This is a genomic window from Neorhizobium sp. NCHU2750, from assembly GCF_003597675.1.
Taxonomy (GTDB): domain Bacteria; phylum Pseudomonadota; class Alphaproteobacteria; order Rhizobiales; family Rhizobiaceae; genus Neorhizobium.
Map to the genome: position 1 here is coordinate 4140580 of NZ_CP030827.1, position 57026 is coordinate 4197605.

The window sequence follows — 57026 nt, forward strand, 5'->3', positions numbered from 1 at the left end:
GGGGCGACCCGAACAAGGTTCGCGACAACCTTCGCAAGGCGATCGGCCTGTTCAAGGAAGCCGGTTGGGAACTCAAGGGCAACCGCATGGTCAACGTGAAGACCGGCCAGCCCTTGAGCTTTGAGATCCTGCTCAACAGCGCCGGCATGGAGCGCTCGGTCAATCCCTTCGTCGCGAGCCTCAAGAAGATCGGGGTGGAGGCTCGCCTGCGCACCGTCGACGCTTCGCAGTACATCAACCGTACACGCAGCTTCGACTATGACATGATCTGGGCCGTATGGGGCGAGACGATGAACCCCGGCAATGAGCAGGCCGAATACTGGGGCTCGCAGTCGAAGGACCGGCAGGGTTCACGCAATTATGCCGGTATCGCCGACCCGGCAGTCGATATCTTGATCCATAAGATCGTCTTTGCGCCGGACCGTGAGGATCAGATTGCCGCGGTCAGGGCGATGGACCGCGTCCTTCTGGCCAATCATTACGTCGTGCCGGTCTTCTATTCGGGCGAGGAGAAGATTGCCTATTGGAACCGGATCGCACATCCGCAAACGCTGCCGGAATACGGGATAGGGTTCCCGGATGCATGGTTTGCCAAGGATCAGGCCAAGTAAGGTGCTTGCGCCTTGCCTGCCCAACTGTTCCAAATGGCCGGATTGATTCGCTTGAAAACGAAGGAAGCCCGTTTGAGCCTTGAGCTGCCTCACGGTGACATGCCGGAACTGTTCGGCCCGGATTTGAACGGCGGAGCACGCTGATGGGCGCCTATATTCTTCGCCGCCTGCTGTTGATGATCCCGACTATCGTCGGCATCATGGCGATCTCGTTTCTCGTCGTGCAATTTGCCCCCGGCGGTCCGGTCGAACAAGTGATTGCTCAGATCCAGGGGCAGGATTCGGGCGACAGGCTTTCCGGTGCCAATAGTGACCTGATGGCACAGGGCGCCAACAGCGAATCCAACTATCGCGGTGCGCAGGGTCTCGATCCGGAATTCATCAAGAAGCTCGAAAAGCAGTTCGGTTTCGACAAGCCGCCGCTCACTCGCTTCCTCGACATGATGTGGAACTATATCCGCTTCGATTTCGGCGAGAGCTTCTTCCGCAACACCTCGGTGATCGATCTGATCATCGACAAGCTGCCGGTCTCCATGTCGCTCGGCTTCTGGATCCTGATCGTGTCCTACCTCATCTCCATCCCGCTCGGCATCCGCAAGGCGGTGAAGGATGGATCGAGCTTCGACATCTGGACGTCCGGCGTCATCATCGTCGGTTATGCGGTGCCGAGCTTCCTCTTTGGCATCCTCTTGATCGTGCTGTTTGCCGGCGGTTCCTTCTTCGACTGGTTCCCGCTGCGTGGCCTCGTTTCCGACAATTTCGACGATCTCACCTGGTATCAGAAGATCGGCGACTATTTCTGGCATCTCACCCTGCCGCTGATCGCCATGTCGCTCTCGGCCTTTGCCACGACGACGCTGTTGACCAAGAACTCCTTCATCGACGAGATCAAGAAACAGTATGTCACGACGGCGCGCGCCAAGGGCCTGAACGAGCGGCAGGTGCTGTATGGCCATGTCTTCCGCAACGCCATGCTGATCGTCATCGCCGGCTTCCCCGGCGCCTTCATCTCGGCCTTCTTCACCGGTTCGCTGCTGATCGAGAACATCTTCTCGCTCGATGGCCTGGGAAGGCTTGGCTATCTGTCGATCGTCAATCGCGACTATCCGATCGTCTTCGGCACGCTCTACATCTTCTCGCTGATGGGCCTCGTCGTGAACCTGATCTCCGACCTGATCTATACCTGGATCGACCCGCGCATCGATTTCGAGCGGAGGGATGTCTGATGAACGCCCCCGCCGTAACCACGCCTGCCGAAACATCGGCACCCGCAAAGCGCCCCTTCCTGTCGCCGACGACGAAACGCCGGCTTGCCAATTTCCGCGCCAACAAGCGCGGCTTCTCGTCCTTCTGGCTCTTCATGATCCTGTTCGTGCTGAGCCTGTTTGCCGAATTCATCGCCAATGACCGCCCGATCATCGCCTCGTACAAGGGCGAGATCCTCTATCCGGTGCTGGTCGATTACCCGGAAGAAAAGTTCGGCGGCTTTCTCGCGACCACCGACTATCGCTCTGATTACATCCAGCAGGAAATCAACGCCCATGGCTGGATGATCTGGCCGCCGATCCGTTATTCCTACCAGACGGTCAATTCGCAGATCCCCCATTCGGCGCCGACCGAACCCTTCTGGCTGATGCCGAAGGCCGATCGCTGCAAGGCCTATCCGGAAGGCGACAAGGACCCGAACTGCATTACCGGCAATCTCAACTGGCTCGGAACCGACGATCAGGCACGCGATGTCATGGCGCGGATGATCTATGGTTTCCGCATCTCCGTTCTGTTCGGCCTGGCACTCACCATCTGCTCGGCGGTCATCGGCGTCGGTGCCGGTGCCGTGCAGGGCTATTTCGGCGGTTGGACCGATCTTCTGATGCAGCGTTTCATCGAGATCTGGTCGGCCATGCCGGTTCTCTACATCCTGCTGATCATCGCCTCCATCCTGCCGCCCGGCTTCTTCATCCTGCTCGGCATATTGCTGCTCTTCTCCTGGGTCAGCCTTGTCGGTGTCGTCAGGGCGGAGTTTCTGCGCGCCCGCAATTTCGAATATGTCAGGGCCGCCCGCGCGCTCGGTGTCGGCAACTGGACGATCATGGTTCGCCACCTCCTGCCCAACGCCATGGTGGCGACGCTCACTTTCCTGCCCTTCATCCTGTCGGGGTCGATCGCGACGCTCACCTCGCTCGACTTCTTGGGCTTCGGCATGCCGCCCGGTTCGCCGTCGCTGGGCGAGATGATCGCGCAGGGCAAGAACAATCTCCAGGCGCCCTGGCTCGGCCTCACTGCCTTCTTCACCATGTCGATCATGCTGTCGCTGCTGATCTTCATCGGCGAGGCGGTGCGCGATGCCTTCGATCCCCGCAAGACGTTCCGGTGATATGATGACAGACGCTCTTCTTTCCGTCCGGGACCTGTCCGTCGCCTTCCATCAGGGCGAAACGGAAACGCTTGCCGTCGACCGCGTATCCTTCGATATCAGGCCCGGCGAGGTTCTGGCGCTGGTCGGCGAATCCGGCTCCGGCAAGTCCGTTTCGGCCAATTCCATCCTCAAGCTTCTGCCCTATCCGGCTGCGAGCCATCCGTCGGGAGAAATCCTCTTCAACGGCAAGGATCTCCTGAAGGCATTGGAGCCGGAACTGCGCCGTGTGCGCGGCAACGACATCACGATGATCTTTCAGGAGCCGATGACCTCGCTCAATCCGCTCCACACGATCGAGAAGCAGGTCGGCGAAATCTTGGAAATGCATCAGGGCATGAGGGGAACTACCGCCCGCGCCCGCATCCTGGAGCTCCTCAATCAGGTCGGCATCCGTGAGCCGGAAAAGCGGCTCACCGCCTATCCGCACGAACTGTCCGGCGGCCAGCGGCAACGTGTGATGATCGCCATGGCGCTCGCCAACCGGCCAAAGCTGCTGATCGCCGACGAGCCGACCACGGCGCTCGACGTGACGGTACAGGCGCAGATCCTCGAATTGTTGAAGACGCTGAAGGGCGAGCATGGCATGTCCATGCTGTTCATCACCCACGATCTCGGCATCGTGCGCAAGTTCGCCGATCGCGTCTGCGTCATGACCAAGGGAAAGATTGTCGAGGAAGGCACGGTCGAGGCCGTCTTCAACAACCCTCAGCATGCCTATACCCGGCACCTCCTGTCGTCCGAGCCGCGCGGCGTGCCGCCGCTTGCCGATCCCGCCCGCCCGGTCGTGATGGAAGCCAAGGACCTGCGCGTCTGGTTCCCGATCAAGGCCGGCTTCATGCGCAAGGTGGTCGATCACGTGAAGGCCGTCGATGGCGTGGACCTGACGCTGCGCGCTGGAGAGACGCTCGGCATCGTCGGCGAATCCGGCTCCGGCAAGACGACGCTTGGCCTCGCTCTCGCCCGCCTGATCGCATCGCAAGGCCGTATCGTCTTCATCGGCGACGCCATCAACGGCTATTCCTTCAAGCAGATGTTGCCCTATCGCAATCGCCTTCAGGTCGTCTTTCAGGATCCCTTCGGTTCGCTCAGCCCCCGCATGCCGGTGGGAGAGATCATCGCCGAGGGATTGAAGGTGCACGAACGGTCGCTGACGGCCGATCAGCGCGACGAACGTGTCTCCTGGGCGCTGCAGGAGGTCGGTCTCGACCCGGCCACCCGCTGGCGCTATCCGCATGAATTCTCCGGGGGGCAGAGGCAACGTATCGCCATCGCCCGCGCCATGGTGCTCAAGCCCCGCTTCGTCATGCTCGACGAGCCGACCTCGGCGCTCGACATGACCGTGCAGGCGCAGGTGGTCGATCTGTTGCGCGATCTGCAGGCCAAGCATGATCTCGCCTACCTCTTCATCAGCCATGACCTGAAGGTGGTGAAGGCGCTTGCCAACCACGTCATCGTCATGCGCATGGGCAAGGTGGTCGAGGAAGGCCCGTCGGAGGCCATCTTCCGTTCGCCGAGGCAAGACTATACCAAGGCCCTCATGGCCGCTGCCTTCGACATGCAGGCCGTCGAGAATGGTGTCGTCGGACAGTAATTGCGTGGCCAGTAACTGCACAGCCGGTAATTGCCCGGCTAATAATTGAAATGGGGGAACCACCATGTCCGAAAAGGCATCCGTCGTCATCGACCTGAAATTCGAGCCTGAGGATGTGGCACGTGCGCTTGCCGGTTCTTTCGAAGGGCGCAAGGTTCTTCTCGCATCCGACAAGTCGGCCGATTTGAGCGGCGCGCGTTACGCTTTCCTCTGGAAGCCGGATCTCGACCTCTTCGAGCGCGCCCCCAATCTGGAAGTGCTGTTTTCCGGCGGTGCGGGCGTCGATGCCATCCTCGCCGTGCCGGGCCTGCCCGATCTGCCGATCGTCCGCTTCGTCGACGAAAGCCTCACCACCCGCATGAGCGAGTGGGTCGTGCTGCAATGCCTGAGCCATCTGAGGCAGGCACCGGCCTATATGCGCCAGCAGGCGAGCCGCACCTGGCGGGAGCTCTCCCAGCCGGAAGCGAAGGAGCTCACCGTTGGCGTCATGGGCCTCGGCATCCTCGGACAGGATGCCGTGCGCAAACTGAAGGTGATGGGCTTTGACGTCATCGGCTGGTCGCGAACCGCAAAGACGATAGACGGTATCGAGACCTTCGATGCCGCCGGCCTCGACGATTTTCTCGGCCGCACCGACATCCTGGTCGGCCTTCTGCCATTGACCGATGACACCCGTGGGATATTCGATGCGTCCCTGTTTTCCAGGTTGCGGCAAGGCGGTGCGCTCGGCAGACCCATCTTCATCAATGCCGGGCGCGGTGGCAGCCAGGTGGAGGCGGATATCGTTGCGGCACTCGACAAGGGTGTGCTTGGCGGTGCCTCGCTGGATGTCTTCGAAGTCGAGCCGCTGGCAGCGACGAGCCCGCTCTGGGGCATGGACAATGTCATCCTCACCGCCCATGCCGCTGCGGCCTCCGATATCCGTTCGCTGTTTGCCAATGCCGAAAAGCAGATCGAGCGATGGGAGCAGGGAGAGCCGCTGCAGCATCTGGTCGACAAGGTACGGGGATACTGAGCCTCGCGCCGTACCGCGATGGCTCAACTGTGTCTGGACTTAATCGATTTTTTTCCCGATAAAGCTGCCGGGAGGCGGGATAGCTTGCCTCCTTAGCGAGTGAGGCCGACCGGTCACAGGCGACCGGGACAGGGGCAGGCATGACCAAGACCGATATCGCAACCAGGGTGTATAACCACAGCTGGAAGCTCGATCCGATCATCCGCAGTCTGATCGACACCGATTTCTACAAACTTCTGATGCTGCAGATGATCTGGAAACTTTATCCGGATGTCGATGCGACATTTTCGGTTATCAACCGCACAACCAGCGTCAAGCTGGCGGATGAGATCGATGAAGGCGCCCTGCGTGAGCAGCTCGACCATGCGCGCACCGTCGGCCTCTCCAAGAAGGAGATGATCTGGCTCGCCGGTAACACCTTCTATGGCCGCAACCAGATTTTCGAGCCCGAGTTTCTGACCTGGCTCTCCACCTATAAATTGCCGGAATACGAGCTGTTCAAGCGCAATGGCCAATATGAGTTGAACTTCCACGGCAAGTGGATGGACACGACCATGTGGGAAATCCCGGCTCTGGCGATCATCAACGAGATGCGCTCGCGCTCGGCCATGCGCTCGGTCGGCTATTTCACGCTCGACGTGCTCTATGCGCGCGCCAAGGCCAGGATGTGGGAGAAGGTCGAGCGGCTGCGTACCCTGCCGGGCCTGAGGATCTCCGACTTCGGCACGCGCAGGCGGCATAGTTTCCTCTGGCAGCGCTGGTGCGTCGAAGCCTTGAAGGAAGGCATCGGCAGCGGCTTTACCGGCACCAGCAACGTGTTGCTCGCCATGGATTCCGATCTCGAAGCCGTCGGCACCAATGCGCACGAGCTTCCCATGGTCGCGGCGGCACTTGCCAATACCGACGAGGAGCTTCGCAACGCCTCCTATCAGGTGCTGAAGGACTGGAACCGGCTCTATCACGGCAATCTGCTGATCGTCCTGCCGGATGCGTTCGGCACGGCATCGTTCCTGCGCGATGCGCCGGACTGGGTGGCCGACTGGACCGGCTTCCGCCCCGATAGCGCCCCGCCGATCGAAGGTGGCGAAAAGATCATCTCCTGGTGGAAGAAAATGGGCCGCGACCCGAAGGAAAAGCTGCTGATCTTCTCCGACGGGCTCGATGTCGATGCCATCATCGATACCTATCGCCATTTCGAAGGCAGGGTACGCATGAGCTTCGGCTGGGGAACCAACCTCACCAACGATTTCGCCGGCTGCGCTCCGGTGGAAATCGCCGGGCTGAAACCCATCTCCGTCGTCTGCAAGGTCAGCGAGGCCAATGGCCGTCCCGCCGTCAAGCTCTCCGACAATCCCCAGAAGGCGACCGGAGATCCTGAAGAAGTTCAGCGCTATCTCCGCTTCTTTGGTGAAGAAGATCGCGTCAGCCAGAAGCTCGTGGTCTGAGATAATTCTATCGAAGTGCTTTTCCACAAGATGAAACCCCGCCTTGCGGGCGGGGTTTCCTGTCTCTGAATACCAGGCATCTTATCGGATGACCTGCACCACCGTATGGGTCTGCGGATCGACGATCACGCGCTGATTGTTGACGACGGTATAGGCATATTGGTCGTGGCTCGGGACAGGGGTCAGCACCACGGTATCGGGAACCGGCTTGCCGACGGCGATCGGCTGGTCGACAGTGACTGCGGTGGTCGGCACCGGCTGCTGTTCGACATAGGTGACGACCTCGCGCGGCGGCGGATCGATCGCCGTGCCGGCAATGGCACCAACGACGCCACCGACTGCGGCACCGACCGGACCACCGACGACGGCGCCGGTGACCGCACCACCGGCTGCACCAGTCACGGTGCTTTGTTGTGCGCTGGCCTGGCCGGCCAGAGCGAACGCTGCGGCAGCACAGGAAGCAAGAATGATCTTTTTCATGGTTCTTCTCCTCTTTTGACTTCCGGCGACAAAACCCGCCTTCCATCGAAACCGTTCCGCAGTCGATGTCACCTTTGGTTGTCGCTTGAAATATTTGGAGAGCCTGTTTCGAGGGGATTTCGGGTTTCCAAAAGCATCCCTCACCGATTTTTCCCGAGATGAACGACAACTCCTGGATGTTTGGCTCGGCCGCTCAAACGCTTAACCAAGAGGCGGAAAATTGGGCTCTTCCCATGCCCTGCCTATTGCCAAGCGGAGGCTGCAAACTATTTGCCCGATCAGAAATGGGAGAAAAGCCCGTGGAATACCGCTTTCTGATCGTCGAAGACAGCCTTCTCGTTGCCATGGATATTGAGGAGGCCGTCCAGCGTTGCGGCCATGACGTGGTTGGCATAGCGCCGGATATGAAAGTGGCGCTAAACTACACGAGGGAAACGGACATTGCCTTCGTCGACGTCCGTCTTGCCGATGGCGAGACCGGTCCTGAGATTGCCAGGGTTCTGGCGGAATACGGCATCGTCGTCATCATGATCACCGGCAATCCCGGTGTCGTCGCATCCGGCGTCAATGGGGTGCTCGGCGTCATGGCCAAACCCCTGACCGACCAGGCCTCCATGGACCTCATCCAGTTCGCCGTCGACCGCAAGAACGGCAAGCCCGGCATCCCGCCGGCGCGCCTGCGCCTCTTTCATTGATCCGTTGCTTCGCACCGCCTGAGCGAGTAAGTGATCCCGGTCATCAGGCGGAAGCAGACATGCGATTTTTTATTACCGGTACGGCGGGTTTCATCGGATTTCATCTGGCCCGCAAGCTTCTGCAGGATGGTCACGAGGTCCTGGGCTTCGATGGGATGACGCCCTATTACAGCCTGCGCCTGAAGGAAGCCCGCAATGCCGGCCTCATCCAGTTCCCGACCTTCCGTTTCGTTGAGGGCATGCTGGAAGACAAGGCGCTATTGAATGAGACGGTAACGGCCTTCAGGCCGGACGTCATCGTCCATCTGGCTGCCCAGGCCGGTGTTCGCTACAGCCTCGAAAATCCCAAGGCCTATCTGGATTCGAACCTCATCGGCTCCTGGAACATCCTCGAGATTGCTCGCGAAATCGGTGTCGGGCATCTGATGCTGGCCTCGACCTCTTCGGTCTATGGTGCAAACCCCGGCATTCCCTTCCGTGAGACAGACAAGGCCGATGAGCCGCTGACCTTCTATGCGGCCAGCAAGAAGGCGATGGAGGCGATGGCGCATAGCTACGCCCATCTCTACAAGGTGCCGACCACGGCCTTCCGCTTCTTCACCGTCTATGGTCCATGGGGTCGACCGGACATGGCACTGTTCAAGTTCGTCAAGGCGATGCTGGAAGATCGGGAAATCGAGATCTACGGCGAAGGCAAGATGAGCCGGGATTTCACCTATATCGATGATCTGGTCCAGTCTGTCATCGATCTCTCCACGATCGCACCCGCCGAAGTCAACCGCGTTGCGGACGTCGACACGCTCTCTGCCCAGGGCCCGTTCCGCATCGTCAATCTCGGCGGTGGACAGCCGGTCGGATTGCTGGATTTCGTCGAGGTCGTTGAAAAGACGATGGGCAAGCCTGCAAAACGCAAGATGCTGCCGATGCAGAAGGGCGACGTTCCGCGAACCTTCGCCAGCCCCGAGCTGCTTCTGGCCTTGACCGGCCGCAAGCCGGAAACAGGGCTTAATGAAGGCGTTGGCGCCTTTGTCCGCTGGTACCTGGAGCATCGCTCCGAAATCGACTGACAAGCCGTATTGGTTCGCGATGCGCTTCACATCTGGCGGAGCATGCTTGCCTATTGCGGATGACCGCACCAGATCAGCACGGTACGAACGTGCAAGACGTGTCGTCGCAATCGATTTATCGAACGGACCGTTCGGCTTGGATTCATTTTTGAAAGACTCTATGTTGCCGAGGAAGACGGATCATATGGTACCGAAGGTCAAAGGCATGTCAGAGGGTCTCAGAGATGCCCGTATCCTCATGTATAGCCATGATACTTTTGGGCTTGGCCATATTCGCCGCTGCATGACGATCGCCAATCATCTGGTCGAAACCTTCCAGGGCGCGCATGTGCTGATCATATCCGGTGCCACCATCGCCGGCGCTTTCGACTACCGCTCACGCGTCGACTACGTGAAGATCCCGAGCGTCATCAAGCTGCGCAACGGCGATTACACGTCGATGGACGAGCATATCAATCTGGAAGAAACGCTGGAAATGCGCCAGGCGATCATCCGCCAGACGGCGGAGAGCTTCCAGCCCGATATCTTTATCGTCGACAAGGAGCCGCTGGGTCTTCGCCGCGAGGTGGAGGATACGCTGGTCTATCTCAAGAGCCGCGGCACACTTCTCGTTCTCGGCCTGCGCGATGTCATGGACGCGCCGCATCTGCTCGATGCCGAATGGCGCCGCAACGATGTGATGGCCAAGATCGACCAGCTTTACGACAGCGTCTGGATCTACGGACCGCCGGATTTCTATGATCCGCTGACCGGACTGGACGTGCCGCCATCGCTGCGCCGGAAAATGAACTTTGTCGGCTTTCTTCAGCGGAAGGCCTGGACGAAAAAGATGCCGGCGACGAGCCGCAAGGGTGACTATGTCCTCGTTACCACCGGTGGCGGTGGAGACGGATACGACCTTGTTCGCGATGTCATAAACGCCTACCAGTCCGATCCGACGCTGACGGAGAGGGCACTGATCGTACTCGGCCCCTACATGCCCGGCGAGCAGCGCAACGAACTGATCGAGTCCGCCCGCCAGCATGACTGTCTCGAGGTCATCGAGTTCGATAATCGCATGGAAGACCTGATCAGCAACGCCAAGGCTATCGTCGCCATGGGCGGCTACAATACCTATTGCGAGATCCTGTCCTTCGACAAACCGGCGCTGATCGTGCCGCGCATGGTACCTCGCCAGGAACAGCTCATCCGCGCGATGCGAGCAACCGAACTCGGCCTTGTTGCCATGCTGCACCCGGATCATTCATCTGATGGGCCAAGATTGGCAGCCGCGATCAAGTCGCTTCTCATCCGCCAGCCGCCGTCCGTCACGGCGCCGCATCACAGGCTCGAAGGTCTGACGAACCTCTCTGCCATCGTCCGCGAATGGCTCGAAGGGCAGAAGCCGGACTATCTGTCGGTCGTCGAAAACTGAGCGACTAGCCGGCTCTTTCCAGTGCAAGGCGCAGCAGGCGGGCGGTTTCCTCTGCACCATCGGCCTTGAGGTCGATCGAAGCCGTGCGCGGATTGTCCAACAGTCTACTGACGCCTGCCGCCACGGATTCGGCCGTAATCGCGCTTTCCTCGATCATCTCCGCCAGACCAAGCGCCTTGAGCTTTTCCGCGCGCGCCGTCTGCTCCGTTTCGCCGCCTGTGGCGAACGGAATGAGCAGCGCACCGCAGCCTGCGCGCAGCACGTCGCAGACTGTGTTGTAACCCGCCTGCGAGATCGATAGCTCGGCGCTGCCGAGCAACTGGCGGAAATCGCTCCTGAACCGGAAGACATCCATCTCGGCATCGCTCCGGGCGGCGAGTGCGTCGAAGCTCGCCTGATCGAGATTGGGGCCGGTGATCACGCACCAGCGGCCGGGCGAAGCCATGAGACCCCGTGCCTCGACCGCTGCATTGAGAAGCTTGTGGCCGACAGCGCCACCGCCGGCAGAAACGATCACCCGGTACCGCTCCGCAGACGGCACCGGCACCGGCGGCGCCACGAGGCCGGTATAGAGGATCTTGTCGGCAATCTCGCCGGTGAGCGGAAACGTATCCTCGATCCGTGTCAGGGTTTGGTCGCCGTGGACGAGCACGCCGTGGAAATGCTCCTTCACCAGCGCAACGGTTTCCGCATCCCGGCCGGGCTTCTTGTTGACCTGCAGGATGTCACGGATCGAGGCGAACAGCAGCGGCCTCGGCTGCATGGCGCCTATCGCATCGAGAAGCGGCAGCAGTTCGAAGCGCATCTGCCGGCGGCCGAAGGGAAAGGCTTCGGTGATCACGATATCGGGTCTGGTCTCAGCAAGGATCGCAAGCAATTGCTCGACGCGCTGCCTTTCGCCGGCTTCATCCAGAGGCTGGCCATCGGCATCCTGCAATCCGGAAAATCCCTCCCGCGAGGTTACTTCCGGCAAGAGCCGCACATGCCGGATACCCGGACCCGGAAAGCCCGGAACCGGCAGTCCGCCGGTCACCATGGTCACCTCGAACCCGTCGGCCGCAAGCGCCGAGGCAACGAGGCTCGCGCGGGCGATATGGCCGATCCCGAGAAGATGCTGGACATAGAAGAGGACACGCGGCGAGCTCATGGGTGATGTCCTTCCTTTTTCCCCTGGCCCTGATAGGCCTCAGAAAAAAGCCTCTGCAGGTCATGGATACTGGTCTTGTGGTCGAAATGCCCTCGAACCTTCGCCTCGGCATTGCCGGCCATGCGATCGCGCTCCGAAGGATTGCGGATTGCCCTCTCGAGCGCCGCGGCAAGAGCCTGCGGATCTTCCGGTTCGACCAGAAGGCCGTTCTCATCGTTGACGAACAGCTCCGGAATGCCGGAAATCGTCGTCGAGATGCACAGCACCCGCTGACTTGCCGCCTCGACCAGCACGTTCGGCAGGCCGTCGCGGTCGCCATCCTTGCCGATCCGGCAGGGCAGGGCGAAAATGTCGGCCTCGCCGTAACGCTGCAGCACTTCCTTCTGCGACATGGCGCCGTGCCAGCGGACGCGCGCGCCGAGCCCCAGTTCTTCCGCGAGCGGCTTCAGCATCTTCAACTCGTCGCCGCCCCCCACATGGTCGAGCCGCCAATGGAGATCAGCGGGCAGCAGGGCGAGGGCCCTCAGAAGGATATCGAACCCCTTCTTCGGCACGGCCCGGCCCACCGCCAGGATCGAGACGGGGTCGTCGGCCCGTGATCCGTCCCGTTGCGCAGACGCGCGATCGGGCGGTGGAAAGCGGCTGAGATCCAGCCCGTGATAGCTCAGATGCACCTTGCCCGCATCGTCGGAGAGCGAGCGCAGGTGGTCCGCCCCGCCGCGCGTGCAGGTGACGGTCCAGTGCGCGTCGCCGAGCTTGTCACTGAGCTCCCAGGCAGGGCTCGTCCATATGTCCTTGGCATGGGCCGAAACCGTATAGGGGATGCCGAGCAGCTGCGAGGCGTAGCGGCCGACGGATGCGGGCGTGTGGATGAAATGCACATGCAGCCAGTCGGCGCCCTCCGGCCATTCGTGAGCGAGCACCAGCGCCTGCCCGAAGCGGCGGAAGCGGTTGCGGCTCAAATCGCGGCGAAGGTCGGCAAGAAAGGCTTTCGCGGTCGCCTTGAAGCTGGGCCTGCCCCACCAGTGCAACAGCGCCTTGGCAACGCGAACCGGCTCCTCGTGCAGGTATTCGGGAAGATAGTGGACCGGCGCCTCGATCTCGTCATGCACGGGATGCCGCTTCTTGTCGGTCGGCCGGCGCATCGACATCAGTTCGAGCCTGAAGCCGGCAAGTTCGAGACCACGCAATTCCTGTGCTATGAAGGTTTCCGACAGGCGTGGATAACCCTTCAGCAGCACGACCATCTTTTTCGGTATGTTCAAAGTCGATCCTATGCGGGCTGGCCGGCCGCAAGTCATGGTCGGCCGGTCAAACCATTATTCGCCGTGTCAAATCCGTGCAAGCTCAGTGATACGGGTCTGCCGCGTCACGCAACCCGTCTCCCAGGAAGTTGAAGGCGAGAATGACGAGGATGACCGGGATCACGGGAATGAGCAGCCAGGGATAGAGCGCCACCACATTCACCGTCCGCGCTTCCGTCAGGAGAACGCCCCAGCTGGTCACCGGTGGCCTCAGGCCGAGGCCGAGGAAGCTCAGCGTCGTTTCGCCAAGGATCATGCCGGGGATGGTCAGCGTGGCGCTGGCGATCAGATGCGACATGAAGCCGGGAATGAGATGCCGTCCGATGATCCGCCAGTGGCTTGCGCCCATCAATTGGGCGGCAAGCACATAGTCTTCCTCGCGTAGCGACAGCAGTTTGGAGCGTACCGCGCGTGCAAGCCCCGTCCAGTCGAGCATGCCGAGAATGAAGGTGATGCCGAGATAGATGACGAAGGGGCTCCAGTCGACCGGCATCACGGCTGCAAGCGCCAGCCAGAGCGGAATGCTCGGGATGGAGTGCAGCACTTCGATGATGCGCTGAACGATGAGATCGAACCAGCCACCCCAATAACCGGCAAGCCCGCCGATCAGGATGCCGAGGACGAAGCTGGTGGTAATGCCGAGCAGGCCGATGGTGAGCGAGATGCGGGCACCGTAGATAATGCGGGAAAGCACGTCACGGCCCAGCCGGTCTGTTCCAAGCAGGAACATCTGGCCGCCTTCGGCCGGGCAGACGAGATGGATATCTGCGGGGATGAAGCCCCAGAAGTGATAGCGATCCCCCTGGCAGAAGAAGCGCAGCCGCTCGACCCTGCTTTTATCCTCGGTATAGTCTCGCCGCAGGTTCTCCATGTCGAGCTTCATCGTCTGGCCATAGACGAAAGGACCGACAAAGGCGCCATCATGGAAAAAATGCACCGACTGCGGCGGCGAATAGATGCGATCCATGTTGCGGGTATGGAGATTATAGGGTGCCAGGAATTCGGCGATGATGATCGACAGATAGGCGGCGAGCAGGAATATGCCGGAAAACAGCGCCAGCCGGTGGCGCTGGAAGCGCCACCACATCAATTTGATCTGCGAGGCCTGCTTGGCGACCGGCGCTCCCTCGATCACCTTGTCGAAGGCATAGGGATCGAAGGGTTCCGGCGAGACATAGTGCGGCAGCGACTGTCCATCGGGCGGCAATTGCATGCTCATCGTGTCCTGCCCCCGTAAAGCCTGATGCGGGGATCAAACAGAGCCAGCGCGATGTCCGAGATCAGCATGCCGACCACCGTCAGAAGTGCGAGAAACATCAGGAACGATCCGGCGAGATACATGTCCTGTGTCTGCAGCGCCTTGATCAGCATCGGGCCGGTCGTTTCCAGCGAGAGGACGACAGCGGTGATTTCCGCGCCTGAAATGATCTGCGGCAGGATCGAGCCGATATCCGAGATGAAGAAATTCAACGACATGCGCAGCGGATACTTGATCAGCACCTTGAACGGATGCAGCCCCTTCGCCCGCGCCGTCATCACATATTGCTTGCGCAATTCGTCAAGCAGATTGGCCCTCAGCCGCCGCACCATACCGGCCGTGCCGGCCGTACCGATGATGATCACCGGGATCCAGAGATGTTCGAGGATCGACTTGAACTTCTCCCAGCTCATCGGCTGGTTGAGATATCTCTGGTCCATCAGGTGGCCGATCGAGGTGCCGAACCAGACATTGGCGAAATACATCAACACCAGTGCCAGAACGAAATTCGGCACCGCAAGGCCGATCAAGCCGAACAGTGTCAGCCCATAGTCGCCCCAGCTATACTGATGCGTCGCCGAATAGATACCGATCGGGAACGCCAGCAGCCATGTGACGATGATCGTCACGACAGAGACGAGGATGGTCAGCCATAGCCGGTCGCCGACGACATCCGACACCGGCAGCCGGTACTCGAACGAATAGCCGAAATCGCCCACCATCATCCCGCCGACCCAGTGGAGGTAGCGGATGGGCAGCGGCTTGTCGAAGCCATACTTGGCCCGCAACTCGTCGATTTCCTGCATGTCGGCCGTCTCGCCGATCGCCCGCATTTCCGCGACATAGCTTTCGAAATAGTCGCCCGGAGGCAGGTTGATGATGGTGAAGACCAGCATCGAGATCATCACCAGCGTCGGGATCATCACCGTGACCCGCCAGAGAATGTATCGGATCATGCCTGATCCTCCTTGTACCAGAAGGTATCGGGCATATAGACGCCGAGATAGGACGTGGGATCGTAACCGAACAGCCCGTTTTCGGGAATGTTCTGCAGTTTCGAAGACTTGACCAGAGGCTGCAGCGACTGGTTGACGATGCCGATCGTGAAGACCTGGCTGGTGAAGATCTCCAGCATCGAATGCCAGATCGCCTCGCGTTGCTCATAGGTGCCGGCGGTCTTCCATTTTTTCATCAGCTCAAGCAGCTCGATCGCTTCCGGCAGATCCGGCGGATGGCCGTCCGTACCGCCGGAGAGATAGTGAAGCCCCCAGACGGGCCATTGCAGCTGGTCGTCGAAGGTCGGCGCCAGTTCCTTCGGCGACATGTCGGCCGTCGGCACGCCATTGTCGAGACCCATCCAGATGCCCATCACGGTCTCGCCGCCGATCACCCGCTTGCGGAAGATTTCACGCTGCGACACGCGGGTGAAAATGGCGATGCCGATCTTCAGCCAATGGTCGGTAATCAGTTCCAGCACGTCACTTTCGAATGTGCTCTCACCGGCGCTTTCGATGATGATCTTGGCCACGCGCCCGTCCGGCAGCAGGCGCAGCCCGTCGTCATTGCGGTTGGCAAGCCCGGCCTCGTCGAGAAGCCTGTTGGCTTGGTCCACGTCGTGGCTTGCCCAGGCCTGTTCGTACTCTCGTTTGAACAGCGGGCTGTCGGGCAGAACGGAATTGCCGGCCTCGTGGGCAAGGCCGAAGAAGACCGCCTTGTTGATTTCCTGCCGGTTGATGCCGAGCGACAGCGCGCGCCGGACCCGGACATCCTGGAAGACCTTGCGCCAGACATCGTCCTTGCAGTTGAGATTGGGGATCAGCGCCACGCGCGATCCCTGGGTCCGCTTCCACAGGTCGACAGTGAGCGGGAAGCGCTTTTCCGCCGCCTTGAGGAACGTGTAGTCGGAAAAGTCCACATTGGCCATCTGCAGGTCGCTTTCACCCGAACCGGCCTTGGCGGCAATGAGATCCGGCGAGCTGACATCCAGCGTCATCTGGTCGATATAGGGCAGCTGCAGCCCGTTTTCGTCGACGCGGTGAAAATAGGCATTTCTCTTGAAGATGAACTGGCCGGACGGCGGCTTTGTCGTGTTGTACCAGGGATCCAGCGTCGGAAGGTCGGGATTTTCGGGCCTTACCGTTCGCGACATCAGCTTGTGCAGATCGTCCCAGTCTTCCACCCGATATTGCTTGATAAGCCGGGCAAGCTCTTCTGCACTCTGATATTTGGGATGAAACTGCTTCAGATATGCCGAGGGCATGGCGATGAGCAACGGCGTCGGACTTGCCAGCTGCGCAAGAAAGTCCGGATTGGGCTCCTCCCAGCTGTAGCGGACCGTCAGCGCGTCGACCATCTCGAAACGCGGGCCTTTGCCATTGACCCTGAGCTCCACCGGTATGCCGCCGCGGTGCAGATCGCGATTGTTCATCACGTCTTCCCAGGCGTAGCGGAAGTCTTCCGATGTCAGCGGCGAGCCGCTCGACCATTTGTGACCTTCGCGCAGTTTGAAGGTGAAGATCCGGTCGTCCTGTGCATCGAAGCTTTCCAGAATGTCCGCGTGAAGGTTGAGCTGCTCGTCATATCCGACCAGCCGCGAATAGCTGTTGATCGGCATCAGCCGGATATCGCGCTGCCCGCCGATCAGCATGCGCACGACACCGCCGTGCTGGCCAGCGGCGAGTTTCTTCGCACCGAGATTGACGACGCGCGGATTGCGCGGCAGGCGGCCAGAGATATCCGGCAGCTTGCCTTGCTTGATCTCCGCATCGAGCGAAGCCGCACCGGTAAAGGCGGCGCGCGCGTTGAGCGGAAGAAGCGAGCTGGCCATCAGGCCGAGAATGGTCCGACGTTTGATCACGGCCGCAACTCCCGCAGGTCCGCCTGTGGCTTTGCGAGCACGAGATGACCGTGGCCCAGATCGATCTGCGTCAGCCTCTCTCCACCCTCGTCCTGAACGAAGACCGAATGCCAGTTCTGGGTCGGCTTTCGCGGAATTTCCAAGGCATCGAGATCGAGCGGACGGTCGAGATCCGGAATGGGCACGGCGGCGATCAGGCGTTTGGTATAGGGGTGGACCGGGTTGCGCATGATCACCTCGCAGGGGCCGATCTCGACAATCCTGCCCGCATACATCACCGCCACTCGATCGGCCATGTAGTTCACCACGGCCAGATTATGGGAAATGAACAGGTAGGTCAGCCCGAGATCCTGCTTCAGGTCCTTCAGAAGATTGAGGATCTGCGCCTGGATCGAGACATCGAGTGCCGAAACCGGTTCGTCGCAGATCATCAGTTCCGGGCCGAGCGCCAGCGCCCTTGCAATGCCGATGCGCTGCCTCTGTCCGCCGGAAAAACTGTGCGGGTAACGGCTGAGCGCACTGTCGTCGAGCCCGATCGTCCGCAACAGCCGCCTGACCGCATCAAGCCGCGTGCTGCGCGACCCGCGCCCGTGAATTTCCAGCCCTTCGCCGATGATCTCCCTGACCGTCATGCGCGGTGAAAGCGACGAGATCGGATCCTGGAACACCATCTGGATCCGCTGCCGCAGCATGTCGAGCTCGTCGCTGTCGGCGGAGAGTACGTCGACCGGCCCCTTTTCGCTCTCGAAGATGACCGACCCCGTATCGGCCGTCAGGCCGCGCATCAGGATCTTGCTGAGCGTGGTCTTGCCGCAGCCGCTTTCCCCGACGAGACCCAGGCTCTCGCCGCGGCGGATGTCGAAGCTCACATCGTCGACGGCAAGCGTCACATTGCTGTCGTGGCTACCGAGCTTGCGCTTCTTGGCCTTGAACGTCTTGCTGATGTTGTTCACCCTGAGGATGACCGATGGGCCGCCGGTATTGACGGTGCAGGTTTCCATCAGGCTCGCCGTGTCCACCTCGATTTCCCGCAGCGGTTTCAAGCGCTGGCCGCGTGCCATCTCGAAGGTCGGTATCGCCGAGATCAAGCCCTTCGGGTAGGGATGCACCGGCCTGCGGAATATGTCGTCCACCGTTCCCGCTTCCATAACCTCGCCGCGATAGGCGACGACCACCTCGTCTGCGAGATTGGTGACGATGCCGAGATCATGGGTGATCAGCAGCATCGCCATGTTGAAGCGTGATTGTAGGTCCCTCAGAAGCTTGAGGATCTGCGCCTGTATCGTCACGTCGAGTGCGGTTGTCGGCTCGTCGGCAATCAGCAGCGCCGGCCGGCAGACCAGCGCCATGGCGATCATCGCCCTCTGCCGCATGCCGCCCGACAGCTCGAAAGGATACATGCCGTGAACCTTCGCGGTGTCCTTGAAACCGACCAGCGACAGCGTCTCATGGATGCGTTCGCGTTGTTCGGCAGGCGAGGATGCGTCATGGATCCGCAAAGCCTCGTCGATCTGGTTGCCGATCGTGTGGAGCGGCGACAAAGAGGTCATCGGCTCCTGGAAGATCATGCCGATCCGGTTGCCACGAATGGCACGGATTTGCCTGCCGTCCTGCGGCAGCGTCAAGAGATCGACAGGTCCGTCATCCGATCGCGGATCATTGAACAGGACACGGCCCTGGGTCAAGGCGATCGGGCTTTCGATCCCGACGACCGTGCGGCCGATGACCGATTTTCCCGAGCCCGATTCGCCCACAAGAGCCGTCACCTTGCCGGGCTTGATCCGCATGCTGAGGTTCTTGACCGCTTGGATCTTGCCGCCGAATACCGGAAAGCTGACGCTCAGGTTTTCGATCCTCAGAAGGTCCGGCGTCAAGGTCATCAGGCAGCATTCCTCATGCGTAGGGCGCGCAGGTGCGCTCCCGTCAGGTCGATTCGGCCGGTATATTTTCTGCGCATGACAACAAAAACAAATTTGCCGGGATGCATCTCTTCGCACCTGAGAGTTGACGCTGGAACAAAATTGAGCCTAGCGCAGAGCAAGGATGATAGTCCATGGAATATCAAGGTTGCTGGAGCGCTGGTGATGAATAACGAACGAGACTACAAAAAGATGCTGCGCGAGGCGAGGAAGCTGATCCGGTCGGGCCGGATGGAAGAGGCACGCGAGCGGCTGCATCTGATCGAGGCGGAGGATCTTGGCCGGGCTGATTCGGTAACGTCGCTCGGCCTGCCGCGCCGGGTGCAATCCGCGCGGTTGAAGCTGGCAAAGGCCGAGGGCGATCCGGTCCGCAAGATTGCCTATCAGTTCCATCTCGTTCCACCGCCCGAAAAGCTGGCGCGCTACGCCGCTTTTTCCGCAGATGAGCGGCAGAGGATGGTCGCCCTGTCGCGCATCGATATTCCCCGCTGCATCCATCAGATATGGCTCGGTTCAAAACCTGTTCCTTCGACCGTAGCTGCCTGGGCCGACCATGCCGCCGCCCATGGCTACGGCTATAGGCTGTGGCGGGAGGCCGATCTTGCTCAATCCGGCTATGATCGTCATCCGTCGCTACATCACATGCTTGACGAGGGAGACATTCCCGGCGCGGTCGATGTCGCCCGTTATATGATCCTGCGCGACCTCGGCGGCATCTATCTCGATTGTGACTGGTATCCTGCCCGCAGCACCAGGACCTTTCACGATATCCTGCCGCTGACAGGCCTTGCCGTGTTCGCCGAGGACATTCCGCGCAATACCGGGGTTGGCGGCACGCTGCTGGCAAACTCCTTCATCGCCACGCCGCCCGGCAATCCGGTCCTGGCGAAATTGTGTGACGTGCTGCCCGAGGTCATCGCCGAGCTCGGCGATGCGCCCGCCTGGTGGTCGACCGGGCCGTTAATCCTGACCGTTCTCGCTCGCTCGGGCCCGATCAGCCTTGCAGATGCAGGTCTGGTTGCCGCCTCGATGTCCGCAGGAACCCGGCTGGATGAAGTCAAGGATCTCGCCGCCTCGCTGGAAGAAGCGGATGCGCCGAGCCTGTTGATCGCCTGGAAGCCGTGGGCTGTGCCGTCACAGGACGGCTAGGTTCGTTCCATCAGCGTTTTGACCGCAACCCAGCAGCAGGCGGGGTGCCCTGCGGTCAAGGCAAGGAAATCGTCGAGAAACGCCCAGGCGGCATCGTCATGCACCAGATGATGGGTCAGGATACCGAGGCTCGTCTCGGGCGCATCGCCGCCGGAAAGGCGCGCGGCGGCCTCGGCGTAAAGCACATCGGCCGCGCGTCCACCCCGACTCCCCTTCCAGTCGATAATGTCGACATGGGTATTGACCATCGGCAGCGGCGCTCCGGTCCGCTCCGGTCCGAAGACCGACAGGGCTTCATAGCCGAGATCGGCGAGCCGGCCGATAAGCGCAGGGGCGATCCGGTTCCATGGCGGCACCAGAAGCGGGATGGCCCGCGCGCCGAACATGTGGCGGATGCGGATGATCCCTTCTGCCAGCAGTTCGAGCACGGCGTCTTCTCCGCGGTGCAGGCCGAGTTCCTGTTTTTTCTCGGTGGTGGGTGCGTAATTCGTATGGTCCCAGCCATGCACGGCAATGCTGATCGCCATCATCTCGCTTACAAGCGCGGCAAGTGCAGGCGTGGCATGCGCCGGGATGGCCGCAATCGTCATCGGCACATCCCACGCGGCAGAGAGGCCCAGCAGACGGGACAGAAGCTCCGTCGGCTCGATCGCATCGTCGTCCCGCAGCCAGATCTCGGCGGTTCGCCCTGCCTCGGCATAGCGGTCGAGTTGCGCGATGAATTGGTTTCGGCTCATCCTGTCATCTCACATAGGTATTGAAGATGGTGTCGAGCCTGCGCGCGGCTCCCGCGATCGATCGTTCCTCTACCACAAACGTCCGGGCTTGCTGGCCGAGCCGTGTCCGCAACGCGTCGTCGTTCATCAGGTGGACGATGGCCTCTGCATAGGCGGTGCGATCGCCGAACGGCGTCAAAAGGCCGGTGCGATTATGTTCCACGACTTCGGGAACCCCGGCATTCGCCTCGGCCATCACCGGCAATCCGCAAGCCTGGGCTTCGAGATAGGAAAGCCCGTAGGCTTCGTTGATGCCCGGCCAGAGAAAAATGGACCGCCCGTCCAGAACCTGCCCGATTTCCTGCTGCGGCAAGCCCCCCAGCCACTCAATGCGCTTTGTCCCCAACGGTTCGAAGGCTGCTCGTACCTCCTCCCGGCACTCGCCGTCTCCCGCAATCGTCAGCGTCCAGGGCAGGTGGGCAATCAGGCCGAGACTTTCGGCAAGAGCCCTGTAATTGGCGAGCTTGTTTCCCGGTCGCATCATGGCAACCGTCACCAGCCTTGCGGGCTCAGGCGAAGGTGAGAATGAAAGATAGGGCGTGCAGTCGATGAAGGGCGCGATCCGCGTGAGCCGCGCGTTGGGCATCACATCGCGCAGGCCGCTTTCGTCCCGCTCCGTGAAGCAGAGATTGACCGCTGCCGCCATCACCGTTTCCAGCACCATATCCTGCGAAAGCTTCCATGTGCCGATATTGCGCCGGTGGGAATAGGACGCCTCGGCATTGATCAGCGGGATGCCGAAATGCCGGGCAACCGACGGCCCGATGAGGTCCGGCGCCTTGTAATAGGGATGATAGGTGAACCAGAGGCCGGGCGCCGAGATACCGGAATGTTCGGTGATCAGCCGCGAGATCTCGCGCTCCGCTTCGGCCTTGTTCTCCTGAAGAAACGCATCCATGTCGGGCGTGCGCATGAAGCTGCGCATCTCGGACGCAACGACAACCTCATGCCCGAGGCTCTCGAATACCCGCAAAAGCAGCCGCGCCATCAGCCGGTCGCCCGACGGGACCGCATGGCTGGGAGATTTGAGCGGAGAATAGAAGAGGATTTTCATAGGCCTGGCATCACGTAGGGTGCATCATCTCCCCGTGAAGAACTCTTGACACGTCGGCGCTTCTCTCACAACTGTCGGGCACTGCCTCACCGCAAGGATTTCTCCCATCATGACCGTTACTTCACTCTCCTCGGCGCTCCACGCGAAGATTACCGCACGCACGGCGAAAGCCGGCGTTGTTGGACTGGGCTATGTCGGGCTGCCGCTGGCGATGGCGTTTGCCAGGGCAGGTTTCACGGTGACCGGCTTCGATATCGATCCCTCGAAGATAACCCATATCGACCAGCGCGAAAGCTATATCGAAGCTGTGCCGACTGAGGTTCTGCGCGATGAATGTGAGGCCGGACGCTTTTCCGCGACCTGTGATTTTACCCGCCTGGCCGACTGCGACATCGTGGCGATCTGCGTGCCGACCCCGCTGACGGCGCATCGCGACCCTGACCTGTCCTACGTGGCCAGGACTGCCGAGGCGATCGCAAAGACCCTGAGGCAGGGGCAGTTGATCGTGCTGGAATCGACCACCTATCCCGGCACCACCGATGAGGTGGTCAAGCCGATCCTCGAAAAGGCCGGCCTCAAGTCGGGACGCGATTTCTTCCTCGGCTATTCTCCCGAGCGCGAGGATCCCGGCAATCGCCAGTTCCATACCGCAACCATTCCAAAGGTCGTTGCGGGCGATGGAGAAGATGCCGCGAGCCTGATGCAGGCCTTCTACGGGGCCACCGTCTCGACCGTCGTCCCCGTTTCCACCACGGCGACAGCGGAAGCCGTCAAGCTGACGGAGAACATTTTCCGCGCCGTCAACATCGCTCTGGTGAACGAGCTGAAGCTCGTCTACGACGCCATGGGCATCGATGTCTGGGAAGTCATCGATGCGGCCAAGTCCAAGCCCTTCGGCTATATGCCCTTTTATCCGGGCCCTGGTCTCGGTGGCCACTGTATCCCGATCGATCCCTTCTACCTGACCTGGAAGTCGCGTGAATTCGAGACGCCGACCCGGTTCATCGAACTTGCCGGCGAAATCAACACGGCCATGCCCCATCATGTGGTCAACCGGCTGGCCGAAGCGCTCGATATCCGGTGTGGCAAGGCGCTCAGCCGCTCCAAAGTCCTGCTGGTCGGCCTTGCCTACAAGAAGAACGTGCCGGACATCCGCGAAAGCCCGTCGCTGCGGTTGATGGAACTGATCGAGCGTCGGGGCGCCTCAGCCGCCTATTTCGATCCCTTCGTGCCGGAAATCCCGTCGACGCGCGAATATGCGGACTTGAAGGGGCGTCGCTCCATCGACTGGAGCGAGGAGGCCGTTGCGTCCTACGACGCCGTCGTCATCGCCACCGATCACGACGATGTCGATTACGCTGCCATATCCCGCCTGTCGCCGCTAATCGTCGACACCCGCAACGTCTTTGCCCGCAAGGGCATTGCCTCCAAAGCCATCGTCAAGGCATAGAAACGGAAAAGATATGAGCCGGCTCGACGGATTCATCAATCGCATGGTCGCCCAGCGCGATATCCTCAATCACGTGGCGCATGATCTCGGCCTGCCCGCGGAAGGGGCGGTACTTGAGGTCGGCCTCGGCAACGGGCGCACCTACAGCCACCTGCGCGAACTGTTTCCCGATCGCAGGATCGTAACGTTCGACAGGGCCATGAATGCGCATAGCAGCTCGGCGCCGAGCCCGGAAGATTTCGTGGCGGGAGAGATCGACGAGACCGGAAAGCTGTTTGCCGGAAGCGGTGCGGCATTGGTCCACGCCGATATCGGCACCGGTTACCCGGACAAGGATGCGATCACCCTCAGCTGGCTGCCGGATATGGTCGTATCCATGCTGCGCACCGGTGGCTATGCCGTCAGCGGTCTGCCGCTCGTCCATGCGCAGCTGGAAGAAGTTCCGCGCCTTCCCACGATCAGGGAAGGCCGCTACTTCACATACAGGAAGCTGTAAGCCCGGGAAGATTTAGGCCGAGGAGTGACGCGTCAGGCCTTTTGCAGGGCGCGCACCTGATCAAGCTCGGAAGAGGTGAGGCGAAGCCGTTCGGCCAGCGCTCTCGTCACCTTCATGGTCATGCCGGGGCAATCGTCCATGATCCGGAACAGATAGTCCTTGTTGATCTTCAGCGCCTCCACCAGACCGGCCGCCTTGACGGTCGAACTGCGAGGACCGTCGCAGAGGATCGATATGTCGCCGACGATGGAATTCGCGCCGCGCTCGCTCACCTTGACCGGACCGTCCGATGTATTGACGAGAAAGTCTACGCTGCCGCTCAGGATGAAATAGGCGGAATCTCCGCTATCACCCTCGGTGAACAGCCTCTGTCCTGCCTTGAAGGTCACGCGCTCGGATGCAAAGGCAAGCAGCTTGAGTTTGCACGTGTCGACCTCCGCAAAATACGGAAGCTTCCGTAACAGCTGGACTTCATCACATAGCAACATCGCTCTTACCGCCTTTCCTGCCGGATCGATGGCTAAGCCACCAGAGCCTTGAAGGTGCCGCTTTCCTGTTGAAGTGTCTCGTAAGAGCCCTCTTCGAGGATGGCGCCTCCGTCGAACATCACCACTCTGTCAAACAAACGTGACAAGGAGATATTTGACAAGACCCAGATTACAGCTGGATCATTCTCCTGTTGGCGCAGAAATGCAAGCACGTTTTGAACGATTTCCTCCTGCGCATGCTTTTCCAGGCCAGGCAGTGGCTTGTTGAATATATAGTAGTCCGACCGCCTAATTAATGCGCGCGCAAGATTAAGTTTTCGCCTCTGGACGGGCGTCAGGCGGCGGCCGCCGGCCCCGATATCGAACTCCAGTCCTGCCTTGAGCAGCTCGTCGGCGAACCCGAGTTCCCTTGAAACCGCCCCTGCCAGCGCCCTAAGTTCGGTGAGACCCTCCGCGTTGCGATTGCTGAGCTTGCCGAACACGATGTTCTCCCGAAGCGTGGCAACCGAGACATATTTGTCCGGATCGTACCGTTCGACCAGCTCGCGCAGATGTGCCGGCAGCTCGATATAGAACATCTCGCGCGAGCCGACGATCTTCTCCTGCAGTTCTGACGTTAGAATGCCCAGGCGATAGCGTGGTTCCACATATTCGAGCGTCAGCCGGATGAAGGCCTTGTCCGCATCCGAAAGGCGGAAGTTCGCCGGCTTCGGCTCGCTCTTGCGCTGCAGGAGGCTCTGATAGTAGCTGATGTCTTCGGCGGAAAGCGTTGTGACCTGACGGAAAAATGGGTGGTCCGCAGGTAGGCCGCCGAAGATTTCGACGAGGTTCTTCGCCACCGTCTTGCCGATGTCGATGAACGGCTTCTGCAGTCCCACCTTGCTCAGCGCCACGTAGAAATGCTCGCTGGACAGAAGCTCGCTGTCCCGTGTCAGCGGCTCCCGCGTCGCACCGAACAGCAGGTTTTCCGCGATCGACGCGTCACCATTATATTCGTGCGGCTCGAACGGCGTGACAAGCGTCTCCACCCCCAACTCGTTCATCCGTTCCCGCAGCGCATGCCGCATCTCGATCACCCTGGCGGTGAACTCCGGATCGTCGTTGGGATCGATGATCGAGTGAAGCGCAAGCTCGAGCACGTCGTCGCGCATCTGCACCGCGTCGAGCGCTGCGAGCAGGGACTTCTTGACATCGCGCTTGGCGCCGTTGCCAAGTGCGGCATGGCCGTAGTCGACCCAGCCTGCGTTAATGTCGAGATGCGGGTTGCCCGCCTTCTTGGCCTCGCGGATTTCCCACTGCCTCTGGCGGGCTTCCTTGCCGCTATAATCGGGCTTCTGCACCGGCGCATGCTTGAGGCCGTAGAGAAGATTGTCCTTCAGACTGCCATGGAAGAAGTAGCTTTCGGTCGAAACATAGGAAATGTGCCGGCCGGTGACCGATTCCGGCAGCTCCCTGATATCGTTGTCGCCAAGACATATGCGGCCGCTCGATGGCCAGGCGAGCCTGCCGAAGGCCTCTGCCATGGCTTCCGCGCCGCGGCCGAGATGATCCACCATGGCGATCGTTTCGCCATGTTCGACCTTGAGCGTGACATGGTCGACGACCTTTGCGCCGCTGTCGTCGTTGACCGAGACGGCAACCGCCTGGAGTACATCGCCCTTGGCGCGCTCCGACGTTGGGGTGAGCGTGTGGATCTGCGGATCGATGAGATCCTCGACTTCGAAATTCTCGAAGACCTGCTCGTATTTGACCTGCACGTCCTGCCGGGCCTGATCCCAGTCGATCAGCTCCTTCAGCGGACCGGGAAGATCCTTGTAGGCGTTGATCACGGCGACGAGCTGACCGACGTCGAGCGTACCGCGCAGTGTCAGGTATCCGCCGATAAGGTAGAACAGGAAGGGCGTCAGCTGCGACAGGAAATTGTTGAGGAACTTGACCAGAAACTTCCACTGATAGAGGTCGTAGCGGATGCGGAAGATCTCGCCGAGACGATGAGCGACGTCGGCACGTTCGAAATTGGATGTGTCATAGGCATGGATCGTGCCGAGCCCCTCGACCACCTCGTTGACCTTGCCGGCGAGCCTGCGCGCGGTGATCTGTCTCTGCCGGCCGAGCTCGATCAGCCTGCGGCGCATCTTGGGAATGATCACCACCTGGATGGCGACCATGAAGGCCGCCACCATGCCGAGCCAGAAATTCTGCAGGATGATGAAGAACAGCGCCATCAGCGCCTGGCCGCCGAGCAAGGCGGGCTGGACGAAGGCATCGCCCGTGAAGCCGCCGAAAGGCTCGACTTCATCCTTGATCATGCTGGCGATTTCCGCGCCGTTCAGGGTCTTTGCATGGCGTGGCGGAAAGCGAAGGACCCGGTCGACCAACTCGAAGCGTATGCGCCGCAGGAGGCGCTCCCCAAGCCGCCCCTTATAGGTATTGATGTAATATTTGAACGCACCGTTGATGATCACCAGAAGCAGGAAGACGCCGCTGAGCGCCACAAGCGTCTGCATGCGCTCCAACGGGAACCCGTCGAAACTGATGGTCTGGTTGATCAGCGGTATGGTGAAGGAAAAGTCTAAAAAGGCCTGCTTGGCATCCAGATCTTCAAAGCCCTGGCCCTGTATCGGCCCGTTGATGATCTGCTTCGGCAGGTCGAAGGCCAAAAAATAGGGGATCATCGAAGCGGCGACGACCAGCAGAATCCACACCTGTTGCGGCCTGGTATGCGTCCAGATGTAGCGTAGCAGTGTCTTCTGCATATACCTTCACCAAGCCGGCAGCATCGCCACACCAGTGTCGGATAAGCTGCATCCTCCACTGTATAGCGCGCATTCCGGCTTTTAACGAGTGCCCTCGAATCCGCTCCTGCAGTCGAATTGAGAGATAGCCTCCGAGGCAAGGATGCAGAATTTGCACCTATGCGACAAGTTGGCATCTCGTATCAACCGGCACCCGGTTCAAGATCTTTGTGAAATTATTCTGGCAGTGTTGCCGTAAGGCTAGCACCCGATCGAATGCCCTGTCTCAATCGGCCCGTCTCAATCGCCTCGGCGCATGAGACGAGGCAGCGTGATCATGGCAACGAGCGACATGATGGCCAGACTGAACCATGTCAGTATGTAGGCGAGGTGGCTATTGCGGAAATGCACGACCGTCAGGCCGCCGACCGGATAGCCGCCGGGATTGGGCGTGGCATCGGCATCGATGAAATAGGGAACGACATTGGCGAGCCCCTTGTTTTCGCCGATTGCGGCAACGTCGCGGGAATACCAGCTGTTGGTCGCGGGCTTGTTGCTGCGCAGGAAGGCACCACCCGGTTCGCTGAGCCTAAGTAGACCAGTGACGGTGATATTGCCGCCGATCTCGCCCTCGCTACGGGTCGACGGATCGCGATGATCCGGCGGCACGAAGCCGCGATTGATCAGCACGACGGTGCCGTCAGTCTCAGTGAGGGGAGTTATGACCCAGAAGCCGGGCCCGAGTTCGGTCACGGCCTGGACAAGCGTTTCGCGGCTATGGTCGAAATGGCCGCTGACCGTCACATGGCGATATTCCGCATCGGCGGGATTGGTCGACGTCCATTGTGTGGGTGAGGGCGGTGCGCTTGCCTGCGCGTGCACGCGGGCATCGACGCGGGCGATCAGGTCAAGCTTCCAGAACAGGCGTTGGATCTGCCAGATGCCGAGTGCGGTGAACACGATGGTCAAAAACAGAAGAAACGCCCGAAAGCCAAGATATGATTTCACGGGCGTTTCCATTTTTCAAATATCCGAATGCAGGCTGACCCTGCCCGAGGGCAGGGCGATGCGTGCAAGCCTTACGGCATGTTCTTCATCATTTCCGGCGTCATGGGCATCATGTTCGTATTGAGATGATGCATGACCCAGAGTGAGCCAGTCAGCGCGATGACGACCAGAAGCACCGTGAAGATCAGTGCCATGATCGTCCAGCCGCCTTCCGACTTCGTGTTCATGTGCAGGAAGTAGACCATGTGGACGACGATCTGGATCCCGCCGAGGATCATGATCGCGGCGACGGTCGCTGCCTTGCTCGAGAGCACGTCGCCCATGACCAGCCAGAAGGGAATGGCGGTAAGGATGACCGACAGGACAAAGCCTGTCATGTAGCTCTTGAACGTGCCATGGCTGGCTTCGTGGCCATGGCTGTGGCCGTGATGCGCGTCGTGCGCATCCTCATGAGAAGGGGCGTGCGCGCTCATCCGGTTACTCCCATCAGGTATACGAAGGAAAAGACGCCGATCCAGACGACGTCCAGGAAGTGCCAGAACATCGACAGGCACATCAGGCGACGCTTGTTTTCGGCGATCAGCCCCTTCATCGAAACCTGTACCATCAGCGTGATCAGCCAGATGATACCGAAGGTGACGTGCAGGCCGTGCGTGCCGACCAGCGTGAAGAAGGCGGACAGGAAGGCAGAACGCTGCGGACCGGCACCTTCATGGATCAGGTTGACGAACTCGTAGAGTTCCAGACCGATGAAGATCGCGCCGAACACGGCGGTAACAGCCAGCCAGAACAGCGTTTCAGCCTTGCCTCCACGCTCCATCTGCAGCATCGCGAAGCCGTAGGTGATCGACGAGAACAGCAGCATGGCGGTGTTGACGGCCACGATCGGCAGTTCGAACAGATCCGCCGGCGAAGGGCCGGCCGCATAATTGCGACCGACGACAGCATAGGTGGCGAACAGGATCGCGAAGATCAGGCAGTCGCTCATGATGTAGAGCCAGAACCCGAGATTCGTGGAATTCTCCGGGTGATGGTCTTCCGTCAGGTAGAATTGCGGCTTTTCCGCAGGGTCGATTTTAATAGCGCTCATGGTCTCACACCTGCTTTGCAAGCAGTTCGGTACGCTGGTTCTCCACCGCGGTCACTTCTTCGGCCGGGATGTAGAAATCACGCTTGTAGTTGAAGGTATGCCCGATTGCCGTTGCGATCATGACCACGAAGGACAGGGCCGCCAGCCACCAGATATACCAGATCAGGGCAAAGCCGCAGATCAGGGCGAAGAAGCTGAGGATCGCGCCGGCGCCGGTGTTTTTCGGCATATGGATCGGAAGATAACCTTCCAGCGGACGCACATAGCCACGGTTCTTCATGTCATACCAGCTGTCATGGTCGTGGATGACAGGCGTGAACGCGAAGTTGTACTGCGGCGGCGGCGACGAGGTCGACCATTCCAGCGTACGGCCGTTCCACGGATCACCGGTCTCGTCCTTCAGCTGGTCGCGCTTGAGATAGCTGACGACGAGCTGGATGATGAAGGACAGGATACCGAGTGCGATCAGGAAGGCGCCGAAAGCGGCAATGACGAACCAGATCTGCAGCGACGGATCTTCGAACTGGGATACGCGGCGGGTAACGCCCATCAGGCCGAGTACGTAGAGCGGCATGAAGGCGAAGTAGAAGCCGACCAGCCAGAACCAGAAGGACATCTTGCCCCAGAACGGATCGAGCTTGTAGCCGAACGCCTTCGGGTACCAGTAGCTGATGCCCGCCATCATGCCGAACAGCACGCCGCCGATGATGACGTTGTGGAAGTGGGCGATCAGGAAGAGCGAGTTGTGCAGCACGAAGTCGGCCGGCGGAACCGCCAGCATGACGCCGGTCATGCCGCCGATGGTGAAGGTCACCATGAAGCCGATCGTCCACAGCATCGGCAGTTCATAGCGAACGCGTCCGCGATAGATGGTGAACAGCCAGTTGAAGATCTTCGCACCGGTCGGGATCGAAATGATCATCGTGGTGATGCCGAAGAAGGCATTGACCGAGGCGCCGGAGCCCATCGTGAAGAAGTGGTGCAGCCAGACGAGGTAGGAGAGAACCATGATCACGCAGGTCGCGTAAACCATCGAGGCATAGCCGAACAGGCGCTTGCCGGAGAAGGTCGCAACGACTTCCGAGAAGATGCCGAATGCCGGCAGGATCAGGATGTAGACTTCCGGGTGGCCCCAGATCCAGATCAGGTTGACATACATCATCGGGTTGCCGCCGAGATCGTTGGTGAAGAAGTTCGTACCGACATAGCGGTCGAGCGTCAGCAGAACGAGGCTGGCGGTGAGGATCGGGAAGGATGCGACGATCAGGATGTTGGTGCAGAGCGCGGTCCAGGTGAAGACCGGCATCTTCATGAGGGTCATGCCCGGTGCGCGCATCTTAACGATGGTCGCGATCAGGTTGATACCCGAGAGCGTCGTGCCGACACCGGCGATCTGCAAGCCCCAGATATAATAGTCGACGCCGACACCCGGGCTGGCGGACAGGCCCGACAGCGGCGGATAGGCCAGCCAGCCGGTCCGTGCGAACTCGCCGATGAACAGCGACAGCATGGTGATGATCGCGCCGGCCGTCGTCATCCAGAACGAGAAGTTGTTCAGGAACGGGAAGGACACGTCGCGTGCGCCGATCTGCAGCGGCACGACGAAGTTCATGAAACCGGTAACGAAGGGCATGGCCACGAAGAAGATCATGATCACGCCGTGGGCGGTGAAGACCTGGTCGTAATGGTGCGGCGGAAGATAGCCGGCATTGCCGTTGAAGGCGATTGCCTGCTGGGCACGCATCATGATGGCGTCCGAGAAGCCGCGCAGCAGCATCACGATCGCCAGGATGATGTACATCACGCCGATCTTCTTGTGGTCGATGCTGGTGACCCAGTCCTTCCACAGCGGGCCCCACCACTTCATGTATGTAATGAGACAAAGGAGAGCGAGGCCGCCCAGGGCTACGCCGGCGAAGGTCGCGACGAGGATCGGCTCGTGGTAGGGGATCGATTCCAGCGTCAGCCGGCCAAAGATCATTTTTTGGATATCAGGATCCATGGATGGGTATCCGTCTTTCGTATTTTCTGAAAGCGCTAGAAGCGCCGGCTCAGTTGGTGGATTGCGCTGCAGCGGCGTGCGCGCCACCGTGGTTCATGCCGGGCATGTCCGACATGCCGGAGGTCGTCGCCATGGCTTCGTGCATGGCGGCATCGGTCTTCATGCTGGTTTCGGCCGGCTTGCTCGTCGGCGAACCGAATTCGTCGATCGGGTTGGCGTCCATCTTCAGCTTTTCGAAGTTCTCGTGGCTCTCTTTGCCCGCACCGCCCATCATGTCGATGTGCATCATTTCATCCATGCACATCTTGCCGGGTTCGGCGCACATGTTGAGGATCTTGTGGTAGAGGCCGTCGTCTGCCGAGGCGTAATAGTGCACCGGCTCTTTTTCGCTCGGCTTGGCGAGCTTCAGATAGGCGTCGCGGCTGAGCGCGGTGCCGTTCTGCTTGACCATCGCGACCCACTGGTCGAAGCCCTGCTGGCTCTGGCCGTGGAACTTGAAGCGCATATGCGAGAATCCGGGGCCGGAGAAGTTGGCCGAAATGCCCTCATACTCGCCTTCGTGGTTGATCACCGCATGAAGCTTCGTTTCCATGCCCGGCATCGCGTAGATCTGGCCTGCCAGTGCCGGAATGTAGAAGGAGTTCATCACGGAGGTGGCCGTGATATTGAACGTGATCGGGCGATCGACGGGGGCCGCGATCTCGTTGACCGTTGCGATGCCGTATTCCGGATAGAAGAACAGCCACTTCCAGTCGAGTGCGACGACATCAACCTCGAGAGGCTTGGTGCCTGCCGGGATCTGCCGCTCTGCATCGATCCGGTCGAGCGGCCGGAACGGGTCGAGCTTGTGGGTGCTGATCCAGGTGATCGAACCGAGCGCGATGATGATGGCAAGCGGTGCAGACCAGATGACCACTTCCAGGCGGGTTGAATGATGCCATTCGGGATCATACTTAGCCTTGGTGTTCGACTGTCTGTAGTGCCAGGCGAAATACAGCGAAAGACAAATGACCGGAACGATGATCAGCAGCATCAGGATGGTTGATACGACGATCAGATCGGCCTGCTGCTTGGCGATATCGCCGGACGGCGACATCACCACCAGGTCACAGCCTGACATGAGTGGGAGGATGAGGAGGAGTGAAAGCTGGCAAAGACGCCGGACGATTGGGGACATTGGTCTGCTCAAATTTGCTTTTTATCTAGTTCGCGTATCGGAGCGATGCTCCGATCTCCATGAGGTGTTTTGTCGCAGCGCGACATGTTTTCGCGCCACGGCACACCACCGGCTCCGTTTCGAACGAGGTCGGTCCTGCGGGCGGCAATCTAACGTATAAAGTTGACGGAAGACAGTGCTCGAATGTCCGAGACTGAAGATTGTGGCAAAAAATGTCAAAATTCTTCCATTAGACAAATTTGAAGTTGAAATCTTGATTGACAGCAAGTCCGGCCAACATACTCATTGTTGTGCAATGACGCGAAGGAGGACGTTAGTCATGGCAGAAGCAACAGTTTTGGCGACTCATCCGTCGTCTACGGCGATGGAGCGCGATGCAAGGCAAATTCATGACGACAAGCCCATCTCGGCGGGAAATATCGCCATCGGGGTCGTCATCGGCAGAACATCGGAATTTTTCGACTTTTTCGTCTTCGGGCTCGGCTGCGTGCTCGTATTTCCGCGGCTGGTCTTTTCGTTCGCACCAGACCCGGTAACCGCCACGCTTTATTCGTTCGCGATCTTCTCGCTGGCGTTTCTGGCGAGGCCCGTGGGGTCCTTCGTCTTCATGTGGATCGACCGGACCTATGGACGTGGCACGAAACTCACGACCGCCATGCTCATCCTCGGCGGTTCCACGGCGTCGATCGCCTTTCTGCCGGGCTACGAATCGATTGGCATGTGGTCGGTCGCTCTTCTGGCTCTGTTCCGTCTGGGGCAGGGATTTGCGCTCGGCGGCGCCTGGGATGGTCTCGCCTCGCTTCTGGCGATCAATGCGCCGGCGAACCGTAAGGGCTTCTACGCGATGATCCCGCAATTGGGCGCACCTTTCGGCTTCGCATTGGCCAGCGTCCTTTTCGGTTACTTCGTGGTCAATGTCTCGGACGCCGATTTTCTCGACTGGGGGTGGCGTTATCCGTTCTTCGTCGCGTTTGCGATCAACGTCGTGGCCCTGTTCGCAAGGTTGCGCATCGTTGCCTCGCATGAATTCGGCGCGGCATTGGAAAGCCACGAACTCGAGGCACGGCCGATCGCCGAGATGCTGCGCGTTCATGGTCTCGATGTTGTCATCGGCGCATTCGCGCCGCTTGCAAGCTTTGCCATGTTCCATCTGGTGACGATCTTCCCGCTAAGCTGGGTGACCCTTTTTGGCGGCCAGTCGGCGGGTGCTTTCCTGTTCGTGCAGGTCGTCGGTGCAGCGGTCGGCTTCGTCACCATCGTGCTGTCAGGGCTTCTGGCTGATCGGCTTGGCCGTCAACGGCAGCTCCTGATCGGTGCGGTCATCATCGCGATCTTCAGCTTCACGGCGCCTTTCCTGCTCGATGCCGGCAGTGCAGGGCAGGCGGCTTTCATCATCCTGGGCTTTGCCATCCTGGGTCTGTCCTTCGGGCAGGCATCCGGATCGGTCTCGTCACGCTTCAGTCAAGCCTATCGATACACCGGGTCGGCGCTGACATCCGATCTCGCCTGGCTGATCGGCGCAGGTTTTGCTCCGCTCGTGGCGCTTGGCTTGGCCAGCAATTTCGGCATTATCTTCATCGGTGGCTACCTGATCTCCGGCGCAATCTGTACCATCCTGGCGCTGTTGCTGAGCCGTAAGCTGGATGTCGTCGAGATGCCGGTGCGTCGCTAGCAGGAAGGCCGAAGCGAGAGCCGTGCTCCCGCTCGACGGCTGAACAGATCCACCCCGGCGCACATTATATAATGTTAGCGTCGGGGTGAGCATGTCTCTTCGGTGCCGGTCTAGATGACTCTAAGCGAAGCAGGCGGTAGTGCCTGATAGGGCTCTTTTGGATAAGCCCGGATCTGCAGGATTTCTAACCTCGACTCCGCAAACTTTGTGCGCGTTGCCAAGCGGGCGCTGCCTCGCTATTGTCGCTCAATGAGTTGAAGAAATGCCGCGCAAGACCCTTGGCGGTTTGTGGGCCTCGGCGCTATCGCGGTTCATGAGCCTTTGTGCCTCGATTGTGAGGATGTGTTTTACAGCGGCTTGGTGAGGCAGGGAGCCTGCGGACGTGAGCGGCATTCGAGCGTTTTTTCACCTCCTCAGCTTTCTCAGCCTGGCAGCGGCCATCCTCGTCGGAACGCTTGATTCCATCCAGTCCGTATCGGCTTCCCGCGTTGTCCTGACCAGCCTCGGCAATGCCTGGCTCAATCTCGATCCTGCCAGCCTGACACTGGCAGAACTCTCTGCCAGTGACTATATCAGCGTCGATATATGGAGGCCCCTTGTCGCGCCATTACTCGCCCAGCCGACCTGTGCCGTGTTCCTGGTTCTGGCACTGCTTTTCTGGATGATAGGCTACAAGCGGCAGTCGTTCGCCGGGCGGTTTTCCGCCTGAATGGGAATTGGACCTATATGCCTGCGGCATGTCCGCTGGTGACAGCATGTGCAGCGCAGATCGGACAAGGGATTATCCTAAGGGCAAAAGTGTCGCCGAGTTAGGAGGCTAGCATGTTCCTGAGTGAGATTTTCAACAAGAAGACCGTCATGCCGTCGGCGGAGACTGCTCTTCCGGGCCGCCCGGATGCGATCCCGACATCCGATATCCATTTCGTCAGCGGCCGCCCGCTGATGGCGCCTTATCCGGCTGGCCTGGAGGTCGCCTATTTCGGCATGGGCTGCTTCTGGGGTGCCGAGCGCCTGTTCTGGAAAGTGCCGGGCGTCTATGTGACCGCCGTCGGCTATGCGGGTGGCATTACGCCCAATCCGACCTATCACGAAACGACGACGGGTCTCACCGGCCATGCCGAAATCGTCAAGGTCGTCTTCGACCCGAAGGTCGTCTCCTACCGCCAGTTGCTGAAACTGTTCTTCGAGGAACATGATCCGACGCAGGGCATGCGCCAGGGCAATGATATCGGCACGACTTATCGTTCCGCCATCTATACGACCAGTGACGATCAGGCTGCAGAAGCCCGCGAGGCTTTGGATGCCTTCCAGGCGGCATTGACGCGCGCCGGCCGGGACACGCCGATAACCACCGAACTGGACCCTGTTCCGACCTTCTATTATGCCGAGGACTATCACCAGCAATATCTCGCCAAGAACCCTGCCGGCTATTGCGGCCTCAAGGGAACCGGCGTGTCCTGCCCGGTGGATAAGGTGGCCTGAACCTCGGCCAATATGTCTCATCCGCCGCGGATTTGTGCAGGTCCGCGGGCAAATTCATGCAGGCTGCCAAAGGGATAGGCGTTTTTACCAGTTGAAAAAAATCTGGTGAATTTTTCCGTAGCACATGCAAGAGTAGTTGCAGCCAAGCCTTCTAAGAGGGGGGCAGGTGACCGCTTGATGTCTGAGTGACAGCTTTGCGGGAGGACCTAAACAGTAAAAAACAGGGCTGCATGATGAAGAAAACCCTTTTGAGCCTTCTTGCCGTGGCTGCGATGTCGACGACCGCTCTGGCGGCGGACATCAAGCCGGCGCTGGTCTACGGCACCGGCGGCAAGTTCGACAAATCCTTCAACGAGGCTGCCTATACGGGCGCTGAAGCCTACAAGAAGGAAACCGGCACCGATTACCGCGATTTCGAGCCGACCAGCGACACGCAGGGCGAGCAGGCGATCCGCAACTTTGCCAGCCGCGGCTATAACCCGGTCGTGGCTGTGTCCTTCGCCTGGACCTCGGCCATGGAAAAGGTCGCCGCGGAATTCCCCGATACCAAGTTCGTCATTGTCGACTCCGTCGTTGACCTGCCGAATGTCCGCTCGGTCGTCTACAAGGAAGAGGAAGGCTCCTACCTCACCGGCCTCCTCGCCGGCATGGAATCGAAGACCGGCAAGGTCGGCTTCGTCGGCGGCATGGATATCCCGCTGATCCGCAAGTTCGGCTGCGGTTACGTCCAGGGCGTCAAGGCTGCCAATCCGAAGGCGGAAGTCTTCCAGAACATGATCGGCACTACCGGCGCGGCATGGAACGACCCGGTACGCGGTGGCGAACTCGCCAAGAACCAGATCGATCAGGGCGCCGACGTGATCTACGCGGCAGCCGGCGCTTCCGGCCTCGGCGTGCTGCAGACGGCCGCCGACAACAAGAAGTTCTCGATCGGCGTCGATTCCAACCAGAACTATCTGCATCCGGGTTCGGTTCTGACCTCCATGGTCAAGCGCGTCGATCTGGCCGTCTACAATGCCTACAAGGATACCGCCGCTGACAAGTTCACCGCCGGCGTCCAGGCCAACGGCATCAAGGAAAACGGCGTCATGGCCGCGATCGACGACAACAACAAGGCGCTGATCACCCCGGAAATGATGGCTGCCGTCGACAAGGCCAAGGCGGATATCATTGCCGGTACCGTCAAGGTGCACGACTATATGTCGGACAACGCCTGCCCGATGTAAGCTCTCTGTCGAGGGGGCGCGTGACGGTTTCCGTCATGCGCCCCTTTTTCGTATCAGCATAAGGTCGAGCCTTTGAACCTTCAGTCTTCCGCAAATGCTCCAGCGATCGAGCTTGTCGGCATCGACAAGAAATTCGGTGCCGTCCATGCCAACAAGGACATCAATCTCACCGTCGCGAAGGGCTCCATCCACGGCATTATCGGCGAGAATGGTGCCGGTAAGTCGACGCTGATGTCGATCCTCTACGGCTTCTATCATGCCGATGAGGGCGAGATCCGCATTCAGGGCAAGCCGGTGACGATCCGCGACAGCCAGGCGGCGATTGCGGCCGGTATCGGCATGGTGCACCAGCACTTCATGCTGGTCGAGAATTTCACCGTGCTCGAAAACGTCATGCTCGGCGCGGAAGGCGGGCAGCTCTTGGCCAAGGGCGTTGCCGGCGCGCGCAAGGAACTGAAGCGGCTTGAAACCGACTATGGCCTGGAAGTCGATCCGGATGCAGTGATCGAAGAACTCCCGGTCGGCAGCCAGCAGCGCGTGGAAATCCTCAAGGCGCTCTATCGCGGCGCCGATATCCTCATTCTCGATGAACCGACCGGCGTGCTGACCCCCGCCGAGGCCGATCATCTTTTCCGCATTCTTCAGGTCCTGCGCGATCAGGGAAAGACCATCATCCTCATCACCCACAAGCTGCGCGAGATTATGGCGATCACCGATACGGTGTCGGTCATGCGCCGCGGCGAGATGGTGGCGACCCGCAAGACGGCCGAGACGACGGTCGCCGAACTGGCCGAACTCATGGTCGGCCGCCGCGTCCTGCTGCGCGTCGAAAAAGAGGAGGCCAAGCCCGGCCCGGTCCTGCTGTCGGTGAAAAACCTGACGGTAAAAGACGGCCGCGGCGTGACCATGGTCGACGATGTCTCCTTCGATGTCCGCGCCGGCGAGATCGTCGGCATTGCCGGTGTTGCCGGCAACGGCCAGTCGGAGCTTCTGGAAGCGCTGGCCGGCATCCGCAAGCCGGTGTCGGGAGAGATCCTCATCGAGGGCAAGCCGGTCGAAGCTGCCGATCCGGCGCTGTTGCGAAAGCTCGGCCTTGGCCACATTCCCGAGGACCGGCATCACATGGGCCTCGTCCTCAAGTTCGAGGAATACGAGAATTCCATTCTCGGCTACCACCGCGACCCGCGCTATGGCCGCGGCATGCTTCTCGATCCCGCCGCAATCCGGAAGGATGCCGAGGAGAAGATCGCCAAATACGATATCCGCCCGCCGAATGCGCGGCTGAAGACGGCGAATTTCTCCGGCGGCAACCAGCAGAAGATTGTCGTGGCGCGCGAGATCGAACGCGATCCGAAAATGCTCCTGATCGGCCAGCCGACCCGCGGTGTCGATATCGGCGCGATCGAGTTCATCCACCGTCGCATCATCGAGATGCGCGATCAAGGCAAGGCTGTGCTTCTCGTCTCGGTGGAACTGGATGAAATTCGCTCGCTGTCGGATCGCATCCTCGTCATGTTCGCTGGCAAGGTCGTCGGTGAGAAGCCTGCCGATGCCGACGAACAGTCGCTCGGGCTGATGATGGCCGGGATCGCCGCGTGAGAGTGCCTGCAGAAATGATGGTTTTGGAGTGTCTGATGAAGCAGAGGTGGATGATCACCGGCCGCACGGGAGGCGATGCAGGCCTCACGGGAGGCCGTCAATGAGCACGGCTTCCGTTCCCTTGCCCGCATGGATCAATTACGGCGTCATTCCGCTTCTCAATCTCGTGCTTGCCTTCTTCTTCTCCGGCCTTGTCGTCTGGGCGATCGGCGAAAATCCGTTCGAGGCGCTGAAACTCTTGCTGATCGGCGCGCTCGGCCGTGGCGAGGGCATTGGTTTCACGCTTTTCTACACGACGAGCTTCATCTTCACCGGCCTGTCGGTGGCCGTTGCCGTACATGCCGGCTTGTTCAATATCGGCTCGGAAGGCCAGGCCTATCTCGGCGGCCTCGGCGCCGCTCTCGTGGCACTGGCGCTCGACCATTATGTGCCCTGGTATGTCACCATGCCGTTTGCGGTCATCGGTGCCGCCCTGTTCGGTGCCGCCGCCTCTGCCATCCCGGCCTGGCTGCAGGCCTATCGCGGCAGCCATATCGTCATCACCACGATCATGTTCAATTTCATCATCTCGTCGCTGATGAACTATGTCCTCGTGCATATCCTGATCGTACCCGGCAAGATGGCGCCGGAAAGCCGGACCCTGCTGCCGGGAGGACAGTTGCCGAAACTGAGCTGGCTGATCGAGATGTTCGGCGGCAAGTTGGGTGCCGCCCCGCTCAACGTTTCTTTCCTGATCGCTCTCGTCATGTGTTTTCTGGTCTGGGTGCTGATCTGGCGCACCAGGCTCGGTTACGAGATCCGCACCCTCGGCGTCAGCCCGAGTGCGGCAAGCTATGCCGGCATCCGCTATGGAAGGATCGTCATGATCACCATGCTGATCTCCGGTGGGCTTGCGGGCATGATGGCGCTGAACCCGGTCATGGGCGCCTCCGCCCGCCTGCAGATCGAGTTCGTCGGCGGCGCCGGCTTTGTCGGCATCGCCGTCTCGCTGATGGGCCGCAACCATCCTGTCGGCATCGCGCTTGCGGCGCTTCTCTTCGGCATTCTCTATCAGGGCGGCGCCGAGCTTTCCTTCGACATGCCGGCGATCACCCGCGACATGATCGTCGTCATCCAGGGCATGGTTATCCTGTTTGCCGGCGCGCTCGAATATATGCTTCGCCCGGCCATGGTCAGGCTCTATCAGGCGGCGCGGGGGAGATAGGCCATGGAATATTTCGAAATCTTCGTCAGCATCCTCGGCTCGACCATCCGCCTGTCCATTCCTCTGCTCTTCACCGCATTGGCCGGGCTGTTTTCCGAACGCGCCGGCATTTTTGATATCGGGCTGGAAGGCAAGATGCTGGCTTCGGCCTTCGCCGCTGCCTGCGTCGCCTACTGGACCGGCGACGCCTGGGCCGGGCTCGGCGCCGGCATCCTCATTTCCATTGCCTTCTCGCTGCTGCATGGTTTCGCCTCGATCACCAATCGCGGCAACCAGATTGTCTCCGGCGTGGCGCTCAACTTCGTCGCCGCCGGCGTCACCGTCGTGCTCGGCCAGGCCTGGTTCAACCAGGGCGGCCGCACCGGCCAGGTGCCGCCGGAAGGCCGCTTCGGCGCCATCATCCTGCCCGGCGCCGACATGATGCGCGACGTGCCGTTCATTGGCCCGATCTATGCCAATGTCATTTCCGGCAACAACCTGCTCACCTATCTCGCCTTCCTCATGGTGCCGGCCTCCTGGTGGGTGCTCTACCGCACCCGTTTCGGTCTCCGTTTGCGCGCCGTCGGTGAAAATCCGGGCGCCGTCGATACGGCAGGCATTTCCGTCACCTGGCTGCGTTACCGGGCGCTGATCGTCACCGGCTTCCTCGCCGGTTTCGCCGGCACCTATCTGTCGATCGCCCAGTCCGCCGCCTTCATCAACAACATGTCGGCCGGCAAGGGCTATATCGCGCTCGCTGCGCTGATCTTCGCCAAGTGGAAGCCGGTGCCGGTCATGTTCGCCTGCCTTCTGTTCGGTTTCCTCGATGCCTTCGCCAATTTCATGCAGGGCAAGTCCATGCCGCTGATCGGCGAAGTGCCGGTGCAGATCTTCCAGGCGCTGCCCTATATCCTCACCTGCATCCTGCTCGCAGGCTTTATCGGCGTGGCCCGCCCGCCGAAAGCCGGCGGCGTGCCCTATACAAAGGAGCGCTGAAGACATGTCCCACGAACTGTTCGAGGCAGCCCGCGATGCGATGGGCAAGGCGCATGCGCCTTATTCCAAGTTTCCGGTGGGTGTGGCGCTGAGGGCCGATGACGGCAAAGTCTATCTCGGCGCCAATATCGAGAACCTCTCCTTTCCTCAGGGCTGGTGCGCCGAACCGACGGCGATCGGCGCCATGGTCATGGGCGGGGGCAAGAAGATCGTCGAACTGGCGGTCATCGCTGAAAAGCTTCCGCTCTGCACGCCCTGCGGCGGCTGCCGCCAGAAGATTTCCGAATTCGCCTCCGCCGAAACCCGTATCTATCTCTGCGACGATCTCGGTGTGCAGAAGACCGTCACAATGGCGGAACTGCTTCCCTTCGCCTTCGAGACGGATGTGATCGGATGACCACGGTAACCGACCTGCTCGTCGAACGGCTGGATGGCCTCGTGCCCCGCGTGGCGATCGTGCTCGGCTCGGGGTTGGGCTCGCTGGTGGATGGCATCACCGATCAGGTCCGTATTCCTTACGGAGAGCTCGAAGGGTTTCCGATGAGCGGTGTCACCGGCCATGCGGGCGAACTCGTCGCCGGTTATCTCGGCCGTGAACCGGTGATCATGCTTTCCGGCCGCGCCCATTATTATGAACGTGGCGATGCCCGCGCCATGCGGTTCCCGATCCAGGTTTTGAAGGGGATCGGCGTCCAGTCGCTCATCCTCACCAATTCCGCCGGTTCGGTGCGGCAGGACATGCCGCCGGGCTCCGTCATGCAGATCACCGATCATATCAACTATTCCGGCATGAACCCGTTGATCGGCGAACACGGCGATGGTCGCTTCGTCGGCATGACGACAGCCTATGATGCCGATCTGGCGCTGAAGATGCGCAATGCCGCGATCCGTGCCGGCGTGCCGCTGTTCGAAGGCGTCTATATGTGGTTCTCCGGGCCGAGCTTCGAAACGCCGGCCGAAATCCGCATGGCTCGCACGCTGGGCGCCGATGCCGTCGGTATGTCGACTGTGCCGGAAGTCATTCTCGCCCGCTATTTCGGCCTCAAGGTCGCCGCCGCTTCGGTCATCACCAATTACGGTGCGGGCATGACGGGTGCCGAACTCAGCCATGAGGAAACCAAGGACATGGCGCCTGTCGGCGGTGCGCGGCTCGCCGCCATCCTCAGGCAAATGCTCGCCGGCAACGCCTGACTTATCAAAAGCATAGCGACGCTGCGCCAATATACCCAATTTCTGCGGGTTGAATCGGATCGGTTGGGCGCTAAAACTGCCACTTCAATGAAAAGCGGAGGACACTATGGAACTGCAGAGCCCGCGCGAGGCGGCGGCGTTTGCCCTGTCTCTTCTCGACCTGACGAACCTGCGTGACGATTGCGACGAGGCCGCGATCGAAAACCTGTGCCTGCGTGCGCAGACGCCCTATGGCAACAGTGCCGCGATCTGCATCTGGCCGCGCTTTGTCGCCCATGCCCGCAAGATCCTCGGCGCCGGCCATCCAGTCCGCATCGCGACCGTGGTCAATTTCCCCTCCGGTGATCTGGCCGTGGCCGATGTCGTGGCGGAGACGGCGAAGGCTGTCGAGGATGGCGCCGACGAAATCGATCTCGTCATTCCCTACAAGGCCTTTATCGGCGGCGATGAGGCTGCAGTGACCGTCATGGTTGAGGCTGTCCGCGCGGCCTGCCCGCACTCGGCCCTCAAGGTCATTCTCGAAACCGGCGAACTGAAGGACATGCTGCTCGTCAGGCGCGCCTCCGAACTGGCGATTGCGGCTGGTGCCGATTTCATCAAGACGTCGACCGGCAAGGTGTCGGTAAACGCCACGCTGGAAGCGGCCGACATCATGTTGCGGTCGATCCGGGAATCGAAGGCCAAGGTCGGCTTCAAGCCGGCTGGCGGCGTTTCGACCGTTGCTGATGCCGATCTCTATCTGAGGCTTGCCGAAACCATCATGGGGCCGAACTGGATCATGCCCTCCACATTCCGCTTCGGTGCATCGAGCCTGCTCGACGATATCCTGGCGGTGCTCGCCGGCACGACCTCCCAGCGCGTGGCAGCCGGCGGCTATTGACGGCTCGGATGCTGCTTCCCCAGGAGATCATTCGCCGCAAGCGCGATGGCCACAGCCTGTCTGAGCGCGAGATCGGCGCTTTCGTCGCAGGACTGACTGGAGGCAGCGTTTCGGAGGCCCAGGCCGCAGCCTTCGCCATGGCTGTCCTGTTTCGGGACATGTCCCGAAACGAGACGATTTTGCTGACGCTTGCAATGCGCGATTCCGGCTCCGTCCTGAAATGGGACGGCATCGGCCGCCCGGTGGCCGACAAGCACTCGACCGGCGGTGTTGGCGACAACGTTTCGCTGATGCTGGCACCGATCGCTGCTGCCTGCGGGCTGGCCGTTCCTATGATTTCGGGCCGTGGCCTCGGCCATACGGGCGGCACGCTCGACAAGCTCCAGTCTATCCCCGGTTATGACATCGCCCCCGATCCGTTGCGTTTCGCTCAGGTCGTAGGTGATGTCGGCTGTGCCATCGTCGGCCAGACGGCCGATCTCGCCCCCGCCGACCGCCGCCTCTATGCCATCCGCGACGTGACGGCGACGGTGGAATCCGTTCCCTTGATCACCGCCTCGATCCTGTCGAAGAAGCTGGCAGCCGGGCTGCAGACATTGCTGATGGATGTGAAGGTCGGCACCGGTGCCTTCATGCAGGATATCAACGAGGCGCGCATACTGGCCCGCTCGCTGGTCGAGGTTGCTACCGGTGCAGGGGTGCCGACCGTGGCACTGATCACCGACATGAACGAACCGCTCGCCGATGCCGCGGGCAATGCGGTCGAAGTGATGAACTGCGTCGACTTTCTCAAATGCGGCAAAGCCGGTTCTAGACTTGAAACGCTGGTCCTGGCCGAGGTCGCCGAGATGCTGGTCCAGTCCGGACTGGTCGAAACAGTTGCGGCGGGAGAGAGCATGGCGCGCACCGCCCTGTCGTCCGGCCGGGCGCTCGAAACCTTCGGCCGCATGGTGCATGCGCTGGGCGGCCCGGCGGATTTCTGCGACCGGCCCGAGACATATCTACCCAAGGCGCCTGTCATGGCCGAGGTGCCGGCACCGGCAGACGGCTATCTCGCCGCCTGCGATGCAAGGGCGATCGGGCTTGCCGTGGTCGATATGGGGGGAGGCCGCCGCCAGGTTTCCGATGCGGTCGACCATCGCGTCGGCTTCAGCGACATGCTTGCGCTCGGTTCGGCCGTCACCAAAGGGCAGTCAATCGCGCGGGTTCACGCGACGTCGCGCGATGAGGCGGATATCGCGACAAAGGCCGTTCTTTCGAGCTATCGGATCGATGCCGGACCGCCGGCATTGTCGCCGGTCGTCGTCGAGCGGATCGCCTGACTGCTCTTGTCAGTTGGCGAGCGTCAGGCTGCCGCCCTTCACCTGATAGGATTTCAGCTTCGTCAGGAAGCTCATGCCGACCAGCGTCCCGGACAGCGACGAATCGCGCAGCACGAAAGCATCCACGTCGCGAACGCGAACATTGCCGATCTCGACGCGGTCGAGCACCACATGGGCCGCTTCCGTCTTGCCGTTCGCCGTATTCGCCGTGTAGCGGAAGTCGAGATCATTGCCGCCGAAGCCGAGCTTGCGGGCCGTGCTTTCGTTGATCGCGACAAGCGACGCGCCGGTGTCGACAAGCCCGGTGATCGGTTTGCCGTTGATGCGGAAGTTGCCGATGAAATGCCCGCGGCCATCGGCATCGAGCACGGTGCTGCCCGGTGTCAGCGAGGCGGCTTCCGGCGCAGTTCTGGATGCACCTTGCGGCGGAGCGGCTTGATCGGTCGCTGACTGCTGTTCTGCCGGATTTTCCGTCCGCTGGATCAGGGCCGGGATCTGTGTCGCAATGACGGCGGCGACGGCGGCGAATATGGCGGTGCGCACAAGCATGGTCTGTCCCTAGGTTCAGACAAATCACGCTAGACCGCAATGGTTACGAAAAAGCGGCCTGACCCTTTCGGGCCGGCCGCCTTCTTCATCATTGGTTAGGAAATCCTGAAATTTCTATTTCGTGCCATACATGCGGTCGCCCGCATCGCCGAGGCCGGGCACGATATAGCCCTTCTCGTTGAGATGGCTGTCGATTGAGGCCGTGTAGATCTTCACGTCCGGATGGGCTTCCTGGAAATTCTGGATGCCTTCGGGTGCTGCAAGCAGGCAGAGGAAGCGGATGTTGTTGGCGCCGCGTTCCTTCAGCTTGTGCACGGCAGCGATCGAGGAATTGCCCGTCGCCAGCATCGGATCGACAACGATGACCAGCCGCTCGTCCAGCCCGTCCGGCGCCTTGAAGTAATATTCCACCGGCTGCAGCGTATCGTGGTCGCGGTAAAGCCCGATATGCGAGACGCGCGCGGAAGGCACGAGTTCGAGCATGCCTTCGAGCAGGCCGTTACCGGCGCGCAGGATGGAGACGAAGACCAGCTTCTTGCCTTCCACCACCGGCGCCTGCATCTCGGTGATCGGCGTTTCGATCGTTTCCATCGTCAGGTCGAGGTCGCGGGTGACCTCGTAGCAGAGCAGCATGGAGATCTCGCGCAACAGCCTGCGAAAGCCGGCCGTCGAGGTCTCCTTCTTGCGCATGATCGTCAGCTTGTGCTGCACCAGCGGATGATCGATGACTGTGACGCCGTCCATGGCCTTTTCCCTCTTCGTTATCGTCTTCTTCTTCCCGAAAAACGCTGCGTTCCGCAAGCCTTCACGTCATCGACACCGCTTGATCCCCAATCTCTCTGTCGAAACGGGCAAGCAATGCAGCCTTTGTCGCATCGTCGACGAAGGCGGCTTCGAGCGCCGTCCGCGTCATCGAATTGATCTCGGCATCGCTCATGCGGATCACCGTTGAGGCGATGTCGTATTCGCGGGCGAGCGAGGTGGAAAAGAACGGCGGGTCGTCGGAATTGATGCAGACCTTCACCCCCGCGGCTTTCAACCGCTTCAGGGGATGGCTGTCGAAATCGGCAAACACGCTGAGTGCGATATTCGAGCCCGGACAAACCTCCAGCACGGTGCCGAGTTCGGCAAGCCGCGCCACCAGTGCATCATCCTCGATTGCCCTCACGCCATGGCCGATACGCGCGGGCTTCACCAGATCCAGCGCATCGGTAACGCTGAAGGCGCCGCAGACTTCCCCGGCATGGATGGTCAGGCCAAGCCCGGCATCGCGGGCAATGTCGAAGGCACGGGCATAATCGGCAACCCGGCCCATCCGTTCTTCGCCTGCCATGTTGAAGCCGGTGACCAGCGGATTTTTCGCACGCGCCGCATATTCCGCGGCAGCGATGACGCGCTCGGGACCGAAATGCCGCTCGCCGGTCACGATGATCCTGGCCTCGATCCCCGACCTTTCCTTCGCTGCCGCGATCCCGTCGCAAATTCCGGCAAGATAGGCATCGGCGCCGAGCCCGATCCGGTCGCCATGATCGGGGGAAACGATGATTTCGCTGTAGATCGTGCCGATGGCTGACAGTTCATCAAGATAGGTTTGAGTCAGCAGCGCATAGTCCGCCTCGGTCCTGAACAGGGCCGCGACGGCATCATAAGCGACGAGAAATTCCGAAAAGTCACGCCAGATATAGACGCCGTCCCGCAGGAAGCCACTCATGTCCACGCCGTATCTTTCCGCTTGCGAAAGCGCCAGTGCCGGCGGTGCAGCGCCCTCGATATGGCAGTGGATCTCGGCCTTTGGCAGGTTCTGGGTCACAGGAAACTCCATCCATGCCGGCCGGCCGGAATGCCGAGATGCGCGGCCACCGTTTCGCCGATATCGGCATAGGACGACCTAACACCGATAGAGCGGGTTCTGATGCCGGGGCCGAAGGCCATGATCGGCACGCGTTCGCGTGTATGGTCGGTGCCGCGCCATGTCGGATCGCAGCCGTGATCGGCAGTCAGGATCACGATATCGCCTGGCTTCATCCGCCGATGGATATCCGGCAGGCCGAGATCGAAGGCTTCGAGTGCCGCCGCATATCCCGGCACGTCGCGGCGGTGGCCGTAGACCATGTCGAAATCGACGAAATTGGTGAAGACCAGATCGCCGTCGGCGGCTTCGTCCATCGCCGCAAGCGTCGCGGCCGCAAGCGCTGCATTGCCGTTCGCCTTGATCACCCGCGAAATACCCTGGTGGGCGAAAATGTCGCCTACTTTACCCACAGCATGGACGCTGCGGCCCGCATTGATGAGCCGATCGAGCAAGGTCGGCTCCGGCGGCAGGACCGAAAAATCGCGCCGATTGCCGGTCCGCTCGAATGTATCGGGGGTTTCACCAAGGAACGGGCGGGCGATCACCCGGCCGATATTGAGAGGATCGAGCAGCCCGCGAACGACGTGGCACAGCTTGATCAACCGCTCGAAGCCGAAATGGGTCTCGTGCGCCGCGATCTGGAACACGCTGTCACTCGATGTATAGCAGATCGGCTTGCCGCTGCGGATATGCTCCTCGCCAAGGCTCGCGATGATCTCGGTGCCCGAGGCATGGCAATTGCCGAGAATGCCCGGAATATTGCCCTCGCGGCAGATGGCTTCCACCAGTTCGGGCGAAAACGCATCGCCTTCCGTCGGGAAATATCCCCAGTCGAACATCACCGGCGTGCCGGCGATCTCCCAATGACCTGAAGGCGTGTCCTTGCCGTTCGACATTTCGTTTGCCGCGCCATAGAGGCCGAACAATCGTTCCGGCAGGGGCATGCCGGCCGGATAATTGCCGCTCGCAATCCTGGCGATATCCATCAGCCCCAGCGAGGTCATGTTGGGAAGCTTCAGGGGGCCCTGCCTCAGGCCTGCCCGGTCAGCCGCGCCGGCTGCGCAGAATTCCGCGATATGGCCGAGCGTATTGGAGCCGAGATCGCCGTAATCGGCCGCATCCCGTGCACCACCGACACCAAAGGAATCAAGAACGAAAAGAAAGGCACGCGCCATCTGCCACCGGTCATCTGAATGCTGTCTGGCCCGGTCCTCATGACAGGGCTGAATCGCGATACATATAGTCCGGCAGAGATATTGGCAAAGCCTGCGGCAAAAGCAGGGCGGGAGTTATCAGCAGCCCGTGCAACTGATGCTGGTTCCCACGCGTTGGCGATAGAAGAACTGGCGGCTGAGCGTCAGCGTCCTCAACTGGTTCGGCATCAATCCCGGCATGAACATCAGCAGCTGGTGGGTGACAGAGACTTCCGATCGCACCAGAAACGTGCTGGCCGTGCGCATGTCTGTCGGCACATCGCTCACGGCGGTGCCTGTGGCATAAGGCCTGGATCCGTCCTGCGCCCATGACCAGGCGACGGTCGGGTTGCCGGATGCGTCCAGCGTGATGCCGGTGATCTTTATCGACAGGTTTTCCGGCGTATAGGGCGTGAATATGCTGTTGGTGACATTGATCATCTGCTGCAGGTCGGTGGAAGCGACCGACGACTGCTGTGTCACCAGATCGGCGATCGTGCTGGCCGAGCGTGTGACGCGCTTGGAAAAGCTTAGCCCGACCGTCAGCTCGAACGAGGTGATGTAGAGGGCGAGCAACAGCGGCGCGATCAGTGCAAATTCGACACCGCCGACACCACGAACATCCCGGCCGAACAGGCGCAGGCGATCGATGAGGAGCCGCAAGTTGGCGTGCTGCTTCCTCATCACGGATATTCCTCGTTCTTGAAGGCGCTCGTCTCAACGATCAGGAAGTAATTCGATCCGCTGGTTGGCCGCATGTTCGAGATATAGGGCCGCAGCAGATCGGTCATGATGTCCCACTTGTAGTATGCGCGCAGCATGTTCTTGGTGCTGGCACCGCCCGGCGCATAGCTGAAGGATGATGTGTCGAGATCTCCAGCCGATGTGACAGGAACGGTGGTCGGCATGTCGGAGAAGTTCGTGTAGCTTTTGACGTCGAGGAAAAGCTTCGTAGGTGTAGCGATTTCCGACGCGCTGCACTGGATGAGGATAGAGATCTCGTTGCAGAATGCGGTGCGGAAGGCCGCCTGGTTCATATAGGTCGTGGCGCTGGCATTGCTGAATGTAATATTGCCGGTGCGCAACTTGCGTCCCATCGTATCGACGGCATTGGCAACGAGTTGCTCGGCCGTATAGGCGACGAATGTCTCGATGATTGCGAAGACGATCAGGAAATAAGGGATCGCCAGGATGGCGAACTCGATCGCCGCCGCACCGTCCTTCGACCGAAACAGCCTTCTGAGGCGGGATTTGGAGGCGTTGGGAGACGTCTTTCCGTCAGCCGCAGTCGAATTCTTCTGGTGCATCTCTTCCTGTCCGGCAAACGGCGAAGACGAGCACACCATATGGAATGATTATTGAAAATCCGTTTCTCGACTGATGCAGATTGATGCAGTCGAAAGCGTCACGGCGTCACGGCGTCACGGCGTCTTGGCGGCCGTGGTCGTGCCGCTCTGGGTATGCTGTTCGCAATTCGGCGTACAGGACAGCACGGTTCGTTCCGTCTGCTTGAAGACGCGCACGGTATTGCCTTCATCGATCGACACGAGAACGCGCTCGTCGGCGATCGCATTCCCGTCCTTGTCGAGGAGCACCAGATTGGTCGTGCCGAAACTGCGACCTGTCAAGACGATCGTCGTCGCGTCGGCAACGGTCGCATCCGCCACTTCCGAATTGCCGACGATGACCTTGGCCACGGGCCGATCGAGCTTGAGCACGCGAGCCTGATTCATGAACACCCGCAGAAGGTCCTGATCCTCTGCGGCGCAGGCGGCACCGGCAATCAGGCCGGATGCAATGGTAAGGGCGGCCATTACGCGACGCAGCGCCATTTTAAAGGTCCTTAGGGCGGATTTCGATATGAACAGAAGATGACGCTGATTGGTGAATGAAGCCTTAAGCATGAAATGGGCACGGCCTTACTTGTGGCTTAACCCTTTTCGCGTCGGGCGAAACTCACGGCATAATTGATGAGTTGTCAGAGTAAGGTGTTGAAATAAAAATAACATTAGGATCTTGTTTCATGTTGGGGTGAGCGTAGAAAAAACGCTCGGTTTTCATCAGGAAATGTTTACCAACGCGGCCATAAGTGACCCGTTTAACCTCTTGGTAACGCTTCTCATTAAGTGGTTGGCAATCGTCCGCCTGTAGTTTTCATCTCAACCGAGCAACGAGAAAACAGTTGTCGGTAAGTGCTGAACAACAATTGTGTGGAGTAGGAGAGTCCAATGTCCAAGATTTTCGCTCGTTTTCGCAAAGATGAATCCGGTGCAACGGCCATCGAATATGGTCTGATTGCCGCTCTCATCTCGGTTGCTCTTATCGCCGGCGCTTCGACGCTTGGCAACCAGCTTGGCAACACCTTCAATGCGATCTCAACCAAGATGGGTACTGCCAACACTGCTGCTAACAAGTAATTAGCTGCCGCTCGTTCGGCACCTATGACAATGGTTAAAGCCGTCCCGCGTCGGGCGGCTTTGAACCTTTTTGAGAGTTCGTTCGAGAGAGTTGCCCATGCTGAGTGAAGTCGTCGCCACTCTGGTGCTCACGATCTTTCCGGCGGTACTGATCGCTGCTGCAGTCAGCGACTTTCTGACGATGACCATATCGAACCGTCTGTCGCTCGCCCTTGCCCTGGCCTTTCTTGTGCTGGCGCCCGTGTCCGGCATGCCGCTCGTCTCGACCGGTTACAGCCTTCTTGGCGCCGCAGCGGTTTTTCTTGTCTGCTTCGCGCTTTTCGCCGCTAATATTATGGGTGGCGGTGATGCAAAGCTTCTGACGGCAGCGAGCCTCTGGTTCGGTCTTGATCCATCTCTGGCTACTTTCATCGTTTCTGTCGCCTATGCCGGCGGCGGCGTGACGCTGCTTTTCCTCCTCTTGCGGATGCGTGCCGATACGGTCATGGCCATGGGCATTCCCTTGCCGGTTTCGATCGTCGGGACCAGGAAAATTCCTTATGGCATTGCCATTGCCATCGGTGGCCTGATGGCCTTTTCGGCATCTCCCATCGCAAATCTTGCGCTGAAAACATTGTAAAACGGCTCTGGATGCCGGCAATACTGCGTTAACCAGTATTGTAAGCTTGTCATTAACCATAATTACACCATTGCCGACGATCCTGTGGGGAAGATCAAGGATTCTCTTTAGGAACGGCAATGAAGCCCGCTCGCATCATCATTCTGACGGTGGCCGTTGTGGCCGCAGGCCTTGCCGGCCTGCTGGCCATGCGCATGGGTGGCCAATCGGCGCCGAAGCTGGTGGAAACGGTCATCAAGGAACCGACCATTCGCGTTCTTGTTTCGGCTGACAATTTGCCGGTCGGCGCGCGGCTGAACGACAAGTCGCTCCAGTGGCTGGATTGGCCGCGCGGCGGCATTGCCGAAGGTTTCATCACCAGCGAGGCCCGGCCGGATGCGATCAAGGAACTTGATGGTTCCGTCGTGCGCCTGCCCATCTTCAAGGGTGAACCGCTGCGGGCAGAGAAGATCGCCGACTCCTCCAGCCGCATCATGTCCTCGCTGCTTCCAGCGGGCAAGCGTGCCGTCGCGACGGAAATTTCGGTCGCCACCGGCGCCGGCGGCTTCGTGCTGCCGAACGACCGCGTCGACGTCATCATGGTTCGCCAGGACAAGAATGCGGGCAACGCATACATTACCGAGAACGTCCTCAACAACGTCCGCGTGCTTGCCATCGACCAGCACATCCAGGAAGCGCCCGACGGCAGCAAGTCCGTCGTTGGTACCACGGCGACGCTCGAACTGACACCGGATCAGGCCAAGGTCATGGCGGTCGCCCAGCAGATGGCGGAGCGCCTGACGCTCGCTCTGCGCTCCGTCGCCGATGCCCAGGAAGAGGATACGGATGCGGCAGACTATCTGCTGCACGGCGACGGCAAGGCAGACATACAGGTTATCAAGTCGGGATCGATCATCACCGGCTCGACGCAGGCGAATTGAACGGAGCGATCAGGTGACGAGCTTTAAACTCAAAATCCGCGGAATTGTTTCTGTCGGCCTGGCGTCCTGCCTGGCCGTTGCAGGCCTTCCCGAAGGTTTCGCTCCCTCTTTCCTCGCCGCGACCGAAGCGGCTGCGGCCGATAGCGGTGTGATCAAGATCGCTCAGGGCGGTCCCGGCGCCAAACGTCACCTGACGCTCGGGCTCAACAAGGCTTTGGTCATCGACCTGCCATCCGACGCCCATGACATCCTGGTTGCCGATCCGTCGATGGCCGATGCGGTCACCCGCACTTCAAGACGCATCTATCTCTTCGGCAAGACGGTCGGCCAGACCAATATCTTCGTCTTCGGGCCGAATGGCGAGGAGATCGTTACGCTCGACGTCGAGATCGAACGCGATATTTCGGGTCTTGAAGCAAATCTTCGCCGCTTCCTGCCGGATTCCAACATCAAGGTGGAAATCGTTTCCGACAACATCGTGCTTTCCGGCACGGTACGCACGCCCCAGGACAGCTCGCAGGCGCAGAAACTTGCACTGGCCTTCCTCAAGGGCGGCGAAGCCACGACCCGCAATATCACTGCGACGAGCGGCAACAATGGTGGCGATTCAGCGATCTACGCCGAAGACCGCCAGACCTCGCAGGTCGTCAATCTGTTGACCATCGAAGGTGAGGATCAGGTCACCTTGAAGATCACAGTGGCCGAAATCCGCCGCGAAATCCTCAAGCAGCTCGGCTTCGACAACACCTTCACCCGCAATCCGACTTCCAGAAATGGCCTCGACGTTCTGACGGTCGGTGCCGGATCCACCGGTCTTTCGGGAACCATCGCCGGAAGCATCGGCAAGCTCGGCATCGAGACGGCTCTCAGCGCGCTCGAACAGGCCAATGCGATCCGCACTTTGGCAGAGCCCACCCTGACGGCGATCTCCGGTCAGTCGGCGACATTCAATTCCGGTGGCGAAAAGCTCTATACGACCACCAATGCCGATGGCGTGTCGACGGTAACGAACTATTCCTATGGTATCTCGCTCGGCTTCACGCCGACGGTCCTCTCCTCCGGGCGCATCAGCCTGCGCATCCAGACGAAGGTATCCGAACCGGTTTCGACGAGCACCACCAACGTCGAATATCGCAAGCGCGATGCTGAAACCGTGGTCGAACTTCCTTCGGGTGGTTCGCTGGCACTTGCCGGCCTGATCCGTGACGACATTCAGCAGAGCATGAACGGAACCCCCGGTGCCTCCAAGCTGCCGCTGCTGGGAGCGCTGTTCCGCGAAAAGAGCTACCAGCGCGACGAAACCGAACTGGTCATCATCGCGACCCCCTATCTGGTTCGCCCCGTCAACCGCAATGAACTGTCCCGGCCGGACGACAATTTCCAGCCCGCCGGCGATGTCGAAAGCGTGTTCCTCGGCAGGGTCAACAAGATCTATGGCCGCAAGGAGGCGCCGCCGCCGGCACCTTACCAGGGCAATGTCGGGTTTATCTACAAATGACCAGGCGGACGCAGTCGAAGACCCCAAGACGTAGTCAGGCGCAGGAAAGGCGTCCTTCCATGGATCCGAGAAAGACAACGAGATATTCGACTGGCCGCCTGTCGGCAGCGTTGGTCATCGGCGCTGCGGCGCTGCTGTCTTCCTGTGCCGGCAAGGATAGCCTCACCACCAGCTCGCTTCCGGATGACTATCGCACCCGTCACCCGATCGTCGTCGGCGAGGCGGAAAAGACCATCGATATTCCGGTCGCAGCCGGCGACAGCGGCCTCAACAAGGGTCAGTCCGAAACGGTCGCCGGCTTCGTCGCCGAATATCGCCGCACCTCATCCGGCATCATCCAGATCGTCACGCCGCACGGATCGGCCAACGAAGGCGCTGCGGCATCCGCGGCATCGGCCACCCGCAAGCTGATGGTCAAGATGGGCGTTCCTGCCGGAAAGATCCTCATGGCCCGTTTCCCGGCGGATTTCGGTCAGTCGGCACCGATACACCTCACCTATGTGGCGATCGCCGCAAAAGTCGATGCCTGTGGTCAATGGCCGGCCGACATGACGCTCAATACGGAATCCAACAAGAACTACTATAATTTCGGTTGCGCCTATCAGGCCAACCTTGCCGCCCAGCTCGCCAACCCGAACGACATGCTCGGCCCGCGCCGCATGACGCCGCCCGATGGCGCCCAGCGCGACGCGGCGATGGATCGTTATCGCGGCGCCTACGTTGAACTGAAGGACATGGACGAATGAGCGGGCTCAACGGTTTGAAGGACGTGGCGCTATGATAAGCACTGTCCAATACGGCATGAACGGCGGGGCCTCGCAGGCCGACATGGCTGCAGAACAGCCTTCCGGCATCGATCTGGAATCGGTACGGCCGCTGCCGCGCATTTCGGTCCACGTCTTTTGCGAAAGCGAGGTCGTGCAGCGTATGGCCGACCAGATGGCGCGCGACCGCCGCATGGCCAAGGTCAATCTGCGCGTCACGAGCGGCGGCACCAGCGCTGCCGCCAACATGTTTGCATCATCGCCGACCCCCAATCTGATCGTGCTCGAGACGGCTGCAGAACCGCGCAATCTCTTAGGTGAACTCGCGCCACTGGCGGAAGTTTGCGATCCGTCCACTCGCGTCATCGTCATCGGCCGCTACAACGATATCGCTCTCTATCGCGAACTCGTCCGCAACGGCATTTCCGAATATCTCGTTGCACCAGTTCCTATGGCAGACATGATGGCGGCAATCTCGGCCATCTTTGTCGATCCCGATGCCGAACCGCTTGGCAAGTCGATTGCCTTTGTCGGCGCAAAGGGGGGTGTCGGCGCCTCGACGATCGCCCACAATTGCGCCTTCGGCATATCGAGCCTGTTTTCGACCGAAACGATCCTGGCCGATCTCGACCTGCCTTTCGGTACCGCCAATATCGATTTCGACCAGGACCCGATGCAGGGTATTGCCGAAGCCGTGTTTGCGCCCGAGCGCCTTGATGAAGTCTTTCTTGATCGCCTTCTGACCAAGTGCTCGGATCACCTCTCGCTTCTGTCGGCCCCGTCGCTGCTCGATCGCTCCTATGATTTCGAGGCCCGCGCCTTCCAGCCGGTGGTCGAGATCCTGCAGCGCAGCGCCCCCATGGCCGTGCTCGACGTGCCGCATGGCTGGAACGAATGGACAACATCCGTCCTGGCCGATGCCGACGAGGTCGTCATCTGCGCCGCTCCGGACCTCGCCAACCTGCGCAACACCAAGAACATGCTGGATGCGCTGAAGAAGCTGAGGCCGAACGATCGTGCGCCGCATCTTGTCCTCAACCAGGTCGGCATGCCGAAGCGCCCCGAAATCAGCCCGTCGGATTTCACCGAACCGTTGGAGATCGAACCGATCGCAATCCTGCCTTTCGATGCGCAACTGTTCGGCAACGCAGCCAATAGCGGTCGCATGATTGCCGAAATCGACGGCAAGTCGCCGGTCGCCGAAACCTTCTCGCAGATCGCCCATGTCGTGACCGGCCGTATCGCGGTCAAGAAGACGAAGAAGGGCGGTCTCGGCAAGATGCTCGGCATGCTGGGCCGCAAGTGAAGTTCACGTCAGATGAGAATTAGGTCCTAAGGATGTTTGGAAAGCGCGGAAACGATGGGTTCGGGAAGGCAGGCACGGTCGTCGCGCCGCCGCCGGCCGCTGCACAATCGCCGGCACCCGCAAGCCCCGCTCGACCACAGGCATCTCAGGCCGACCCGAAAGCATTGGCTCAGGGCGAAGCTTCGCGCCAGGCTGTTGCACCGCCGCCGCTTGCACCGTCACAGTCCACCCGCAAGCGTCCCGCCCGCGACGAGCAATATTATACGACGAAGAGCCAGGTCTTCTCCGCCCTGATCGACACGATCGACCTGTCGCAGCTCGCCAAGCTCGATAACGAGAGCGCGCGCGAGGAAATTCGCGATATCGTCAACGACATCATCACGATCAAGAATTTCGCGATGTCAATCTCCGAGCAGGAAGAGCTGCTCGACGACATCTGCAACGACGTTCTGGGCTATGGCCCGCTCGAACCGCTTCTGGCGCGTGACGATATCGCCGACATCATGGTCAACGGCGCTGGCCAGACCTTCATCGAAGTTTCCGGCAAGACGATCGAGTCGGAAATCCGCTTCCGCGACAACGCCCAGCTTCTGTCGATCTGCCAGCGCATCGTCAGCCAGGTCGGCCGCCGAGTCGACGAGAGCTCGCCGATCTGCGACGCCCGCCTTCCCGATGGCTCCCGTGTCAACGTCATCGCGCCGCCGCTGTCGCTCGATGGCCCGGCGCTCACCATCCGCAAGTTCAAGAAGGACAAGCTGACGCTCGATCAGCTGGTGAAGTTCGGGGCGATCACCCCGGAAGGCGCCGTGCTGCTCCAGATCATCGGTCGCGTTCGTTGCAACGTCGTCATCTCCGGCGGTACCGGCTCGGGCAAGACGACCCTTCTGAACTGCCTGACCCGCTATATCGACATCGACGAACGCGTCATCACCTGCGAAGACACCGCCGAACTGCAATTGCAGCAGCCGCATGTCGTGCGCCTCGAAACCCGTCCGCCGAATATCGAGGGCGAGGGCGAGATCACCATGCGCGATCTCGTCAAGAACTGCCTGCGTATGCGCCCCGAACGCATCATCGTCGGCGAAGTGCGCGGACCGGAAGTCTTCGACCTCCTGCAGGCTATGAACACCGGCCATGACGGGTCGATGGGCACGATCCACTCCAACACGCCGCGCGAATGCCTGAGCCGTATGGAATCGATGATCGCCATGGGTGGTTATACGCTTCCCGCCAAGACGGTGCGCGAGATCATCTCGGGTTCGGTCGACGTGATCATTCAGGCAGCCCGCCTTCGCGACGGTTCGCGCCGTATCACCCAGATCACCGAAGTGGTCGGCATGGAAGGCGATGTCATCATCACCCAGGACCTGCTGCGTTATGAAATGGACGGTGAGGACGCCAATGGCCGCATCATCGGCCGGCACGTCTCGACCGGCATCATCAAGCCGCATTTCTGGGATCGCGTCCGCTACTTCGGCGAAGAGCGCCGTCTCTCGGCGGCCTTTGATGCCATGGAAACGGCGCGGGATTGAGATAGGGCCATTGGACCGGAAGGGCAGTTCGCATGTTCGGGCTTGATTTGACCATGCTGTTGATCATCTTCCTGGCTGCCGTATCGGCGGCCTCGGTCGCCTACGCCCTGCTGTTTGCCCGCATCGAAACTGAAAAGAAGACGGGCGCGCGTCTCACGCGGGTCAAGGCGGCCGAAAGCGA

The 57026-nt window shown here is 60.4% G+C and carries 54 protein-coding genes (2 of these 54 only partly in view); 31 read left to right on the forward strand and 23 right to left on the reverse strand.

Annotated elements, in window-relative coordinates; translation table 11 throughout:
* The 6 genes from NCHU2750_RS19905 to pncB all read left to right on the forward strand — a co-directional run.
* On the forward strand, window positions 1-611 hold the 3' end of the coding sequence (locus tag NCHU2750_RS19905) for an extracellular solute-binding protein (RefSeq protein ID WP_119942443.1). It extends 1249 nt beyond the left edge of the window; 611 of the gene's 1860 nt are visible here — the last part of the coding sequence; the start codon falls outside the window, past its left edge; its stop codon occupies window positions 609-611.
* Window positions 612-754: 143 nt separating this feature from the next.
* Complete coding sequence (locus NCHU2750_RS19910; RefSeq protein WP_119942445.1) at window positions 755-1837, forward strand: microcin C ABC transporter permease YejB; 1083 nt, start codon at window positions 755-757, stop codon at window positions 1835-1837.
* Window positions 1837-2985 (forward strand): ABC transporter permease, encoded by a 1149-nt coding sequence (locus tag NCHU2750_RS19915; RefSeq protein WP_119942447.1) that lies wholly within the window; start codon window positions 1837-1839, stop codon window positions 2983-2985. The genes NCHU2750_RS19910 and NCHU2750_RS19915 overlap by 1 nt, the downstream gene beginning before the upstream one ends.
* 4 nt (window positions 2986-2989) lie before the next feature.
* On the forward strand, window positions 2990-4618 hold the full coding sequence (locus NCHU2750_RS19920) for an ABC transporter ATP-binding protein (protein ID WP_119943590.1): 1629 nt from the start codon (window positions 2990-2992) through the stop codon (window positions 4616-4618).
* Window positions 4619-4682: 64 nt separating this feature from the next.
* The gene (locus NCHU2750_RS19925; protein ID WP_119942449.1) at window positions 4683-5633 is read left to right on the forward strand and encodes a 2-hydroxyacid dehydrogenase; all 951 of its coding nucleotides are present in this window, start codon (window positions 4683-4685) and stop codon (window positions 5631-5633) included.
* 140 nt (window positions 5634-5773) lie between these two features.
* A complete protein-coding gene (gene pncB / locus NCHU2750_RS19930) occupies window positions 5774-7078 on the forward strand; it encodes a nicotinate phosphoribosyltransferase (protein ID WP_119942451.1) in 1305 nt (434 codons plus the stop codon).
* Window positions 7079-7159: 81 nt separating this feature from the next.
* Here the strand turns inward: pncB and NCHU2750_RS19935 are convergent, their stop codons facing one another.
* On the reverse strand, window positions 7160-7558 hold the full coding sequence (locus tag NCHU2750_RS19935) for a DUF1236 domain-containing protein (RefSeq protein WP_119942453.1): 399 nt from the start codon (window positions 7556-7558) through the stop codon (window positions 7160-7162).
* Window positions 7559-7857: 299 nt separating this feature from the next.
* Between NCHU2750_RS19935 and NCHU2750_RS19940 the strand changes: the two genes are divergently transcribed.
* From NCHU2750_RS19940 to NCHU2750_RS19950, 3 genes are all read left to right on the forward strand, one after another.
* Window positions 7858-8253, forward strand: coding sequence for a response regulator (locus NCHU2750_RS19940; protein WP_162939687.1), 396 nt, complete (start codon window positions 7858-7860; stop codon window positions 8251-8253).
* 59 nt (window positions 8254-8312) lie between these two features.
* Window positions 8313-9320, forward strand: a complete 1008-nt coding sequence (locus tag NCHU2750_RS19945; RefSeq protein ID WP_119942457.1) for an NAD-dependent epimerase/dehydratase family protein — start codon at window positions 8313-8315, stop codon at window positions 9318-9320.
* A gap of 205 nt (window positions 9321-9525) precedes the next feature.
* Window positions 9526-10734 carry a glycosyltransferase family protein gene (locus NCHU2750_RS19950; RefSeq protein WP_119943592.1) on the forward strand — a complete coding sequence of 403 codons (1209 nt, stop codon included), beginning with the start codon at window positions 9526-9528 and terminating at the stop codon, window positions 10732-10734.
* A gap of 4 nt (window positions 10735-10738) precedes the next feature.
* Here the strand turns inward: NCHU2750_RS19950 and NCHU2750_RS19955 are convergent, their stop codons facing one another.
* Genes NCHU2750_RS19955 through NCHU2750_RS19980 form a run of 6 tightly spaced genes read right to left on the reverse strand, consistent with a single transcriptional unit; the run spans window position 10739 to window position 19180 of the window.
* Complete coding sequence (locus tag NCHU2750_RS19955; RefSeq protein WP_119942459.1) at window positions 10739-11881, reverse strand: glycosyltransferase family protein; 1143 nt, start codon at window positions 11879-11881, stop codon at window positions 10739-10741.
* Complete coding sequence (locus NCHU2750_RS19960; protein WP_502703807.1) at window positions 11878-13182, reverse strand: glycosyltransferase family 4 protein; 1305 nt, start codon at window positions 13180-13182, stop codon at window positions 11878-11880. The genes NCHU2750_RS19955 and NCHU2750_RS19960 overlap by 4 nt, the downstream gene beginning before the upstream one ends.
* A gap of 46 nt (window positions 13183-13228) precedes the next feature.
* Window positions 13229-14404, reverse strand: coding sequence for an ABC transporter permease (locus tag NCHU2750_RS19965; RefSeq protein ID WP_119942461.1), 1176 nt, complete (start codon window positions 14402-14404; stop codon window positions 13229-13231).
* Window positions 14401-15399 (reverse strand): ABC transporter permease, encoded by a 999-nt coding sequence (locus NCHU2750_RS19970; RefSeq protein ID WP_119942463.1) that lies wholly within the window; start codon window positions 15397-15399, stop codon window positions 14401-14403. The genes NCHU2750_RS19965 and NCHU2750_RS19970 overlap by 4 nt, the downstream gene beginning before the upstream one ends.
* Complete coding sequence (locus NCHU2750_RS19975; RefSeq protein WP_119942465.1) at window positions 15396-17300, reverse strand: ABC transporter substrate-binding protein; 1905 nt, start codon at window positions 17298-17300, stop codon at window positions 15396-15398. The genes NCHU2750_RS19970 and NCHU2750_RS19975 overlap by 4 nt, the downstream gene beginning before the upstream one ends.
* Complete coding sequence (locus NCHU2750_RS19980) at window positions 17297-19180, reverse strand: ABC transporter ATP-binding protein (protein WP_119942467.1); 1884 nt, start codon at window positions 19178-19180, stop codon at window positions 17297-17299. The genes NCHU2750_RS19975 and NCHU2750_RS19980 overlap by 4 nt, the downstream gene beginning before the upstream one ends.
* Before the next feature lie 204 nt (window positions 19181-19384).
* Between NCHU2750_RS19980 and NCHU2750_RS19985 the strand changes: the two genes are divergently transcribed.
* Window positions 19385-20368, forward strand: coding sequence for a glycosyltransferase (locus NCHU2750_RS19985; protein WP_119942469.1), 984 nt, complete (start codon window positions 19385-19387; stop codon window positions 20366-20368).
* Here the strand turns inward: NCHU2750_RS19985 and NCHU2750_RS19990 are convergent.
* Window positions 20365-21105: a polysaccharide deacetylase family protein gene (locus NCHU2750_RS19990; protein WP_119942471.1), complete on the reverse strand. Its 741-nt coding sequence runs from the start codon at window positions 21103-21105 to the stop codon at window positions 20365-20367. The genes NCHU2750_RS19985 and NCHU2750_RS19990 overlap by 4 nt on opposite strands.
* A 4-nt stretch (window positions 21106-21109) precedes the next feature.
* Window positions 21110-22198 carry a glycosyltransferase family 4 protein gene (locus NCHU2750_RS19995; protein WP_119942473.1) on the reverse strand — a complete coding sequence of 363 codons (1089 nt, stop codon included), beginning with the start codon at window positions 22196-22198 and terminating at the stop codon, window positions 21110-21112.
* 109 nt (window positions 22199-22307) lie between these two features.
* Between NCHU2750_RS19995 and NCHU2750_RS20000 the strand changes: the two genes are divergently transcribed.
* Together NCHU2750_RS20000 and NCHU2750_RS20005 are read left to right on the forward strand one after the other, a co-directional pair.
* Window positions 22308-23648, forward strand: a complete 1341-nt coding sequence (locus NCHU2750_RS20000) for a nucleotide sugar dehydrogenase (RefSeq protein WP_119942475.1) — start codon at window positions 22308-22310, stop codon at window positions 23646-23648.
* Between the two features lie 13 nt (window positions 23649-23661).
* Complete coding sequence (locus NCHU2750_RS20005; protein WP_119942477.1) at window positions 23662-24144, forward strand: class I SAM-dependent methyltransferase; 483 nt, start codon at window positions 23662-23664, stop codon at window positions 24142-24144.
* Window positions 24145-24176: 32 nt separating this feature from the next.
* Here NCHU2750_RS20005 and NCHU2750_RS20010 read toward each other — a convergent pair whose 3' ends face one another.
* The 7 genes from NCHU2750_RS20010 to cyoA form a co-directional block, all read right to left on the reverse strand.
* A complete protein-coding gene (locus tag NCHU2750_RS20010) occupies window positions 24177-24632 on the reverse strand; it encodes a cyclic nucleotide-binding domain-containing protein (RefSeq protein ID WP_119942479.1) in 456 nt (151 codons plus the stop codon).
* Between the two features lie 32 nt (window positions 24633-24664).
* Complete coding sequence (locus NCHU2750_RS20015) at window positions 24665-27388, reverse strand: ABC transporter transmembrane domain-containing protein (protein WP_119942481.1); 2724 nt, start codon at window positions 27386-27388, stop codon at window positions 24665-24667.
* A 279-nt stretch (window positions 27389-27667) separates the two neighbouring features.
* Window positions 27668-28387, reverse strand: a complete 720-nt coding sequence (locus NCHU2750_RS20020; RefSeq protein ID WP_119942483.1) for an SURF1 family protein — start codon at window positions 28385-28387, stop codon at window positions 27668-27670.
* 59 nt (window positions 28388-28446) lie between these two features.
* Entirely contained in the window at window positions 28447-28848 is a 402-nt protein-coding gene (gene cyoD / locus NCHU2750_RS20025; protein ID WP_119942485.1) for a cytochrome o ubiquinol oxidase subunit IV, read from the reverse strand.
* Window positions 28845-29465 carry a cytochrome o ubiquinol oxidase subunit III gene (cyoC, locus tag NCHU2750_RS20030; protein ID WP_119942487.1) on the reverse strand — a complete coding sequence of 207 codons (621 nt, stop codon included), beginning with the start codon at window positions 29463-29465 and terminating at the stop codon, window positions 28845-28847. Before cyoC ends, cyoD begins: the two co-directional genes overlap by 4 nt.
* Before the next feature lie 4 nt (window positions 29466-29469).
* Window positions 29470-31467 carry a cytochrome o ubiquinol oxidase subunit I gene (gene cyoB / locus NCHU2750_RS20035; RefSeq protein ID WP_119942490.1) on the reverse strand — a complete coding sequence of 666 codons (1998 nt, stop codon included), beginning with the start codon at window positions 31465-31467 and terminating at the stop codon, window positions 29470-29472.
* A 49-nt stretch (window positions 31468-31516) separates the two neighbouring features.
* A complete protein-coding gene (cyoA, locus tag NCHU2750_RS20040; RefSeq protein ID WP_119942492.1) occupies window positions 31517-32644 on the reverse strand; it encodes a ubiquinol oxidase subunit II in 1128 nt (375 codons plus the stop codon).
* Between the two features lie 319 nt (window positions 32645-32963).
* Here cyoA and NCHU2750_RS20045 point away from each other — a divergent pair, with 319 nt between their 5' ends.
* The 11 genes from NCHU2750_RS20045 to deoA all read left to right on the forward strand — a co-directional run bounded on the left by NCHU2750_RS20045 (window position 32964) and on the right by deoA (window position 44195).
* Window positions 32964-34316 carry an MFS transporter gene (locus NCHU2750_RS20045; RefSeq protein ID WP_119942493.1) on the forward strand — a complete coding sequence of 451 codons (1353 nt, stop codon included), beginning with the start codon at window positions 32964-32966 and terminating at the stop codon, window positions 34314-34316.
* A gap of 382 nt (window positions 34317-34698) precedes the next feature.
* Entirely contained in the window at window positions 34699-35025 is a 327-nt protein-coding gene (locus tag NCHU2750_RS20050; protein WP_119942495.1) for a hypothetical protein, read from the forward strand.
* A 113-nt stretch (window positions 35026-35138) separates the two neighbouring features.
* Window positions 35139-35798, forward strand: a complete 660-nt coding sequence (gene msrA, locus NCHU2750_RS20055; protein ID WP_119942497.1) for a peptide-methionine (S)-S-oxide reductase MsrA — start codon at window positions 35139-35141, stop codon at window positions 35796-35798.
* 233 nt (window positions 35799-36031) lie between these two features.
* On the forward strand, window positions 36032-37024 hold the full coding sequence (locus NCHU2750_RS20060; protein ID WP_119943596.1) for a BMP family lipoprotein: 993 nt from the start codon (window positions 36032-36034) through the stop codon (window positions 37022-37024).
* Window positions 37025-37096: 72 nt separating this feature from the next.
* Window positions 37097-38623, forward strand: a complete 1527-nt coding sequence (locus tag NCHU2750_RS20065) for an ABC transporter ATP-binding protein (RefSeq protein ID WP_119942499.1) — start codon at window positions 37097-37099, stop codon at window positions 38621-38623.
* A gap of 100 nt (window positions 38624-38723) precedes the next feature.
* The gene (locus tag NCHU2750_RS20070; RefSeq protein WP_119942501.1) at window positions 38724-39827 is read left to right on the forward strand and encodes an ABC transporter permease; all 1104 of its coding nucleotides are present in this window, start codon (window positions 38724-38726) and stop codon (window positions 39825-39827) included.
* A gap of 3 nt (window positions 39828-39830) precedes the next feature.
* Window positions 39831-40802 carry an ABC transporter permease gene (locus NCHU2750_RS20075; protein ID WP_119942505.1) on the forward strand — a complete coding sequence of 324 codons (972 nt, stop codon included), beginning with the start codon at window positions 39831-39833 and terminating at the stop codon, window positions 40800-40802.
* Window positions 40803-40806: 4 nt separating this feature from the next.
* Window positions 40807-41199 carry a cytidine deaminase gene (locus NCHU2750_RS20080; RefSeq protein ID WP_119942508.1) on the forward strand — a complete coding sequence of 131 codons (393 nt, stop codon included), beginning with the start codon at window positions 40807-40809 and terminating at the stop codon, window positions 41197-41199.
* The gene (locus NCHU2750_RS20085; RefSeq protein ID WP_119942510.1) at window positions 41196-41993 is read left to right on the forward strand and encodes a purine-nucleoside phosphorylase; all 798 of its coding nucleotides are present in this window, start codon (window positions 41196-41198) and stop codon (window positions 41991-41993) included. Before NCHU2750_RS20080 ends, NCHU2750_RS20085 begins: the two co-directional genes overlap by 4 nt.
* A 106-nt stretch (window positions 41994-42099) precedes the next feature.
* Entirely contained in the window at window positions 42100-42873 is a 774-nt protein-coding gene (gene deoC, locus NCHU2750_RS20090) for a deoxyribose-phosphate aldolase (protein ID WP_119942512.1), read from the forward strand.
* A gap of 8 nt (window positions 42874-42881) precedes the next feature.
* Window positions 42882-44195 (forward strand): thymidine phosphorylase, encoded by a 1314-nt coding sequence (deoA, locus tag NCHU2750_RS20095; RefSeq protein WP_205583869.1) that lies wholly within the window; start codon window positions 42882-42884, stop codon window positions 44193-44195.
* A gap of 9 nt (window positions 44196-44204) precedes the next feature.
* Here the strand turns inward: deoA and NCHU2750_RS20100 are convergent, their stop codons facing one another.
* From NCHU2750_RS20100 to NCHU2750_RS20130, 7 genes are all read right to left on the reverse strand, one after another.
* A complete protein-coding gene (locus tag NCHU2750_RS20100; protein WP_119942514.1) occupies window positions 44205-44744 on the reverse strand; it encodes a TIGR02281 family clan AA aspartic protease in 540 nt (179 codons plus the stop codon).
* 114 nt (window positions 44745-44858) lie between these two features.
* Window positions 44859-45488 (reverse strand): uracil phosphoribosyltransferase, encoded by a 630-nt coding sequence (upp, locus tag NCHU2750_RS20105; RefSeq protein WP_119942516.1) that lies wholly within the window; start codon window positions 45486-45488, stop codon window positions 44859-44861.
* A 61-nt stretch (window positions 45489-45549) separates the two neighbouring features.
* Window positions 45550-46554, reverse strand: a complete 1005-nt coding sequence (locus tag NCHU2750_RS20110; RefSeq protein WP_119942517.1) for an adenosine deaminase — start codon at window positions 46552-46554, stop codon at window positions 45550-45552.
* Complete coding sequence (locus NCHU2750_RS20115; protein WP_119942519.1) at window positions 46551-47771, reverse strand: phosphopentomutase; 1221 nt, start codon at window positions 47769-47771, stop codon at window positions 46551-46553. Before NCHU2750_RS20115 ends, NCHU2750_RS20110 begins: the two co-directional genes overlap by 4 nt.
* 117 nt (window positions 47772-47888) lie before the next feature.
* The gene (locus NCHU2750_RS20120) at window positions 47889-48473 is read right to left on the reverse strand and encodes a TadE/TadG family type IV pilus assembly protein (protein ID WP_119942521.1); all 585 of its coding nucleotides are present in this window, start codon (window positions 48471-48473) and stop codon (window positions 47889-47891) included.
* Window positions 48473-49096 (reverse strand): TadE/TadG family type IV pilus assembly protein, encoded by a 624-nt coding sequence (locus NCHU2750_RS20125; protein ID WP_119942523.1) that lies wholly within the window; start codon window positions 49094-49096, stop codon window positions 48473-48475. Before NCHU2750_RS20125 ends, NCHU2750_RS20120 begins: the two co-directional genes overlap by 1 nt.
* Before the next feature lie 114 nt (window positions 49097-49210).
* Entirely contained in the window at window positions 49211-49621 is a 411-nt protein-coding gene (locus NCHU2750_RS20130) for a pilus assembly protein N-terminal domain-containing protein (protein ID WP_119942525.1), read from the reverse strand.
* 396 nt (window positions 49622-50017) lie between these two features.
* On the opposite strand from NCHU2750_RS20130, the gene NCHU2750_RS20135 reads away from it, so the two are divergent.
* The 8 genes from NCHU2750_RS20135 to NCHU2750_RS20170 all read left to right on the forward strand — a co-directional run.
* Window positions 50018-50206, forward strand: a complete 189-nt coding sequence (locus NCHU2750_RS20135; protein WP_119942527.1) for a Flp family type IVb pilin — start codon at window positions 50018-50020, stop codon at window positions 50204-50206.
* Window positions 50207-50303: 97 nt separating this feature from the next.
* Window positions 50304-50825, forward strand: a complete 522-nt coding sequence (locus NCHU2750_RS20140; protein ID WP_119942529.1) for an A24 family peptidase — start codon at window positions 50304-50306, stop codon at window positions 50823-50825.
* Between the two features lie 119 nt (window positions 50826-50944).
* Window positions 50945-51745, forward strand: a complete 801-nt coding sequence (cpaB, locus tag NCHU2750_RS20145) for a Flp pilus assembly protein CpaB (RefSeq protein WP_119942530.1) — start codon at window positions 50945-50947, stop codon at window positions 51743-51745.
* Window positions 51746-51758: 13 nt separating this feature from the next.
* On the forward strand, window positions 51759-53243 hold the full coding sequence (locus NCHU2750_RS20150) for a type II and III secretion system protein family protein (protein ID WP_502703808.1): 1485 nt from the start codon (window positions 51759-51761) through the stop codon (window positions 53241-53243).
* A 59-nt stretch (window positions 53244-53302) separates the two neighbouring features.
* A complete protein-coding gene (locus tag NCHU2750_RS20155) occupies window positions 53303-53989 on the forward strand; it encodes a CpaD family pilus assembly protein (RefSeq protein ID WP_119942535.1) in 687 nt (228 codons plus the stop codon).
* A gap of 55 nt (window positions 53990-54044) precedes the next feature.
* The gene (locus NCHU2750_RS20160; RefSeq protein ID WP_245480428.1) at window positions 54045-55313 is read left to right on the forward strand and encodes a CpaE/TadZ family protein; all 1269 of its coding nucleotides are present in this window, start codon (window positions 54045-54047) and stop codon (window positions 55311-55313) included.
* 32 nt (window positions 55314-55345) lie between these two features.
* Window positions 55346-56845: a TadA family conjugal transfer-associated ATPase gene (locus NCHU2750_RS20165; RefSeq protein ID WP_119942537.1), complete on the forward strand. Its 1500-nt coding sequence runs from the start codon at window positions 55346-55348 to the stop codon at window positions 56843-56845.
* Window positions 56846-56877: 32 nt separating this feature from the next.
* Window positions 56878-57026: the 5' portion of a type II secretion system F family protein gene (locus NCHU2750_RS20170; RefSeq protein WP_119942539.1), read on the forward strand. It continues 865 nt past the right edge of the window; only the first 149 of its 1014 coding nucleotides appear in the window; it begins with the start codon at window positions 56878-56880; the stop codon falls past the right edge of the window.

Excerpts from the sequence above, each read along its gene's own strand:
- NCHU2750_RS19910 (WP_119942445.1), top strand. The coding sequence starts at position 755 with ATGGGCGCCTATATTCTTCGCCGCCTGCTGTTGATGATCCCGACTATC.
- NCHU2750_RS19915 (WP_119942447.1), top strand. The coding sequence starts at position 1,837 with ATGAACGCCCCCGCCGTAACCACGCCTGCCGAAACATCGGCACCCGCA.
- NCHU2750_RS19920 (WP_119943590.1), top strand. The coding sequence starts at position 2,990 with ATGACAGACGCTCTTCTTTCCGTCCGGGACCTGTCCGTCGCCTTCCAT.
- NCHU2750_RS19925 (WP_119942449.1), top strand. The coding sequence starts at position 4,683 with ATGTCCGAAAAGGCATCCGTCGTCATCGACCTGAAATTCGAGCCTGAG.
- pncB (WP_119942451.1), top strand. The coding sequence starts at position 5,774 with ATGACCAAGACCGATATCGCAACCAGGGTGTATAACCACAGCTGGAAG.
- NCHU2750_RS19935 (WP_119942453.1), bottom strand. The coding sequence starts at position 7,558 with ATGAAAAAGATCATTCTTGCTTCCTGTGCTGCCGCAGCGTTCGCTCTG.
- NCHU2750_RS19945 (WP_119942457.1), top strand. The coding sequence starts at position 8,313 with ATGCGATTTTTTATTACCGGTACGGCGGGTTTCATCGGATTTCATCTG.
- NCHU2750_RS19950 (WP_119943592.1), top strand. The coding sequence starts at position 9,526 with ATGTCAGAGGGTCTCAGAGATGCCCGTATCCTCATGTATAGCCATGAT.
- NCHU2750_RS19955 (WP_119942459.1), bottom strand. The coding sequence starts at position 11,881 with ATGAGCTCGCCGCGTGTCCTCTTCTATGTCCAGCATCTTCTCGGGATC.
- NCHU2750_RS19960 (WP_502703807.1), bottom strand. The coding sequence starts at position 13,182 with ATGACTTGCGGCCGGCCAGCCCGCATAGGATCGACTTTGAACATACCG.
- NCHU2750_RS19965 (WP_119942461.1), bottom strand. The coding sequence starts at position 14,404 with ATGAGCATGCAATTGCCGCCCGATGGACAGTCGCTGCCGCACTATGTC.
- NCHU2750_RS19970 (WP_119942463.1), bottom strand. The coding sequence starts at position 15,399 with ATGATCCGATACATTCTCTGGCGGGTCACGGTGATGATCCCGACGCTG.
- NCHU2750_RS19980 (WP_119942467.1), bottom strand. The coding sequence starts at position 19,180 with ATGACCTTGACGCCGGACCTTCTGAGGATCGAAAACCTGAGCGTCAGC.
- NCHU2750_RS19985 (WP_119942469.1), top strand. The coding sequence starts at position 19,385 with ATGAATAACGAACGAGACTACAAAAAGATGCTGCGCGAGGCGAGGAAG.
- NCHU2750_RS19990 (WP_119942471.1), bottom strand. The coding sequence starts at position 21,105 with ATGAGCCGAAACCAATTCATCGCGCAACTCGACCGCTATGCCGAGGCA.
- NCHU2750_RS19995 (WP_119942473.1), bottom strand. The coding sequence starts at position 22,198 with ATGAAAATCCTCTTCTATTCTCCGCTCAAATCTCCCAGCCATGCGGTC.
- NCHU2750_RS20000 (WP_119942475.1), top strand. The coding sequence starts at position 22,308 with ATGACCGTTACTTCACTCTCCTCGGCGCTCCACGCGAAGATTACCGCA.
- NCHU2750_RS20005 (WP_119942477.1), top strand. The coding sequence starts at position 23,662 with ATGAGCCGGCTCGACGGATTCATCAATCGCATGGTCGCCCAGCGCGAT.
- NCHU2750_RS20010 (WP_119942479.1), bottom strand. The coding sequence starts at position 24,632 with ATGTTGCTATGTGATGAAGTCCAGCTGTTACGGAAGCTTCCGTATTTT.
- NCHU2750_RS20015 (WP_119942481.1), bottom strand. The coding sequence starts at position 27,388 with ATGCAGAAGACACTGCTACGCTACATCTGGACGCATACCAGGCCGCAA.
- NCHU2750_RS20020 (WP_119942483.1), bottom strand. The coding sequence starts at position 28,387 with ATGGAAACGCCCGTGAAATCATATCTTGGCTTTCGGGCGTTTCTTCTG.
- cyoD (WP_119942485.1), bottom strand. The coding sequence starts at position 28,848 with ATGAGCGCGCACGCCCCTTCTCATGAGGATGCGCACGACGCGCATCAC.
- cyoC (WP_119942487.1), bottom strand. The coding sequence starts at position 29,465 with ATGAGCGCTATTAAAATCGACCCTGCGGAAAAGCCGCAATTCTACCTG.
- cyoB (WP_119942490.1), bottom strand. The coding sequence starts at position 31,467 with ATGGATCCTGATATCCAAAAAATGATCTTTGGCCGGCTGACGCTGGAA.
- cyoA (WP_119942492.1), bottom strand. The coding sequence starts at position 32,644 with ATGTCCCCAATCGTCCGGCGTCTTTGCCAGCTTTCACTCCTCCTCATC.
- NCHU2750_RS20045 (WP_119942493.1), top strand. The coding sequence starts at position 32,964 with ATGGCAGAAGCAACAGTTTTGGCGACTCATCCGTCGTCTACGGCGATG.
- msrA (WP_119942497.1), top strand. The coding sequence starts at position 35,139 with ATGTTCCTGAGTGAGATTTTCAACAAGAAGACCGTCATGCCGTCGGCG.
- NCHU2750_RS20060 (WP_119943596.1), top strand. The coding sequence starts at position 36,032 with ATGAAGAAAACCCTTTTGAGCCTTCTTGCCGTGGCTGCGATGTCGACG.
- NCHU2750_RS20070 (WP_119942501.1), top strand. The coding sequence starts at position 38,724 with ATGAGCACGGCTTCCGTTCCCTTGCCCGCATGGATCAATTACGGCGTC.
- NCHU2750_RS20075 (WP_119942505.1), top strand. The coding sequence starts at position 39,831 with ATGGAATATTTCGAAATCTTCGTCAGCATCCTCGGCTCGACCATCCGC.
- NCHU2750_RS20080 (WP_119942508.1), top strand. The coding sequence starts at position 40,807 with ATGTCCCACGAACTGTTCGAGGCAGCCCGCGATGCGATGGGCAAGGCG.
- NCHU2750_RS20085 (WP_119942510.1), top strand. The coding sequence starts at position 41,196 with ATGACCACGGTAACCGACCTGCTCGTCGAACGGCTGGATGGCCTCGTG.
- deoC (WP_119942512.1), top strand. The coding sequence starts at position 42,100 with ATGGAACTGCAGAGCCCGCGCGAGGCGGCGGCGTTTGCCCTGTCTCTT.
- deoA (WP_205583869.1), top strand. The coding sequence starts at position 42,882 with ATGCTGCTTCCCCAGGAGATCATTCGCCGCAAGCGCGATGGCCACAGC.
- NCHU2750_RS20100 (WP_119942514.1), bottom strand. The coding sequence starts at position 44,744 with ATGCTTGTGCGCACCGCCATATTCGCCGCCGTCGCCGCCGTCATTGCG.
- upp (WP_119942516.1), bottom strand. The coding sequence starts at position 45,488 with ATGGACGGCGTCACAGTCATCGATCATCCGCTGGTGCAGCACAAGCTG.
- NCHU2750_RS20115 (WP_119942519.1), bottom strand. The coding sequence starts at position 47,771 with ATGGCGCGTGCCTTTCTTTTCGTTCTTGATTCCTTTGGTGTCGGTGGT.
- NCHU2750_RS20120 (WP_119942521.1), bottom strand. The coding sequence starts at position 48,473 with ATGAGGAAGCAGCACGCCAACTTGCGGCTCCTCATCGATCGCCTGCGC.
- NCHU2750_RS20125 (WP_119942523.1), bottom strand. The coding sequence starts at position 49,096 with ATGCACCAGAAGAATTCGACTGCGGCTGACGGAAAGACGTCTCCCAAC.
- NCHU2750_RS20130 (WP_119942525.1), bottom strand. The coding sequence starts at position 49,621 with ATGGCGCTGCGTCGCGTAATGGCCGCCCTTACCATTGCATCCGGCCTG.
- NCHU2750_RS20135 (WP_119942527.1), top strand. The coding sequence starts at position 50,018 with ATGTCCAAGATTTTCGCTCGTTTTCGCAAAGATGAATCCGGTGCAACG.
- NCHU2750_RS20140 (WP_119942529.1), top strand. The coding sequence starts at position 50,304 with ATGCTGAGTGAAGTCGTCGCCACTCTGGTGCTCACGATCTTTCCGGCG.
- cpaB (WP_119942530.1), top strand. The coding sequence starts at position 50,945 with ATGAAGCCCGCTCGCATCATCATTCTGACGGTGGCCGTTGTGGCCGCA.
- NCHU2750_RS20155 (WP_119942535.1), top strand. The coding sequence starts at position 53,303 with ATGGATCCGAGAAAGACAACGAGATATTCGACTGGCCGCCTGTCGGCA.
- NCHU2750_RS20160 (WP_245480428.1), top strand. The coding sequence starts at position 54,045 with ATGAACGGCGGGGCCTCGCAGGCCGACATGGCTGCAGAACAGCCTTCC.
- NCHU2750_RS20165 (WP_119942537.1), top strand. The coding sequence starts at position 55,346 with ATGTTTGGAAAGCGCGGAAACGATGGGTTCGGGAAGGCAGGCACGGTC.